Here is a 53,970-nt window from a genome sequence, read left to right as displayed (position 1 = left end):
TGCGCAGTAACTTATGCGCCTCTTTTTCGTTTTCTACCGAAGGCTCGGGGCTCAGCAACCGGGTCGCCGCCTGCTTGACCTGAGCCATCACGCCGGTTGAGCCCACAGCATGGGCCTCACCTTGCTCTGCATGCGCCAACCGCTGCGCCAATTGCCGGCGCATGGGCAACAGCAGCGGAGCCTCATCACTCATGCGCGCAGACCAGAGATCATCAAGGTGTGTCAGGTGCTCAAGCATGCATCGGAACAATGGCTGCTGATCCTTGAGCGGCAAGCTTTGCGCAAACAACTGCTCAAGCCGCAGTACCAACCAGCCAAATGCTGCGCCACGGGTACGCAGCTTTTCGGGGTAGGCAACCGCCCAATGGTGCTCACAGAGATGACGCAACAACCCCAGACCCGCCAACAGGCCAGGGAAAGATTCACGCTGATATAACGCCCAGGTCAACCAGGCAGCCACACGTAAATCCTTGGTGTGCTGGCGCAGCAGACACTCACTGACTTGCGTGACTTTGTGCCAGTCCGGCTGAGCGGTGAGATGAATCGATTGCAGCTTGCCAAGCTCGGACTCAAGGGCTTCATATTCACTCGAAAAGCGCATATCGCTGCCCGCAAAGTTAATGTGCGAGCAAGGCAATAAAGCAAGTTCAAGGTAATAAGCACACAAAGCGCCTGAGTAAACCATTTTGAGCCATGCACCTTATAAAAAATAAAAATCGCCGAACCAAGCACACTTATGCGCATAACTAACCGCTGTCTTAACCGCACTCATCCTTCCACGATGTTTGCAAACCTTAGCCATGCATAAAACATTCAGCAAGCATCAACCCTGCACTTAAGGATTTTCCTACACCCTCCGCAAACAAAGACCTGCGCATCATTTTGCGCAGCCCCAGCCTGACCAAAAACTTAATTAACCCGCACAACCAACCACCGCACAGAAGAATGGCATGAGCAACTTAATGCACACTTCTGCGCAAACTATTTCACTTAAAACCCAACAGAACCACTGGCCACTTAACGGAAACTATCCCTTTATCACGCTACCCTGCCGTTTTTATTAGGCCGCCTATTTTCAGGCACGCTTTTTGTTATAGGCATTTGCCCGGCCGGCACGATCGCCGCAGGGAACCACCTCAACTACCAGGCAAGGAAACCCGTCATGCCAACACCCGCGTATCTTTCAATCACCGGTGTCAAACAAGGTCTGATCACGGCAGGCACTTTTACTCAGGACTCGGTAGGCAACATTTACCAGGAAGGCCATGAAGACCAGATACTGGTCCAGGCATTTGCTCATCAGGTGATTATTCCCCGTGATCCGCAATCGGGTCAGCCAACAGGTCAGCGGGTTCATAAACCGTTGATGATCAGCAAAGTCTTCGATAAATCATCACCTCTGCTGTTCAGCGCGCTGACCAGCGGCGAAGAAGTCAAATGCCGACTGGAGTGGTTCCGTACCTCTTCGGCTGGAACCCAGGAGCACTACTTCACCATCGAGCTCGAAGGGGCGACCATCGTGGATATTCAGTCGCGCATGCCCAACTGCCAGGCACCGGAAAACGCGCACTTCACGCATTTGGAAGACGTGCACTTCACCTATCGCAAGATCATCTGGACTCACGAAGTGGCAGGTACTTCGGGCTCTGATGACTGGCGTAGCCCGGTCGCCGGCTAACCCTGGGGGATGCTGGAGTCGGCGCCATGGAGGGCGCCGGTTCTGCCAGGCAAGCTGTTACACCATCGACAGCGGGTGCTTGCGCTTGGGTGCGCCAAACACACGGTCGATTGCGTCCAGATCGTGCTCGTCCAGCACCAGTTTCGCGGCGCTGGCGTTGAGCCGCACATGCTCGGGACTCACTGCCTTGGGGATCGCAATCACGCCCTCCTGGCGCAGTACCCAGGCCAGGGCGATTTGTGCGGGTGTGGCCTCATGTCGATGGGCAATCTGCTTGAGCGTCGGGCTGGACAGTAGCTCACCGCCCTGGGCGATTGGGCAGTACGCCATCAACGGCAAATGGTGCTGTTGCCACCATGGCAGGAGGTCGAACTCGATACCACGCTCTTCGATGTTGTAGAGCACCTGGTTGGTGGCACAGGCTGGGGAGGCGAGTTCCTGCAGGTCGGCGACGTCAAAGTTGGAAACACCCCAACGGCCGATCTTGCCCGCCTCGCGCAGACGCTCGAAAGCTTCGACGGTTTCTTCAAGCGGGTACTGGCCGCGCCAATGCAACAGGTACAAGTCAATGTAGTCGGTGCCAAGGCGCTGAAGGCTGGCGTCACAGGCACGGGGAACGCCCTTGTGGCTGGCATTGTGAGGGTAGATTTTGCTGACCAGGAACACCTGATCGCGCCTGCCGCGAATGGCCTCGCCGACCACTTGCTCGGCGCCGCCTTCACCATACATTTCGGCGGTGTCGATCAAGGTCATGCCCTCATCGATACCCAGTTGTAACGCGGCGACTTCGGCGCTGCGCTTGTCCGGGTTTTCGCCCATTCGCCAGGTTCCCTGGCCGATGACAGGGACGGGAACACCGGCCAGATCAATGGTACGCATAACAACCTCCTGATGAGTTCGCGGATTAACAGTGTGGCACTGACCGGACAAAAGGGTTCAATCGAAGTATGGTTAGCCTTTTCCAAGTCGCCAGGACGGACCTGCAATGCTGTTTGTCGTCATGCTCGGGGGCAAGCACCCACGGGCTAAAATCGAAGTTCACGATGTGGTATTCGCAGTCGCGGATACACTGCAACACACCTACGCACAATTACGCGACGGCTGGTTCGGCAGCCCGAAGGGTGTGCACATCGATGCGTGGATGGCCGTCGATGGCGTCGACGGCTGGAAAGTCGAACTCAGCCAGATGGCGCCACCTGCCGGTGCGCATCACCTGTACTTCATCAACCTCGGCGGCTATGAAACCCACGCTTTTGGCGAGGCCCATCATTACCTGCTGGTGGTCGCCCGTGACAAGCAGGAAGCCAAGCGCAAGGGGCAGCGGCAGATGTTGCAGCACTGGTCCCAGGCCCACACCGATGGCGTGATGGATATTGACGACTGCCTGCCCATTGATCTGGTGGACGGTCGCTATGTTCACCTGGTGCAAGGCTCGCACCAGCCGATCATCCAGCAGAACGACTACATCATCCTGCCGTGAGCCCTCAAGCGTTGGGCATCAGGGCTTTACCAAACAGGCGATTCCCATGGGTTTCCCCCTGAAAGGTATACGTCGGTGAACCCAGCACCTCATAACCGCGCCGAGGGTAAAAACCCAACGCGCGCTCATTGCCCACCCACACGGTCGCCCACAATAACGACGCGCCGCCAAGCTTGGCGCGGTGCTCTGCCGCTTGCAGCAACTGATAGCCAATACCCAGGCCGGTAAATCGCTCCTGGATATACAGGCGTTGCAGTTCGGCAACGTCAGACGCCTTGATCATCGAATGGCTGGCGGTGAGTTTAACCTGGGCAAAGCCAACGAGATGGCCGTTCGACTCAGCCACCACCAGCGAGATGTCTGGCTGCGCCATCAGTTGGGCGATGGTCTGCGGCGCAAAGGCCTGCAGCGCTTCATTGGCAATCGAGCTGCGAATTCCCTGTGTCGCGTAGGTATCCAGAAAGACCTGCATACCCAGCACGCCAATGCATAAGGCGTCCTCGGGAATGGCATTGCGAAGCGTGATTTCTGGGGGGTTGGCAGCAGCCATTGAGCCTCCGTGCTGTGGGGTCCTGAAGATCGACGTTTTACCATGAATACAAGTGACTGCAATTGCCACTGCCAAATTGCCACAGTAGGGCTTATCCCCCGCCCAACCCGCAGGAGCCCTGCTTGAGCTTTTTTCCGACCCCGATGCCGTCGCTCGCTACGCCGAGGGGCCTGTGCGCCTGGTGCCGGGTTTCGATGGCATGCAACGCATGACCACCCTGCTGCTGCGCGAACAGGTTCCCGCCACAGGCAATGTGCTAGTGCTGGGCGCTGGGGGCGGCTTGGAGTTGAAACGGTTTGCCGACGCAGAACCGGGTGCCGGCGGCGGATGCCGAACGGCGATTACGGCGATCTGTGCGCAACTGCCGGTGCGGTCACCCGAGCAGAATGCAGCCCTGATGCAGGACGCCGGGTTCGAAGACGTGGAACTGTTCTACGCAGGCTTCAGTTTCAACGGATGGGTGGGCTACAAGCCACGCTAGCCGCGTTACCAACTGCCCGACGCCCCACCGCCGCCACTGGAACCGCCGCCACCGGATGAGCTGCTGTCGGAACTTGAGCTACTGGAACTTGAGCTGCTGTCGCTCGAACCGCTGCCGCCGCCTGAGCTTGAGCTTGAGCCTGAACTTGCAATGCTCTGCACAAAGAGAATAAACGCTGCGAAAGAGGCCACCGGTATCGCGACTATCCAGCCCTGGTAACCGCGCCCCAATAGCCAACCGGCCATCACATAAATCGCCACGACCACCAAGGCACGTACGAGAAAGAAGCGCGGGCTGTTTTTCCAGGACGCCTTGATGACGAAAAACAGCCCCGCGTACAGACCCAGAATCAAAGCGCCGCCTAATGGCCATACCAGCCAATGGATCAAGCTGACGTCCATAAACCGATCCGCCACCAATACCCCGACGATGTAAGCCAGCAGCCCGATAACGCTGTAAAACACCGCGCGCGCCATCCACAGCGCACCGAAGGTCGCACCACCAATCAGCAGGGTCAGCGGCAAGACCAACAGGTAGATCGGCCAGTCCCGGCCGCCACCATAAATCGCCAGTAGCACCGTCACCACCAGCGTGGCAATCAACGCCAGGCGCCAGTGCAGTTTGCCGGCAGCGATCAGCACACCGCCAACGGCACCGGCGATGAACGCCAGCAACACCGCGATCGCTTGATGATTAATCCCCGGCTCGGCCACGTTGGGCAGGTCGCCTCCGTCTACCAGCACCGTCAGATCGTTGACCGCCTGTTGAATCCCGCCCACGTAGTCGCCCTGGCGAAACGCCGGGGTAATGTGTTCTTCGATAATGCGGTGCGCCAGCAGGTCAGTGACGGTGCCTTCCAGGCCGTAGCCCACTTCGATGCGCACTTTGTGGTCACTCTTGGCGACCACCAGCAGGATGCCGTCATTGACGTCCTTGCGCCCCAGTTTCCAGGCGCGGAACAGTTGGTTGGCGAAGTCTTCGATGCTCGCGCCGCCGGTGGTGGGCACCAGCAGCACGGCAACTTGCGCACCTTTGCGTTGCTCCAGGGCAGCGAGCTGAGATTTCAGGCGATCGGTGGTGCCGGTGTCCAGCGTATTGGTAAGGTCGATCACCCGCTGGTCGAGGGTCACCCTGATTGGCGAGGTGTCGGCCAGGGCCGTGTTGAACAGGCCAACAACTAGTAAGGCCAGCAGACTCAAAACAGATTGCCGCAAAAACAGCCTCATACTTTGTTACCTAAAATTTCTTCCTGAAAGCACTGACTTTACCTTATCGGCGCTATAACGCGTGACCCCGCGCCTGTGACTATTTAAACTGCTCATTACGCCAACATAGCAAAATGCCATCTATGAGAACGCCATGAACCTCAAACATCGCAACAACGTCAGTGTGATGGGCAGCGGGTCGGCGACCCTGGTGTTCTCCCATGGTTTCGGCTGCAATCAGGCGATGTGGAATTACCTCGCGCCGCCATTCATCGACCGCTTTCGCGTGGTGCTTTATGACCTCGTCGGCGCCGGGTTGTCGGATGTCAGTGCGTTCGACAAGGCCAAATACAGTGCGCTGGATGGCTACGCCCACGACTTGAACGAGATTATCGACGCCTTCGCCAGCGGCCCGGTGATTCTGGTCAGCCATTCGGTCAGTGCCATGATTGGCACCCTCGCCGACCGCCTCGCGCCCGGCCGTATCGCCGCCCATGTGATGATCGGCCCTTCGCCACGCTACATTGATGACGTGGATTATGTCGGTGGTTTCAAGCGCAGTGATATCGACGACCTGCTCGACACCCTCGACAGCAACTACCTCGGCTGGTCCAGCGCCATGGCCCCGGTGATCATGGGCGCCCCGGGGCAACCAGGGTTGAGCGCCGAACTCAGCGACAGTTTCTGCCGCACCGAACCCGATATCGCCAAGCAATTTGCGCGAGTGACCTTCATGTCCGATAACCGTCAGGACGTGGCCGGCCTGACCACGCCCGTATTGATCCTGCAATCGAGCGACGATCTGATCGCCCCGGTAGTCGTGGGTGAGTACCTGCACGGCGTGCTCCCCAACAGCACCTTTTGCCTGGTAGACAACGTCGGCCATTGCCCGCACATGAGCGCGCCGCAGGCCTGCGCGGCGGCAATGGAAAATTTCCTGGGGCCGTGGGTGGCCCATGCCGGCTGATTTGTTCGACAGCGCCGCCTGTGCCCTGGCCGTCACCGCTGAGGACGGCACGATCCTGCGTGCCAACGCACGACTCGGGGAATGGCTGGGTTTGAGCAACGCCGAGTTGCATGGGCGGCGTTTCCAGGACCTGCTGACCATGGGCGGGCGGATTTTCCACCAGACCCACCTGGCGCCGATGTTGCGCATGCATGGCAGTGTCAGCGAGGTAAAGCTCGACATGCTGCACCGCGATGGGCACAAGGTGACCGTCCTGCTTAACGCCAGCAAGCGCGATCAGGCAGATGCCGTGGTGCATGACCTGGCGTTGTTCGGCACCACCGACCGCGACAAGTACGAACGCGAGCTGCTCAATGCGCGCAAGCTCGCCGAAGCCTTGCTGCAACAAAGAACCACTGCCGAAATGGCGCTGCAGCAGGCCCAGGCCGAGCTGAGCGAAGCCTATGCAGTCGCCCAGCGCCGTGCCTTGTTTGCCGAGCAGATGATGGCGATTGTCAGCCACGACTTGAAGAACCCCCTCACGGCCATCCGTATGGCGTCCGACTTTCTCAGCCGTAGCGAGCGCACGTCCAAGGAACGCCAGTTGCTGGGCCATATCGCCCAGTCGTCCGAGCGCGCCCAGCGGATGATCGCCGACTTGCTTGACTTCACCCAGGCCAGGGTCGGCCACGGCATCAGCATCAAGACCACCTCGTTGGACCTGCACGCGGTGATTCAACACGCCGTCGATGAACTGCGCATGGCTTTCCCCAATGCCACATTGAAGCACCACACCGAAGGCACGGGAGTTGCGTGCCTGGATGCCGACCGTGTGCAGCAGGTCATCGGCAACCTGGTCGCCAACAGCGTGGCGTATGGCGACTTACTCCTGCCGATCACTATCACCTCGCGCCTGGCCGACAAGGGCTGCGAAGTGGCGGTGCACAACTACGGTGCGGTGATTCCTGAAACCCTGCTGGCCGGGCTGTTCGAGCCCATGACCCGTGGCACCGACCAGGGCAGCGAGGTGCGCAGCGTGGGCTTGGGCCTGTATATCGTGCGCGAACTGGCCAAGGCGCACGGTGGCGATGTGGCAGTGAGTTCCTGCGAGAACACCGGTACAACCTTTACCGTGACGTTCTAGAGCACGTAGGCCGCGCCCTGCATGATCGGCTCCACGCTGCCGGTCAGGATCACGCCGCCCTGCCCGTCCCACTGCACGGTGACCGCCCCGCCGTCGCACTGCACGTGCACCGTATCATCGAGCAACCCGCGCCGGATCCCATTGACCACCGCCCCGCAGCAGCACGAACCGGAGCCCAACGGCACGCCACCGCCACGCTCCCAGATGCGCAGGCGGATATGCCAGCGGTCCAGCACCTGCACGAAATGCACATTGGTCTTGGCCGGGGACAACGGATGAGTTTCCATCGCCGCGCCCTGGGCCGCCACATCAAAGGCGGTGAGGTCATCCACGAAATACGTGCAGTGCGGGTTGCCCATGCTGCACGCCGCAGGCGCGCCGTCGATGGGCAAGGTGCAGGTGTCCATTGCCTCGGCCAGCGGCACTGCCGCCCAGTCCAGTGAAGGGGCGCCCATATTCACTGACACCTGCTGCCCCGCCGCCCGCACACAGGTCAACAAGCCCCGGTCGGTGCGCAATACCACCGACTGACAGCCGGTTTCATGCATCAAGCGGTCGGCCACGCCCCGGGTGGCGCTGCCGCAGGTTTGCAGCGGTGTGCCATTGGGGTTCCAGAACTTGATACGCGCGGCGGCGTCGGTGCAGTCGAGTACCACAGCCAGTTGGTTGAAACCGATGCCGGTATGGCGGTCACCCAGGCGACGGGCGACCTGCGCGGTAATCGGGTCGTCCTGACCGCGGCGGTCGATGATGATGAAATCGTCGCCATGGGCATGCATCTTCACGAAGGGCAAGGTCATGGGCTGTCCTGGATTCGAGCAGGGTTGGCAGGCAAGCATACGGGAGTTTCATCAACCCCGATTCGGCTGCATGCTAGCGTGGGCGCGATCCCGTCCGGCAGAGCCCGCCATGAAAACCACCACCGTCGCCTTAACCGCACTGCTGGCCGTGCTTTCCCACGCGGCCATGGCGGCTGCGCAAACACCGAACCTGTGCCAGCCGGCCGCTTCGAACTCGACGGCCAAAGCGCTGCTGGCCGCCGCCCAACGGCACCTGGCCGACCCGCCCGCGCCGTTGCCCCATTTACACACCGAAGGCACGCTGCCAAACCAGGGCATCCGCGCGCAAAGCATCGCCGCCGAGAAAGACTGGCCGGTGATGCGCCAGGCGGCGCTGGCCTGGCGGTTGAGCGGCGACCCGCGTTACCTCAAGCAAGTCGACGACTACCTCGCCGCATGGGCCGACGTGTATCAGCCGGACTTCAACCCCATCGACGAAACCAACCTCGATATGCTGATCAATGCCTATGCGCTGACTGCCGATCACTTGCGCCTGGAAACCCGCGCGGCCAGCCGCCGCTTGATCAGCACGCTGGGCAACGGCTATATCGCGCATATCCAGCAATTCCATGGGCAGAAAAAAGGTACCCAGACCAATAACTGGCAGAGCCATCGCGTCAAGTTGGTCACCGTGGCCGCCGCCGCCCTCGGCGACCAGGCCATGCTCGAGCAAGCCCATCAATTATTTAAACAGCAGGTCGCCGACAACATCCTGCCCGACGGTTCGGTCACTGACTTCCAGGACCGTGACGCCCTGCATTACGTGGTCTACGACCTTGAGCCCCTGGTGCAAGCCGCGCTGGCGGCCAAGCCCTACGGTGGCGACTGGCTGAACCTCAAGGCCAATGGTGCGTCCCTGGGCGCCGCGTTGGACTGGCTGGTGCCCTATGCCAATGGTCAACGCAGCCATCAGGAGTTCGTGCACACCCACGTGCAGTTCGACAAAGACCGCGCCGCCGTGGGCGAAGCCGGTTACAGCGGCACCTGGGAACCCAAAAGCAGCGCGACGCTGTTCTGGCTGGCCGCGCAACTGGACAAGCGCTACCTGCCCACGGCGACGCAATTGGCAGCGCACCCGGCAGACTGGATCAGCGCCTGCTATTTGCAGTAAGCGCGGCTAGACTGGCCGGGTTCTCTCTTCAAAGGATTGACCATGCTTATTGTATTCAGCGGCCTGCCTGGCACCGGTAAAACCACGATTGCCCGTGAACTGGCGCGGCGCACCCGCGCGGTGTACCTGCGCATCGATGTGATCGAGCAGGCGCTGCGGGAGTCGGCGGTTCTGGCCGGCGATGTCGGCGCCAGCGGCTACAGCGTGGCGAATGCGCTGGCGCTGAGCAATTTGCGCTTGGGGCAGACGGTGATTGCGGACGGCGTGAACCCGGTCAAGGAAAGCCGGGATGCGTGGAAAGCCGTGGCGGCGGCAGCCGATGTTGAGTGGGTGAATATCCAGGTGGTGTGTTCTGATCAACACGAACACCAACGCCGGGTGGAAAGCCGCGCTGGGGATATTCCCGGGCTGGTACCTCCCACTTGGCAATCCGTGTCAGTGCATGAGTACGAGGCCTGGGAAGAACAGCCGTTGACGCTCGACACCGCGCTGATGACAGCTGATCAGGCTGTCACTCGGGTCTTGGCACATATCGCTTAGAGCAATGCCCCCATTGCCTTCATCAACACCGGGTCACGCCCATAAATATCCGGCGCATACAGCAGCCCGCCCTGGCGGTCGACCTCCACTGTCCAGTACCCCAACAGCACCGGCACGGGCGTGGCCAGCCGGAATTCATGGGTCACGCCGGTGGCCAGCAACTCATCGGTGCGCGTGCGTTCGGCCGGGGTTACCAGTAAGTCGCGCAGCAGCATGGGCTGCTCAACCCGCACACACCCCGAACTGAACGCGCGCGGGCCTTTGGTGAACAATGGCTGGCTCGGCGTGTCATGCAGGTAGACCGAGTACGGGTTGGGAAAGCGCATCACGATCTTGCCCAACGGGTTGCGCGGGCCGGCTTCCTGGCGCAGGAGAATATTACCGGGGCGCGACCAATCCACCTGGTCGGCCGTGAGTGGGTGACCTTGGGCATCGAGCACTTGCAGGTTTTGTTGGCGCAGGTATTCGGGGTTGAGGCGGATGGCCGGGAGCTTGTCCTCACGCATGATGGTAGGCGGGATGGTCCAGGTGGGGTTGAGCGTCAGCCGGGTAATCCGTGACTTGAGCAACGGCGTCTGACGCTCGGCCCGCCCGACCTGCAAGCGGGTTTGCCACACCGGGATACCGCTCTGATAAACGCTCAGTTGTGCGGCCGCGACGTTGACCACCACCCCTTCGGGCTCCAGGTCCTGGGCCAGCCAACGGAAACGTTCGAGGTTGATCCGCAGCTGGTCGCGGCGCATCGCCGGGCTGATGTTGAGCTCGGCCACGGTGCCGGCACCAATCACACCGTCTGCCTGCAACGAGTGGCTGAGCTGGAAGGCCTTGACCGCCTTGACCAGCTCGTCACGGTATTGCGTGCCGTTGCCGGCTGGCACTTTGGCCAGGTACCCACCGTTGTAAAGACGCCGCGCCAGTTCGGGCACACGCGGGTCTTCCATGCCGGGACGCAGCAACGGGCCGCCGGCGACCGGGTCCCAATGGGGCAAAGGTTGCAGGCGCACGGTGGCATACGTACTGCGCAAACTGCGGTAGAGATCGGCGCTGGGGCGCGCCTGGTCAAACGCCTGGGCCAGGTCGTGCAGGCCAGTCGCGGCGAAGGCCAGCACTTCGGCATTGGGGTCATGGAGCGGTGGTTGGGAATGCCACAGTGGCTCGAATCGCGACTGCTGCAAACGCCCGTAGTGCAAGTCCTGCAGGGCTTGCAGGTATTGCTGGCTGGTGCCGATGTCGCTGCACAGCACGTTGGCCGTGGCGTCTGTTGCGGGCAGGCTATAGTGGGTGGGGTCCAGGCCATCGTCAGCCAGCATCCGCAATTGGGCTTGCAAGGCTTGGCGGCGATCATCGGCTGACCACAGCGGCCCATCACCCTGCTGCTGGTAAAACGCTTGCAGGCGCAATTGGGCCGCTGCGTCTATTTGTGGGGCAAGGCCTGGGCACACGCTGGGTAACTGCGCGAGGGCCTGTTGCATCGGGCTGATTGAAACGGGCGGCACAGCGTCCACCGGCAGCTCATCAGCTGTCGCGACCAGTGGTGCAACGAGCAGGCAAATGCTCAAGTAACATGCGTGTTTTTTGAACAATTGACTTAACTCCAACCCACAGCGGGGGGATGTACTGTAGATGCTGACTTTTATAGGCCGCTTCGGTTTAATCACCGTGACCCTGGCTACGCTGAGCAATGTTGCGCTCGCCGCCAATCCCACGTCTCCTTCTTTGTATAGCAGCCTGGCGCGCTCGGCTCCAGAACTCAATCCCACCGTACTGAAAAGCGCCTTGAGCGCGGTGCAGTGCGCAGTCAATAACGGCGAGGAACGCTCGGATCGCCTGGCCGTTATTGACTACTCCCAGCCCTCTACCGCTCGTCGGCTATGGATCTTCGATTTACGCAAAAAAACCCTGGTACTGCGCGATCTGGTGGCTCACGGCGCCAAATCCGGGGAAAACTTCGCCACCCAGTTCTCTAACCTCGAAGGCAGCCACCAATCCAGCCTGGGCTTGTTCCGCACCCAGGAAAGTTACCTCGGCGCCCACGGTTACTCGTTGCGCATGGACGGCCTGGAGCCGGGTTTCAATGACCAGGCCCGCGACCGCGCGCTGGTGATTCATGCCGCCGACTACGTCAACTCGGCGTGGAGCAAGCGCGAAGGCCGTATCGGCCGCAGCCAGGGTTGCCCGGCCGTGCGACCGCAGGTGGCGCGCCAGGTGGTAGACAAACTCAAGGATGGGCAGTTCATGTTCTCCTGGTACCCGGACCAGCGCTGGTTGAAGTCGTCGACCTACCTCAACTGCAAGCCCCAACAAGTGGCGAGTAGTCGTACAATCCGTGGTGGTTAGCCTGTCCCCACCGATAAAAGAGAGCGTCGCATGCTTCTACATAAATCCACCTGGATCGAGATCGGCCAGTTTCTGGAGCGCAGCCGCACGGTGGTGATCCCCATCGGCTCCAACGAGCAGCACGGCCCCACCGGCCTGTTGGGCACTGACTGGATGTGCCCGGAGATCATCGCCCATGAGGCGCAGCAGAATGCCGACATCCTGATCGCCCCGACCTTCAATATCGGCATGGCCCAGCACCACCTGGGCTTTCCCGGCACCATTTCCCTGCGCCCGTCCACGTTTATTGCCGCGATTGGCGACTGGGTTCGGTCGCTGGCCGGGCACGGTTTCGAGAAGATCCTGTTTCTGAACGGCCACGGCGGCAACATCGCCACCATCGAGGCCGCCTTTTCCGAGCTGTACGCCGAAGCCAGCTATGCCCGCCGCCCGGCCGGGTTCGCGCTGAAACTGGTGAACTGGTGGGATCTGGAAGGCGTCAATGACCTGGCCCACCGCCAATTCCCGGTAGGCCACGGCAGCCATGCCACGCCGTCGGAGATTGCGGTGACGCAGTGGGCCTACCCGGAATCGATCAAGTCCGCCGAGTATTCCCCGCAAATCGCCAACACCGGCCCGATTCGCGAAGCGCTGGACTTCCGCGCACGCTTCCCCGATGGTCGCATGGGCTCGGACCCGGCCCTGGCGACGGTGGAAAAAGGCGGTGAGTTGGTGGCGTTGGCGGCTCAAGGGCTGGTCAAGGTTGTCGACAGCTTCAGCAGCGAAGCAAAACCTTAAGCCGAGCGCAAAAAAATGTGGGAGCGGGCTTGCCCGCTCCCACACTGGGTTCTGTGGGGTGTGGCGTTACTTGCAGTCCTGCGCCGCCAACTCAAGCCGCGACGGCTTGAGCGCCGACGCCAGCGGCTTGCGCTCGTACACGAACACCTTGCTGCCCTCTTGGGACTTGTAGGCTTCCAACACATCATCAGCCGCAAACTTGCTGGTCAACACGACTTTGGCGTGGCGCGAATTCTGGGTCACGGTCGAAGTGATGCCGTATTTTTCAAGCTTGGGCAAGACGCACTGCAGATAGCCTTCAGGGGTCTTATCGGTTTGCAACGTCAAGGTCGGAGCATTGGGAGCGGTGATACAACCGGTCAGCAACAAGGAAGCAAAAGCCAGGGCCGGGACGAAAAAAGAGCGCATAAACATTCCTGAAAATAACCAATAGGGTTCACATCAATCCACGCGTCAACCTGCGCGAACCAGGGCCTTGAGCGACACATCAAACTGCTTCAAGGCGTCAAGCTGTACATCACGCTGCTGTTCAATCTGCGCGGCTATCTCGGGCGCCGCCTTGTCCAGCACCCACACCGACGGCACCTGCTTGAGCACCGAGCCTTCGGCCTTGGCGATGTATTGCAGGTTCGCATCATAAAACCGCGCCACAAAACGCGCTTCGACCACGTCGTTGCGCTGGGTCAGCAGTTGGTTATGGGTATCGAGCACCACCACCACGTCCGGGTGAGCCTGCACCAGCTCATCCAGGCTGCTATAGACAGTCACGATACGAAAAGTGCCCTGCAGCGAGCTCATCAACCAATCAATCGCCAATTCCGGGTCGGAGCTGGTGACGAACGCCTCGCGGATACGCCCGTCGAGGGCATCCTTGGCGCCGTTCATGGCCATGGCGTGGTAGCGTTCAAGGTAGTTGAGGTTGTCGCGGGTGTTTTCGCTGTACAACACACCCACCGATTGCGCGTGCTGCAGGGAGTCTACGCTACCGACGAGTGGCAGCAAATGGCCCGCATGCACATCATCGGCAATGGCCGGGTTGGCCAGCAGCGTTGTGCCGAGCATCAGCATGATTAAACCCAACTGGATCATCGTCCTCATCGCGCATTTCCTTGAACAGCGTCTCGATGGCGTGATTGTCCGCTTTTCGCGTAAAAACAGAACTTGCGATCCTTGATGGTGACTATCATTTGAACCGATAGTGTCGCCTACCCCGACCGCTATAAAACTATAAGGACCACGCCATGAAGCCCCACCAGAAAACCTTCGACCGCATCCGCGACGCCGTACTGCCGGAGTTTCGCGAGCGGGTCGCCGATTACCTGGTCGATTATGAACACGTGTTGCAGGACGAAGCGGCGGACGCCGAAAAGCGCTATGCCAGCGCCCAGCAACTGCGCGGTTACCTGCGCGGCTTGAACACGACGCGGGTGCTGGGCATGGCGGATTGGGAAGACCTGGACCGGCGCGTGACCCAGGAATGGCAAGAAACCGCTACAGCGCCGGGCGTTGCAGGTTGACCCATTCCTGCACCGATGGCCGCTGCCACTGGTGCCGGGCGTAGGCGACCAGCTCGTCAGGCACGCTGTCACCGCCCAGGATCAAGCGATTGAGCATCACGGCCAAGTCCACGTCAGCAATGGACCACGCGCCGAACAGGTTCGTCGGGTTGCCCGCCAACAGCGCCTGCGCCGCATCGATCAACTTGCGCGCCGCCGCTTGCGCCACGGGCGACAACGGCGGGGCCTTTTGCCCGTAAAACACCACCAAGGTCGAGCGCTCCTGGCGAATCGGCAACAGGTCGCTGCGCAACCACGCCTGGACCTGTCGCGCCCTCGCCCGCTGTCTTGGATCTGCCGGGTACACCGCTGTTTCAGGGTAGGCCTGATCCAGGTACTCACAGATCGCCGAAGACTCCGACAGCGCGAAGTCTCCCTCCACTAACGTCGGTACGCGTTGGGTCATCGACAGCCGGGCAAACTCCGCGGTCTGGTTGTGCGCCGCTTCAAGATCAAGGCTGACGGTCTCGAAGGCCAGGCCCTTTTCCCGCAGGGTGACGAACACCGACATCGCGTAAGGGCTGGTGAACATTGAATCAACGTAAAGGCGCAGCGGGCCATGGCTCATGAGCAATCTCCTGGGGTGAGCCCTCACGCTACGAGATCTGCGCCGATAAAGACAATGCAGGGATTTTATGGGGGCATTCCTGACGGGAATAGCAGCAATGATGGCAAGATCATAGCGATTAGCTACTCTGCGAAATCGGCCCTGCCTTTCGTAGTTCTTCAAGGAATGATCAGCTTATGAAACAAGCAGTTGTCGTCATCCACGGCATCGGCGAACAGCGCCCGATGGACACTTTACGCGGCTTCGTGGAAGCCATGATCCCGACGGACACACCCGGCGGCACTCCGTTCTACTGGAGCAAGCCGGACCGGCTCTCGCGCAATTTCGACCTGCGTGTTCTGAAGTCGTCGGGGCGTACTAGCACGGATTTCTACGAGTATTACTGGGCTCACAAGATGCAAGGCACCAAGGTCGGCCATCTGCTGGGCTGGCTGTGGGATATTTTCAAGCGCCCGCGCCGCGACATTCCCGACGCCATCGTGCCGATCTGGCGCACCACCCGCTGGACGGTGATGGTGCTCCTGCTGCTGGTCGCTACCGGCACCCTGGCCACGGCCTGGGGCCAGTTCGATCACAGCGACAACCCCTTCGCACTGGTTCCACTGCTGGTCGGCGCCATCGGCCTGGGGTTGCGCTATTCCGCGCTGTCCTATTTGGGTGATGCGGCCCGCTACCTCAGCCCCAACCCGCAGAACGTAGTGGTGCGCGAACAGATCCGCGCAGATGGCGTGGAGTTGCTGCGCGCCCTGCACAAAAAGGGCGACTATGACCGCATCATCGTCGTCGGCCACAGCTTGGGCAGTGTGATTGCCTACGATATCGTCGGCTACCTGTGGCATGAACATCACGACCAACTGACCCAAGTCATCCCCAGCAACCGCGAGCTGGCCAGCCGTTATGCCGACCACGCAGCACTGCAACCGGTGATCAAGGAAGCGCTGCCCAACGCCGGCGCGGCCCTCGACGGCAGCCTGGGCCGTACTTTGAGTTTTCGCGAGCAGCAGGCCGAAGCGTTTATCGAGCAGCGCGGCCTGGGCAACCCGTGGCGCATCACCGACCTGGTCACCGTCGGCAGCCCGATGGCGCATGCCAGCCTGCTGCTGGGCCGCAGTGTGAGTGACTTCAAAAAACGCATTGAGCGCCGCGAAGCCCCGGCCTGCCCGCCCACCGAGGACACCAAGGGCTACGGCTACAACGCCCGCCAGCCAGTGATGCTCGGCCAAAAACCGTTCACCCCGCAGTACCTGCATCATGCAGCGGTATTTGCCGTGACGCGCTGGACCAATCTCTACTTCCCGGCGCCCTTCGGCCTGTTTGGTGATGTCGTCGGCGGCCCGGTCAAGCCAGTGATGGGCGCAGGCGTGCTGGACCTGCCGGTAACCGTGGGCAAATGGAAAGGCTGGCTCGCCCGCTCCTGGCTGAGCCACACCCATTACTGGAGCGAGCGCGGCGGCGCCCAGGGCTACCTCGGCACGCTGGGCGAGGATGACAACGCAATCAGCCACGGCCCGCGTCCTTCGGCCACCGAAGCGTTGCGCTGGGCGGTCGACCTCAAGGGCCTGCGGCGCTTTCGTCCAGCGCCCGCCAAGGTACCCCTGGCGCAGGCCGAAGCCTAGCCTGCGAAGCCGCCGGCCTGGAGAAATGCCTGTTCCTGTGGCGTGGTTACCCTGGCCAGCACCGCATTGCGATGGGGGAAACGCCCGAACCGTTGGATGATGTTCGCGTGCTCATTGGCCCAGTGGCGGGTGCTGGCATCTAGGTGCTGATTCAACGCCACCGAACGCTGCTGATCCGCCGGGTCTTCCGAATGCTCAAACGGCAAATAACAGAACGCGCGTAGTTCGGGCTCGACAAGCTGGTCGAGCCCGACCTCGACCATGCGGTGTGCGTACAAACGCGCCAGCGGGTCGGTGGCAAACATATGCGCGGTACCGCGAAACGCATTGCGTGGGTATTGATCCAGCAGGATCAGCAACGCCAGCGCGCCATGGGCTGAACCCAGCCAGCCTTCCAACTCGCGCCGTGCCGCCTGCATGTGGGTCGCGTGAAACCCGTCGCGAAAGGCCGCGTCAAATTCGTCGTCCTTGGCGAACCAGCGCTTGGGCCCGGCCTGCTTCCAGAACTGAATCACCGCCTCGATAGACTGCCCATTCATGCCTGCCATCTTTCTCTCCACTCAACCTGCCTATTTCATTATCGACGCCGACAGAATCGATTAAGTATCTCAACCTGAAGCCTTAACCGCTTCGAAACGACCGCGCCACTGCCCATAGGGTGTACCTGATGATCCACCGTCTTGCCCAGGTTTTCAGTGATTCCAATAGCCATGTGCGTGCCAAACTGTTTGGCATCTACGGGATCTTTATCGCCAGTTGGGCCCTCTCGGTGATGCTGTATCGCTGGAAGGGTTTTGACCGCATCGAGGCCAACCCCAAGTAAGGTTGGCCCCGTCGGTCAGAGGTTTAGATCACGCCAGTTCAGCGCGCAGCTGACGCGCCGCCGCGACCATGTGGATCAGCGCCGCTTCAGTCTCAGGCCAGGCACGGGTCTTCAAACCGCAATCCGGGTTGACCCACAGACGCTCGGCCGGAATCCGTTTGGCCGCTTTGCGCAGCAAGTTAACCATTTGTGCAACATCCGGCACGCGTGGCGAGTGGATGTCGTAGACACCCGGGCCGATTTCGTTCGGGTAAGCGAAGGCTTCGAACGCGTCCAGCAACGCCATGTCCGAGCGCGACGTCTCGATGGTGATGACGTCGGCATCCATGGCCGCAATGGACTCGATCACATCGTTGAACTCGCTGTAGCACATGTGGGTGTGGATCTGGGTTTCATCGCGCACCCCGCAGGCGCACAGACGGAACACTTCGGTCGCCCAGTCCAGGTAGTGCTGCCACTGCGCCTGGCGCAACGGCAGCCCTTCACGGAACGCGGCTTCGTCGATTTGGACGATCTTGATGCCGGCGGCTTCCAGGTCGACCACCTCGTCACGGATGGCCAAGGCCAGTTGACGCGCCTGCACTTCGCGGCTCACGTCTTCCCGTGGGAAAGACCACATCAGCAAGGTCACCGGGCCGGTCAGCATGCCCTTCATGACCTTGCTGGTCAGGCCCTGGGCGTAGCGGATCCACTCCACCGTCATGGCTTTGGGGCGGCTCAGGTCGCCGAAGATCACCGCCGGTTTCACGCAGCGCGAACCGTAGCTCTGGACCCAGCCGAAGCGGGTGAACACGTAGCCGTCCAGTTGCTCGGCGAAGTATTCAACCATGTCGTTGCGCTCGGCTTCACCGTGCACCAGCACATCCAGGCCCAGGTTTTCCTGCACTTCAACGGCGTGTTTGATCTCGCTGTGCATGGCTTCGACGTATTCGGCTTCACTCAGCTTGCCGGTTTTGAAGGACTGGCGCGCCAGGCGGATCGAGGCGGTTTGCGGGAATGAACCGATGGTGGTGGTCGGGAACAGCGGCAGGTTCAGGCCGGCACGCTGTTTGTCGATACGCTGCGCGAACAGCGACTGGCGCTGTGTGTCCTTGGCGGTGATTGCCGCCACACGGGCTTGCACGGCCGGCTTGTGAATGCGTGGCGAAGCGGCCCGGGCCGCTTGTACCGCGCGGCTTTGCGCCAGGGCGGCGAGCACGTTCGGTGCTTCGGGCTCAGTGACAGCCTGGGCCAGCACCGCGACTTCCGAGCACTTCTGCAGGGCGAACGCCAACCAGCTTTTCAGTTCGGCATCCAGCGTGTCTTCACGGTTCAAGTCAACCGGGCTGTGCAGCAGCGAGCAGGACGGTGCCACCCACAGGCGATCACCCAATTTCTCATGCGCATGTTGCAAAGTCGCCAGGGCCTTTTCCAGGTCGCAACGCCAGACGTTACGGCCGTTGACGACCCCCAACGACAACACTTTATAAGCCGGCAAGCGGTCGAGGATCGTCGGGTATTGGTCCGGCGCACGCACCAGGTCGATGTGCAGGCCGTCGACCGGCAGGTTAGCGGCCAGGCCCAGGTTCTCTTCGAGGCCGCCGAAGTAAGTGGCCACCAGCTTTTTCAGCGGGTCACGCTGGATCAGGTTGTAGGCACGCTCAAAAGCGTTTTTCCACGCTTGTGGCAGGTCCAGCACCAGGATTGGCTCGTCAATCTGCACCCACTCAACGCCCAGGTCAGCCAGGCGCTGGAAGATCTGGCCGTACAGCGGCAGCAGGCGCTCGAGCAGGTCGAGCTTGTCGAAGTCGCCGCCCTTGGCCTTGCCCAGCCACAGGTAAGTCAGCGGGCCGATGACGACCGGCTTGACGGTGTGGCCCAGGTCACGGGCTTCCTGCACTTCTTCGAACAACTCATCCCAACCCAGGTGGAACTGCTGGTCGGCGCTGAATTCGGGTACCAGATAGTGGTAGTTGGTGTCGAACCACTTGGTCATTTCCTGGGCGTGGGCACCGCCGCAGCAGCTGTCACTGACGCCACGGGCCATGCCGAACAGGGTGTGCAACGTGGCTTTGCCATCCGCCGGGCGGAAACGCTCAGGGATCACGCCGAACATCAGCGAATGGGTCAGTACCTGGTCGTACCAGGCGAAGTCACCGGCGGGCAGCAATTCGATACCGGCCTTTTTCTGCAGGTCCCAGTGGGTCTTGCGCAGGTCACGGCCGACGGCACGCAGGCCCGCTTCGTCGAGTTCACCCTTCCAAAACGCTTCCTGCGCTTTTTTCAGTTCACGATCGCGTCCAATGCGCGGAAATCCAAGGGAATGAGCGACTGCCATGACATACAACTCCAACGTAGGTATTTATGGCAGCCATTGTCGACAGATGCTGATAGTGAGACAAACTCATTTTATTTCAGACGAACACAAGATTTGCTCATGTTGAAATCAGGTGCAGGTAAAACGCGTGAAACATGAAATACGCACACACGGCCAGTGCTATCCCCATGCAGCGGTTAAAGACGGTAAACGCCGACGTCCCGCTGATTCGCCGCCCCAGCACCGCCCCAAGCAACGCGTAGACCCAAGGCGCGCCGAACGCACCGCACGCCAGTAATGCCGACACTCCAGCAATGGACGCACCGCTGATATGCGCCGCCGGCAACATCACGCTGGTGATCGGCAGTACCGCCATGATGCCTTTGGGATTCAGCAACTGAATCACCAGGCCGTTCCAGAACGTGAGGGTTTTACCCGGCTCACGTGAAGCGTCCTCGACAACCGTGCGCGCGGTGAACACCTGATAGGCCAGATACAGTGTGTAAACGCCGCCGACCAGCGAGATATACGGTAATGCCGCTTGGGAAATGATCGCCTCGCCGGTGTAACCAAACAGTACGAACAGCAACAGCATCGCGCAGCCTACGCCGATGAAGAAACCGGTGGAGCGGCGGAATTTGCCGGTGAGCCCGGCATTCAGGCCCATGAAATTTACCGGACCCGGGCTGTACATGACGCTGAAGGCGTAGAGAAAGATGTCCATGGAAAACCTGCCGTAGAAGAAGTGCGGCGAGTCTACCGAGGCGGTTTGCGCTGAATCTTGTACGTTTGTGGTTCACTGCTGCGCCTGTCGTGCAAACCACTCCATGACCATTGCACAACCGGGGTGAGACGCCGCCATGGGTTGCAGGCACAGCGCATACACCCCACCGGTCTCCAGAGGTTCGCCCAACGGCACCACCAGCACACCCCGCTCGATGGATTCGACGGCCAGGGTCAGGTCGGTCATCGCCACACCCAACCCACGGACGGCGGCGTCCAGCGCCAGTTCATCGAGGTTGAACGGAATATGGCGGTATTCCTCCAGCGCGCCCGCACCGTTGGCGGCCAGCCACACGCGCCAATCCTGCTTGTCCACCGAACGGTGCAGCAGCGCCATGTGGCGCAGGTCGTCCAGTGTGGTCAGCGGCCCCAGCCCGGGAGCGCACACCGGCACCAGTTTTTCCTCGAACAACGTCAGGCACGCCGGATCGTTCGGCGGCTGGGGCAGGTATTGGATGTAAGCATCACTATCGCCGGCAGGCTCGACCGCTTCGGTGGCGACGGTCTCGATGGCCAGCGAAATGTCCGGGTGCAGCCGGTAGAAATCACTCAGCTTCGGCAGCAGCCAACGCACCGCCAACGACACATGCAGGCGAATCCGAAACGGGCGTTTCTGCGGGGAGATCCGGTCCTCCAGCACCTTGAGCTGCGCGAGGATACTGCGCGCACATGCCAGCACTTGCTCGCCTTCGACAGTAACGCGCAGGCTGCGACTGGTGCGGGTGAACAGCGCCACGCCGAAATGGCTTTCCAATTGCTGGATTTGGCGACTGACCGCGCTTTGGGTCAGGCACAGCGTATACGCGGCCTGAGTGAAGCTGGCGCTGTCACTGACTTCCACCAGCGCCTGCAGGCCTTGCAAGGACGGCACGTGACGAATCTTATCCATGCGTTTTCCGAATAACTGGATGATTTTATAACGTTGGTTGTATCACCCAACCCCCTATAAATTCTAGCCATCGACTTAAATCATCCATGCAATCAACGCATGCAGCCGAGGCAAACGTGGACAATACCTGTGGCTGGATAGCCCAAACCGACCCCCTACCCGCCCGCGACGCCTTGAAGGGCGCACAACAGGCCGATTGGCTGGTGATCGGCGCCGGCATCACCGGGCTGTGTGCCGCCCACAGCCTCGCGGCCCTGCACCCTGAAGCACGCATCGTGATCGTCGACCGTCAATACGCCGCCCAAGGTGCCTCGGCGCGGAACTCGGGGTTTGTGGTGGCCCATGAACACCCGGCTGAAAACGAGTTGTTGGGCCGCCCAGGGTTCGCAGGATTCGAGGTGGACACTGCCATCTCTCGGGCCGCCAGCGACGAGGTGCACCAGCGCATCACTCGCCATGGCATCGACTGCGACTTTCGCGACAATGGCTACTTCTTTGCCGTGCATGACGCCGACAAACTCAACCAGGTCGACGACAAACTTGCCACCCTGCGCGCCCTCGGTGCCTCTGCGCAATTTCTGCAAGGCGACGCACTGCACCAGAAGCTCGGCACCGCGCATTACCAGGCCGGAATCTGGTGCGGCAACGGCAACGCCCTGCTGCAACCGGCCAAATATGTGAAAGGTTTGCTGGCGGCGTTACCTGCATCGGTCAGTCTGTTTGAAAACACCGATATCACCGGTATGGAACGCATGAGCAACGGCGCCATTCGCGCGACCAGCCGGGCCGGGAGTATCGAAGCACGGCATGTGCTGGTGTGCCTGAACGCCTTTATCCCCCGCGTCGGCCTGGACCACAGCGCCACCTTCCCCATGGAACTGAGCGCGAGCCTCACCCGCCCGCTGACGGAAAAAGAATGCGCCGCCGAACCCTGGGGCGTGCTGTCAACGCGGCCACTCGGCGCCACCGTGCGTTTGACGCCGGACCGGCGCGTGATGATCCGCAACACGGCCGAGTACCGCACGCGTGACCTGGCCAACGGCGACTTACTGCAACGGCGCCACCACCACGTGCGTGGCTTGCAACGACGCTTCCCGGGGCTCACCGAGCAAGACATCCACTACACCTGGACCGGCCACCTCAGTGCGTCACGGTCCGGCCAGCCTTACTTCGCCAAGGTCGAAAACAACCTGTTTGCCATCGCCGGCTGTAACGGTTCCGGCGTGGCGCGCGGCACGTTGTGGGGGCGACTGATGGCGGAGTGGGCATCGGGCGCAAGCTCACCCTTGCTGCAATCGGTCATACAGCGTGCGCAGCCCGGCTGGCTGCCGCCCCGCCCGCTGTTTGACCTCGGTGCCCTGCTACGCATGCGTATTGAAGCGGTACGTGCCCGTTCCGAAATCTAAAACAAAAAAGGTGAATGCAATGCACATCAAGCAATTGTCCGTGGCCGTGATGCTCGGTGCGTTTTCGGCGGCCGGCTACGCCGCCGAAGAGGTCAATATCTCCAACTGGAACGGCTATATCGCCGACGACACCCTCACCCGCTTCACCCAGGCCACCGGTATCAAGGCCACCTACGACATTCATGACAGCAACGAAGTGCTCGAATCCAAGTTGATGACCGGCAACACCGGCTATGACGTGGTCAGCCCTTCCAACCATTTCCTGTCGAGGTTGATCAAGGCCGCAGCGATACAGAAGCTGGACCGCAGCCAGTTACCCAACTGGAAAAACCTCGACCCGCTGCTGATGAAAAAACTTGAGGTCAACGACCCGGGCAACCAGTACGGTTTCCCGTATATGTGGGGCACCGCCGGCATCGGCTACAACGTCGAGAAGATCAAGGCGATCTTTGGCAACACCGACGTCACCCACTCGTGGAAGATGTTTTTTGATGTCGACACGATCAAAAAACTCAGCACCTGCGGGGTAGCGATCATCGACAACCCCACGCAGATACTGCCCATCACCCTCAACTATCTCGGGCTGCCCCACCACAGCCATGAACCCGGCGACTATAAACAGGCCGAGCAGGCATTGTTGAAGATCCGGCCTTATATCCAGTACTTCCACGCCTCCAAGTACATCAGCGACCTGGCCAACGGCAATATCTGCGCGGTGATCGGTTTCAACGGCGACATCGTGCAAGCGGCCACCAGCGCGAAGGAAGCCAAAAACGGTATCGAGATCGCCTACTCCATCCCTGAAGAAGGCTCGACGCTCTGGATGGACATGGTGGTGATGCCCAAAGCCGCCCCCCATGAAAAGAACGCCTACACTTATATGAATTATCTGCTCGACCCCAAGGTGATCGCCAACATCAGCAACAGCATCCACTACGCCAACCCCAATAGCGCGGCAGATGAATTTCTGACGCCTGCGGTGAAGCAGGACCTGGCGATCTATCCGCCGAAAGGTGTGATGGACAAGTTGTTTATCGTCGAAGACTTGCCCCCGGCGATTGCACGATTGGCTACGCGTTTGTGGACCAAATTGAAGACCAACACATAAGCGCATCCACCGCTGGTCGTAACCCTTGCATTGGGCATAACATGAGTCAAAACAAACACTAAAAAATGAGCCCCCATGATCAAAGCCAGCCTGCGCAGTCATCTGACCCTTTGGTTTGCCGGCTTGTCATTGCTCACGCTGCTCAGCGTGGGCTTCTATGTCGGTCAAATCGCCACAGAGCAGATGAAGCAGGCCAGTGGCAATACGCTGCTCAGCACGGCCCGATCCACAGCGGCGCTGCTGGCCGTGCAATTGCATGATCGTCAACTGGAAGTGTCCTTGTTGAGCAAGGCACCGATCATGCGCAGGGGCAACCTGGACGCGCCGGATATCCTGACCTTGATGGAGCTGCGCACCCAATCGCGCGCGGAGTATGCGTGGATGGGCGTTGCCGACGCCGACGGGCGTGTGCGACAGGCGGTCAACGGGCTGCTGGTCAATCAATCGGTGCAACAGCGGCCGTGGTTTCAGGCAGGCATGCACGCCGAGTACACCGGCGACCCCCACGAAGCCGTCTTGCTCGCCAAGCTGCTACCCGGTGCTGCGAATGGCGAGCCGCTGCGCTTTATCGATTTCGCTGCGCCGATTCGCAATGCTGAAGGTGAAACGATAGCCGTGCTGGGCGCCCATGCTCACTGGAACTGGGTTACCCAGATTGTCGATTCCGCCGTGATGCAAAAGGATGCTATCCCCAAGGTAGAGGCGCTGATTGTCGATTTTGACGGCAGGGTGCTTTACCCGGAATTGCTCGCAGGCGAACACATGCCGCCCGACCAATTGAGCACGCCCTCCGGCTGGTCCACGGGCAATGGCTACGTCACTGCCTCGGTGGCAGTCCCAAGCCCGTCGAATGCCAAAATGACCTGGTACATCATGGTGCGCCAACCGTTGGACGTCGCACTGCAACCGGCGCGCACCCTGCTCTACAAATTGCTGCTACTGGGGTTACTCGCAGCAATTATCTTCGTACTTGCCGCTTACTACATCGCATCATCACTCAGCCGTCCCATCGAACGCCTGGCCAAGTCAGCCAAGCAAGTGCAGGACCAACAGCCCGGCGCCGTCTTCCCGCAGGAACATTCGGTGCTGGAAATCGCCCAACTGGGCCGGTCCATCAGCAGCATGACCCAATCGCTGCTCGCCAAAGAGCGCGAACTGCAGGAAGCCAATGCCTCCCTGGAGGCCACGGTCGCCCAGCGCACCGCCGACCTCACCCAAGCCAATGCCGACCTCTTGAGCCTGGCAACACACGACGCGCTCACCGGCGTCTACAACCGCCGCCGCTTCGATGAGAAACTCGCCGAGAACAGCCTGCTGTTCCAACGCACCGGCCGCACCTTCGCCCTGCTGCTGATCGACGCAGACTACTTCAAGCGCGTCAACGACACCTACGGCCACGCGGTAGGCGATGACGTGTTATGCCAACTGGCGACGCTGATCGAGAGCAACACCCGCGCCACCGACTTTGTCGCGCGCTACGGCGGTGAAGAATTCGCGGTATTGCTGCCGGAAGTTGAAGAGCCCGACAGCCCGGACGTCGTCGCCGAGAAAATCCGGGCCGCCGTGGCTGCGGCGAAATTTCCGACGGTGGGCGATGTCACCGTGAGTATTGGCGTGAGCATCGCCCAGCCTTCGGACCGGGATTCTTTAGCCCTGCTCAAGCGCGCGGATATGCAGCTGTATGAGGCCAAGGCTGCGGGCAGAAATCGGGTGGTGTGAACGAGGCGAATCAATCCAGCCTGGCGAGCGGGCTTGCCACAACAGCGGTTGATTCACCACAGTCTCTACGCGCGAAAATAGCCTGTGGCGCGACTTATTGGGAGATACAACACATGGATGCAGTGACTCAAGGCAGTTGCCTGTGCGGCGCTATCAGTTTTCAGGTTTCAACTCCATTAAAAGCCGCCACCCATTGCCACTGCAAAAAATGCCAGAAAGGGCATGGTGCTGCATTCGCCACGTACGCGAGCGCCCCCAAGTCAGCTGTGAGTATCAACGCCCCGTCGGATGCGCTTCGAAGCTATGAATCATCACAGGGCGTGACTCGCCAATTCTGCTCCCAGTGCGGATCATCGTTGTTCTGGTCTGACGCAAAAGGGCTTTACCCAGAGTGGATTTCGATTGCACTGGGCACACTCGACACCCCTTTTGTGGCGCGAAAGCAGATGCACAGTTGCATTGAGTCCAAGGCCGCCTGGTTTAGCGGGGAGTCTTGATGATGCTGACCAGCGAAGACGTTGCGATACGCAAGCTGGAGGAGCTCCCCGAACAGATCCGCGTACTGGAAGCGCAGGCCGTTGCCGAAGGGTTCCGGTTCCTGACGCGGCTTATCACCGAATGGGAAAACCGCTCCAATCGATTTGATCAACCCGGTGAGTGCCTGTTGGGCGTCTTTCGTCACGGCCAGTTGATTGCCGTCGGCGGCATGTCCTGCGACCCATACGCCGGCCCGGGAATCGGTCGACTGCGCCGGGTATACGTGGCGCCCGCGATGCGCGGCCGTCGTATCGCAAAGACCTTGGTAGAACAGCTACTGGAAAACGCAGCGGTTCATTTTCAGGCCGTGCGCCTGTTCACCGATACACCACAGGCCGCGAACTTTTACCTGCGCTGCGATTTTCAACCCATCGAGGATGACAAGGCGACGCACGTAAAGTCACTCACGCCCTTGAAAGCACGCGCCTCAAAAGAGCCTTGAGGCGCGGTGCGTCTGCCACCTACATCAACGGAATCGAATAGCTCACAAACACCCGATTCTGATCCTGGTCGCGCGCCACGTCGCTGCGCGACATACCATTGCGCCAGCCGAACCCGACGTTCTTGAATGTACCGCTCTGCACCACGTAATCCAGGGAGATATCCCGCTCCCACTCGCTGGCATTGTTGCCGGTGGTAGTGAGGATATGGTCGCCCTTCAAATACATCACCGACGCCTTCAGGCCTGGCAGGCCCAGCGCGACGAAGTCGTAGGCATATTGCGCGAAGGCAGTACGCTCACCGGCCTGGATGAAGGTCTGCACCGTACGGTCGGTGTACAGGTACAGGCTGGAGCCACCCTCCCCTTTGTTCACCAGGCCACCCTGGTTGAGTTGGGCGAAGTTGCTGTCGTCGGAGACTTGCTGGTAACCGGCGGTGATCGCATGGGGCCCCAAGGAGTAAATGAAGGCGGCACTCCAGGTGTTGTTGTCGATTTCGCCGTCGCCATTCTTGGTATAGCCGCCGAACTTATAACCTTCGGCGCGCCCGGCAGCGCTGCTGTTTTTGCCGTCGGAGGTGGTCTTGAAGTAACGCAGGTCGGTTTTCAGTGAGCCGTAGTCGCCCAGCGGCAACACATGGATCAAACCGGCGAAGTGCTGTTGGTAATAGTCTTCGAGGTTGGCGTAGTAATACTGGACCAGCAGGTCCTTGTTCACTTGGTAGTCGGCACCGGCGTAGTTGAATTTATTGCTTTCCCGGGTGCCGCCCGCCGCTGCCAGGCCGCTGCTGTCGCTGGAGCCACGGCCGGTGGTGTGTTGCAGTTGACCGCCGATCAGGGTCAGGTTGTCGATGTCTTTACTGGTGACCTGCCCGCCTTCGAAGGATTGCGGTAACAGGCGGCCATCGTTGCTCACCAGGATCGGCAGGTTCGGCCGCAGGTAGCCGTAGCGCAACTCGGTCTTGGCGAAACGCGCCTTGGCCGTCGCGCCAGCACGTGCCCAGCTGTCCGCCGCTTTGCCGTCATCGTTGGGGATCATCGAGCTGCCCACGTGGCGGCCGGCACCGCTGTCGAGGGTCACGCCGAGCATGCCGACGGCGTCAAGTCCAAAACCGACGGTGCCTTCGGTAAAGCCCGACTGGTAGTTGAGGATAAACGCCTGGCCCCACTCTTCGGTCTTCGACGGGGCGGCGGCGCCGTCACGGTTGTCGTTATTGAAGTAGAAGTTGCGCATGCTCAAGTTGGCTTTACTGTCGCTCAGGAAATCAGCGCTCGCCAAAGGGCTCAGGGCAATGCCCAGGCCGCCGGTCAATACGCTTAATACATTCAACGTGGCTTTCATCAGGACGAACTCCGGCGCGGAATCCAGGTTCCGGGCGCAAAAAGAAGGCAGCAGGAAGCACGCGGCCCCTCTTGAGTGGGCCGGTGCACTAACGAGCGTTTAAGTACTTAGTTGAGTGAAGTGAACCTCCGTAAAACCTCAGTCAATCAATCCATGAGCGTCATAAAACGGATACGGCCCCGGGTAATCCCCGAACACGCCGTTGTGGCTGATCAACCCCTGCTGTTCATCCCAGCGGTGCAGCAGGTAACCCGCCGGCTCCAGGTTGAAATGCGCGGGCGCGGCGTCTTGCAGGTCGAGCACGATCTGGTGGGAAGTGCCGGGGCACACGCAACTCAAGCTACCGCCGAAACGCCGTTGCATGGGCCGATGTAAATGCCCGCACAACAGGCGCTCCACCTGAGGGTGGCGGGCAACGACGCGCTCCAAAGCGGCGGCGTTGATAAAGGCTTCGCGGTCCATATGGCCAATGCCGCTGATAAACGGCGGGTGGTGCAGGATCAGCAAGGTCGGTGCAGCGGGGCGCAGCGCCAACTGTTCGTCGAGCCACTGCAACTGACTGTCCAGCAACTGGCCGCCATGGCCACCGGGAATGGTCGAGTCGAGGCCGATCAGACGCAGCGGATGCTCGTCCACTACCCAATCCAAAGGGCCCTCTGCCGAGGCGGGTAAATAAGCGTGATCGCGGAAGGCATCCAGCAACGGACCGCGCGTGTCATGGTTGCCGGGCACCAGGTAGCAAGGCATCTGCAGGCGTGCCAGCTCAGGGTGCAGCACGGCGTATTCGTCGGCGCGACCGAAGTCCACCAGGTCGCCGCTGACCACCACAATATCGGGCCTGGGGTAGCTGGCGTTCAGATGATCGACGGCACGGCGCAGCGCGCCCAGGGTATCGACAACGCCATAGGTCAAGCGATTGCCGGCTTTAAGGTGCAAATCGCTGATCTGCGCAACAAGAAACGGACGGTTCAAAATAAGCTCTCACGCATTCAGGGTGAACAACATGTGCGGCGCAATGGCCAGGGCAATCGGCGCGCCGACGCTGTGCAACTGGTTGTCGTTGCTGTCCACCAGCAACGGTTGTGGGCCGCCGACATCCACCAACAGGCGGCTTTGCGCCCCCTGGAAGAACTGCGCCAACAGGTGGCCGTGCAAGTGCCCCTCGCCCTCCATCACGCGCAGGTGTTCGGGGCGGCAGTACACGGTGCCGGGGCGGTCGGCGGCGTGCCACGGCAGTTCACCGCCGCAGACTTTCAGGCCATGGGCGGTGCGGTCGAGTACCACGAAGGCATTGAGATTGCCGACAAAACCGGCGACGAAGGCGTTGGCCGGTTGCTGATAGATCTGCCGTGGGCTGGCCAACTGCGCTACACGCCCCTGCTCCATCACCAGGATGCGATCGCCCAGGGCCATGGCTTCGCCCTGATCGTGGGTGACAAATACCGAGGTGATGCCGAGCCCGCGGAGCAGTTGGTCCAGCTCACTGCGCAGCCGCTCGCGCAATTGCGCATCGAGGGCGGCCAGGGGTTCATCCAGCAATAGCACTTTAGGCCGCGGAGCCAGGGCACGAGCCAGGGCCACGCGCTGACGCTGCCCCCCCGAGAGTTCATGGATGCTGCGCTTGCCGTGGTGCTGCAAGCCCACCAGTTCCAGCAACTCTTCACAGCGCTTGTTGCGCGCCGGCGCCGACACACCGCGAATCTTCAAGCCGTAGACGATGTTGCCGGCCACATCCAGGTTAGGAAACAGCGCGTAGTTCTGGAACACCATGCCCACATCGCGACGCTCGATGGGCAGGCGGGTGACGTCTTGATCGCCGAAAAACACCTGGCCCACGTCCGGGCGCTCCAGGCCGGCAATCAGGCGCAGGGTCGTGGTTTTGCCACAGCCGGACGGGCCGAGAATGGCCAGGGTTTCACCGCCCTCGACAGTCAAATTCAAGTCATGCACGGCCACGGTGCCGTCGGCGAATGCCTTGCGACAGCCCTGCAACCGGATAGTGATAGCGGTCATCGACGCTCTCCACGGGACAAACGAGCACTGATGGCCTGCAGCGCAATCAGCAGCGGCACGATCATCAGCAAAAAAATAAGGGTGTAGGCGCTGGCGATTTCCAGGCGGGCCGAGGCGTAGCTGTCGGCCAGGCCTACGGGCAGCGTTTTGGTCATGGGTGTATGCAGCATCCACGTCAGGTTGAATTCACCCAGGCTCAGGGTCACCACCATCAGCACGCCGGCGAGAATCCCCGCCCGGCAGTTCGGTACTACCACGCTGAAGAAGCGCTTGATCGGCCCTGCGCCGAGGCTCGCCGCCGCCTCCTCCAGCACCGGCAGTTGCTGGCGTTGCATCACGGCCATCACCGGGCGCACCAGAAACGGCAAGGTGAACAGCACGTGGCCGACGAGGATGAACAGCCAACTGCTGCGAAATGTGCCGAACTGGCCGTAGGTCAGCAGCAACGCCAACGCACTGGCCAACCCCGGCATTGCCACCGGCAGCACCATCAGCTCTTCGAAGGCGCGACTGAAGCGGTTGTTCAGCCGCACCAGGGCATATGCCGCAGGTACGCCGATCACGCAGACGCACACCGCGCAGGCCAGGGCCAATTGCAGTGACAGCCACACGGTCGGCGAATAGGCCTGCCACACCTGGATCAGCCAGTCGAAGGTCAACCCACTGGACAGACCTACAAAGAAGTTGCGGGTCAACCCGGCCAACAATGACATCACCACCGGCACCAACATGAAGGCGCACACCAGCAGGGTAAACAGCAGTTGAATCACAAACAGCGAAGAGCGCTTCACAGGACTGTCCCCGCGTTTTTCACCAGCCGCCGTGTCAACAGCAACACGGCCCAGGTCACCGCCCCCAGCACCACTGACAGCGCAGCGGCGACGGCAAAGTTGGCGTAGTTGGTGAACACGTTGTAGATCGCCACCGGGGTGACGTTCAGTCGCGTGCCCAAGGTAAAGGCTGTACCAAATGCGCCCATTGAGGTGGCAAAGCAGATCGCCCCGCAGGAGGCCAGCGCGGGTGCCAGGCCCGGCACGATGACGTCGCACACCACGCGCCAATGGCCTGCCCCCAATGAATGAGCGGCTTCTTCGAGGCTACGGTCGAGGCTTTCGCACGCCGCCATCACCGTGAGAATCACCCGTGGAATCGAGAAGTACAGGTAGCCCACGAACAGCCCGGCCAACGAATACGCAAAGATCCAGCGCTCACCGGTCAATTGCAGGCCCAGGGCCGCAAACAGGCCTTGGCGCCCGGCCAACAGGATCACCAGAAAGCCCACCACCACCCCGGGAAACGCCAGCGGAAAGGTCAAGAGCGCCACCAGCGCCGAGCGCCCGAAGAACTGCTGACGCGCAAGAAAGACGCCGCTGATGCCGCCGATCAGTAACGCGACCAACGTCACCACCAGCGCAAGGATCACGGTTTGCCCCAGGCTGCCCAGGTACTGCGCACTGCTGAGCACCTGCCAATAACCGCTGCCTTGGCTGTCGCGGCTTTGCGCGCCGAGCACCACCAGGTGCGCCAGCGGCAACAGCCAGAACGCGAGCAGCACCGCAAAGGCCGGGGCCAATGCCCAGGCGGCGTGTTTTGCCGATGCGGCCACTTACTTGACCTCGTTCAGGTAACGGGCGGCGAAGGCTTCCTGCACAGCGGCCATTTTTTCGTAATCGACCACGCCGGCACGCGCGTAGTCGCTGTCCGGCAGGAACTGCGCGGCCACATCGGCCGGCATTTTCATCGGCCGTACAGGGCGCAGGTAGGCCTTGGCCCAGAGCGCCTGGCCTGCGTCGGACAGCACGAAGTCGAGGACCTTTTCGGCATTCGCGCGATGCGGCGCGTTAGCCACCAGGCTCATCACGTACGGCACGCTGATGCTGCCCTCCTTGGGGATCACAAAGGCGACATTGGCGTTGTCCTTGTAACGCGCGCGGTAGGCGTTGAAGTCGTAGTCCACCAGGATAGGCAGCTCGCCGGACAGCACCCGCGCATAAGCCGTCTGCTTGGGCACGATGGGCGCGTTTTTCGCGAGCTTCTGGAAGTAGTCGATGGCTGGGGCGAAGTTATCCAGGTCGCCGCCCAGCGCGCGGTTGATCGCCACGGCGGAGACGTAGCCCACAAACGCACTGGACGGGTCCAGGTAACCGACCATGCCTTTGTACTCAGGTTTGAGCAGGTCGGCCCAGCCTTGCGGCACGGGCAAGCCGCCCAGCGCGTCGACGTTGACCATGATGCCCAAGGTGCCGGAGTGAATCGCAAACCAGTGGCCGGCCGGGTCCTTCAACCCGGCCGGGATCTGCTCCCAGCCTTTGGGTGTGTAGGTGTCGACCACCTGGGCTTTTTGCGCCTGCAGGCCGAAGGTCACGCCGTAATACACCACGTCCGCCACCGGCGCGGCCTTCTCGGCCACCAACTGCGCCAGGGACTGGCCGGAGTTCTTGTTGTCCAGCGGCACTTGCACGCCGGTGCTGGCGGCGATGGCCTTGAGTTGGCTGCCCCAGTCCGCCCAGTCGGGCGGGCAGTTGTAGCAAATCGCGGTTTCGGCGGCGTGGGCCAGGCTGGCCGCGCCGCACAGCAGCAAGGCTGCCAAGGTTTTACTGAACGCGCGCATCAAGCGTCTCCTCATGGGGTTGAGTGCTTTCGCCGGGCCGGATATGGCAAGGCAGGCAATGGGAAATCGGGGAGTTACCGGCGATCTGCGCCAGCAGTTGATCAATCACGGTGCTGGCGAGCAGCGCGATGGGTTGCACCACGCTGCACAGGGTCGGGTGCATCTGGGTGCCAAGCGATATGCCATCAAAGCCCATGACCGAGAGTTGCTCAGGCACATTCCAGGCGTTGCGGCGCAATTCGGCGATCAGGCTGATGGCAAGAAAATCGTTGGAGCACACCAGCGCGGTCGGTGCCTGGGGGCCTTGCAGAAAGGGCTCGATGGCCGCGAACTCGGCCTGGGTGTGGGCCGGCATCTCGATGACCGGGCGGCTGTCGAGCCCGTACGCTTTCATCGCGTCGCAATAACCGGCGTAACGCAGGCGAGCGCGATCAGACTGCAATGCGGGGCCGGCGACCATGCTGATGCGTCGGTGCCCCGCTTCCAGCAAATAACGCGTGGCCAGGGCCATACCCGCGCGGTTATCGACCGACACCGCGCTGTACCCGGGATTGCTCGGTTGGTGATACGCCAGCACGAACGGCGTTTGTTCGGTGGCGAGGCTGTTGAGCACGCTGTTGCTTTCGGCGTCGGTCACCGTCAGCACCAGGCCGTCGACGCGTTGGCGCAACAACTCTTCCACCACCACGCTTTCGCGTTCGCTGCTGTAGTCGGTGGTCGCCAGCAACAGGCTGTAGCCGCGCAACCGTGCCGCACGCTCCATGGCCTGGAACTGTTCGGCGAACACCGGGTTGAGCAGGTTGGGCACCACTACGCCAATCAGCTGGGTGGTTTGCAGGCGCAATTGGCGGCCGAGCAAATTGGGCCGAAAGCCCAGCTCACGAGCGGCGGCGAACACTTGCTCACGGGTGGCCGGGCGCACCTGGTCGGGTGAGGCAAAGGTGCGGGCGGCGGTGGCGCGGGATACGCCAGCCAACCGTGCAACGTCTTTCAAGTCAGTCATTGTCACTCGCTTGAGATCGATCTCATTGGCGAGGACAGTAGCGAGGGAATGTGGCAGGAAGGTGGTGGGCAGATGACGGTTTGATGTCAGTGCTGTCCGCTTCAGTTGAGGCGGCTTTTAACCGAGAGTGTTCATTAACGATGCACCCACCTCACTTCTCACCCTCATCGAGTGTTTGAAATCACACCCCGCATGTATTGATTTAAATCGCGAAAATCCTGAACCTTCCAGGCAAAGGGCGAGAGCTTTACTCCGTTCTCTTGCAACGTCCTTGGAATCAAGTCTCCATTGGGACGAAGTATTATCGATGACACAATAACGCCCGGATAATCGTTGAGCCGTTTCTTGAAAGCAGACGTTGTAAGGTCAGGTGTAGGCGGATTGCTCTTATGCGCCAAGGGCCCTGTTCCCTTGAGGTCTGTTCCGTGGCACATCACACACCGCTGCGAATAGAGGTTTTTACCATTGGTGTTATCTGCGGCGGAGGGTGAAGTTTGAATGAGCGATAACATGCCCAGCGACGCGATGAGTACTATTTTTGTTTTCATGTTTTATGGGGCCTTGTTGTAAAAATAAGCGCTGAACCAAGGGCAAAAGCCGCAAGGCTATTGCAACACTTAATATCCTCGATAACGTTTGAACTGCGGCTCCCAGGCGCTGACTTCGCGGGACGTGACGTTCAACTCAAACGGTGTTTCGCCTGGCCTGCCCAGCGCGAAAACAAAACTCTAAGCTATTGATTCAAATCAGAAATAACTTTTAAGCTGGTGAGAGATCCGTCATTCTCCATTGCGTTGCCCTTGCTGGCAAGGATCGCCCAGAGAGGCTTATGAGCAATCTCGGCTCAACGTGATGTGTGCGCTTCATCAAGGCAGTTGCGCTCACCGTCGGTCGGTGTCATACCCCTGGACAGTCATATTCAGGCGCTATCCTTGGAAACCCGGCGCGCAAAATCCGCCCGCTAACCTTTCGATTCGATCCAAGTGCGGGCACAATGCGTGTCCTTTTTTGGCAGGCACCGCCGCAGGCTCTCAAAAATGATCAAAACGCCGTACTACCTCATCGATAAACAGAAGCTTCTGGTCAACATGCAGAAGATTGCTTACGTGCGCGAACAGTCCGGCGCCAAGGCCCTGCTGGCGCTCAAGTGCTTTGCCACCTGGTCGGTGTTCGACTTGATGCAGGAATACATGGACGGCACCACCTCGTCGTCGCTGTACGAGTTGAAGCTCGGCCGCCAGAAGTTCGAAGGCGAGGCGCACGCCTACAGCGTGGCCTGGGCCGACGATGAAATCGAGGAGATGCTGGATAACTGCGACAAGATCATCTTCAACTCCATCAGCCAGCTGCAGCGCTTTGCCGAGCGTTCCGAAGGCAAGACCCGCGGCCTGCGTGTGAACCCGCAGGTGAGCAGTTCCGACTACCTGCTGGCCGACCCGGCGCGCCCGTTCAGCCGTCTGGGCGAATGGGACCCGGTGAAGATCGAAGGCGTCATCGAGCAGATCTCCGGCTTCATGTTCCACAACAACTGCGAGAACGGTGACTTCAACCTGTTCGACCAGATGCTCAACACCATCGAAGAACGCTTCGGCGCGCTCCTGCACAAGGTCAACTGGGTCAGCCTCGGCGGCGGCATCCACTTCACCGGTGAAGGCTATGCCATCGACGCCTTCTGCCAGCGCCTCAAGGCGTTCTCGCAGAAGTACGACGTGCAGGTGTACCTGGAACCCGGCGAAGCGGCGATCACCAACAGCGCCTCGCTGGAAGTGACCGTGCTCGACACCCTCTACAACGGCAAGAACCTCGCCGTGGTAGACAGCTCCATCGAAGCCCACCTGCTGGACCTGCTGATCTACCGCCTCAACGCCAAGCTGGCGCCGAGCGAGGGTGAACACACCGTCATGGTGTGCGGCAAATCCTGCCTGGCCGGGGACATCTTCGGCGAGTATCAATTTGATCGTCCGCTGGCCATCGGCGATCGGCTGTCGTTCATCGACACCGCAGGCTACACCATGGTCAAGAAAAACTGGTTCAACGGCCTGAAAATGCCGTCCATCGTAGTGAAACAACTCGACGGTACAGTCGAGGTGGTTCGTGAATTTGGTTACGACGACTACCTGTCCAGCCTTTCGTAAGCTGGCGGATAAAGGAGAGATAAAGCAATTGAAAAAGAACGTTCTTATCATTGGTGCAGGAGGTGTCGCCAAGGTGGTGGCCCACAAGTGCGCGCAGCACAACGACGAACTCGGTCGTATTGCTATCGCGTCGCGCAACATCTCCAAATGCCAGGCCATCATCGACAGCGTCAAGGCCAAGGGTAGCCTCAAGGTTCCCGCCGAGATCCAAGCCTTCGCGCTGAACGCCCTGGACGTGGAAGCGACCAAGGCCCTGATCCGCGAGACTGACTCGCAGATCGTCATCAACGTAGGTTCCGCGTTCCTCAACATGTCGGTGCTGCGCGCCTGCATCGATACGGGCGTTGCGTACCTCGATACCGCCATCCACGAAGAGCCGGGCAACGTCTGCGAGACCCCTCCGTGGTACGGCAACTACGAATGGAACCACCTGGAAGAGTGCAAACAGAAGAACATCACCGCCATCCTTGGCGTGGGCTTCGACCCGGGTGTCGTCAACGCGTATGCCGCGCTGGCGCAGCAACAGCATTTTGACCGCATTGATTCGATCGACATTCTCGACGTCAATGCCGGCAGCCATGGCAAATACTTCGCCACCAACTTCGACCCGGAAATCAACTTCCGCGAATTCACCGGGCAGGTGTGGAGCTGGCAGAACAGCCAGTGGACCAGCAACACCATGTTCGAAGTCAAACGCACCGACGACCTGCCGGTAGTCGGTTCGCAGAACCTGTACCTGACCGGCCACGATGAAGTGCACTCGCTGTCGAAAAACCTCGACGTGCCCAACGTGCGTTTCTGGATGAGCTTCGGCGAACACTACATTAACGTGTTCACCGTACTGAAAAACCTCGGCCTGCTCTCCGAAAAGCCGGTCACAACCGCCGAAGGCCTGGAAGTGGTGCCGTTGAAAGTGGTCAAGGCCGTGCTGCCCGACCCGTCTTCGCTCGCCCCTGGCTACACCGGCAAGACCTGCATCGGCGACCTGGTCAAAGGCACCAAGGACGGCCAGCCGCGTGAGATGTTCATCTACAACGTGGCGTGCCATGAAGAAGCCTTCGCTGAAACCGACAGCCAGGGCATCTCCTACACCGCTGGCGTGCCACCGGTGGCCGCTGCGCTGCTGGTTGCGCGTGGCGAGTGGGATGTAAAACACATGGCCAACGTCGAGGAGCTGCCGGCTGAGCCGTTCCTCAAGGCGCTGGATGTGATGGGGTTGCCGACTCGGATCAAAGACGAGAACGGTGACCGTGCTTGGGATGCGACTGCTTGAATAGGCGTTAGCTGACTGAACAAAAAAATGCGCCCCACGGGGCGCATTTTTTGTTTGGGCACATGAAAGTCGTCAGAACACTGGAGATCCAAATGTGGGAGCGGGCTTGCTCGCGAAAGCGGAGTATCAGCACCGAATACGTTAACTGACACCCTGCATTCGCGAGCAAGCCCGCTCCCACATTTTGATTTGCGGCGCGCCTGGTACTCCTGAGTTGCTCAGCGCCCGCAAGCATTGCCACCACCGACCGATCATTCAAAGCCAATGAAGATCAGAATGTGGGAGCTGGCTTGCCTGCGATGGCGATGGGTCTGCCAACACATCCATCACTGAAAGACCGCTATCGCAGGCAAGCCAACTCCCACAGTACATTTACACCTCCAGGATTTTCGCACCGCTTCACGACCGCGTTTAGCTCACAACTCGCAGGCGTCACCCTTGTCATTGAAGAAATAGATATTCTCGTGCTTGTAACCCCACCGCCCGCCCCGTTCGCGGACATGCGGTTCGAAGGTAAAACACGCCACCTCACCAAGACGCCGCTGATTGCCCGCTTCAATGTAAAGCCGCTGATCACGCCGCTCGCAGAGGCTGTGGCCAACATTGGCGGCAAAATCCAGGTTCTCGAAATCGGCCGTCTCGATCAAATCATTGGCAAATTCATACAGCGCATTGAAGGTGATTTCAGGCCGCACAAACCGCCGCATCCGCTCATGCAATTCGCGTTCAGTCGCATGGCCACGGCTGAATTCAACACCGATCGGCACCGCCCGGCAAACGCCCTCTTCCATGTAAAACGACCGAGCACAATCGCCCCAAAGGCTGCCTGACCTTGGGCTCAGGTCCACCGTTATCAGGTTGTGGGTTCCCACCGGCTCCTCTGCAGGCCGATAGTCACGGCCAGACACGGAAAGCAGGCTGCGCGAACCGAGCAATACAAAGGCCGGGCAGTCGTAATACCAAGTGTCCGGGTAGCCGGCTTCGGTGAGTAACTGTGTGGCAATGCGGGCGATGGAGCTTTCTGTCGAGTCGGGCGTGATGCACGCGATGAGCTGCTGCAACACCTTCTTTGCTGCGGTTTGGACGACATCATTCAGCGGTTTGGGCATGGTCGGCATCTTCCTTGAGTCGGTGCAGCTTACGCGATTGCAGAATCGTTCGACGCCAGATGCTTCGGACGTTTCCCACAGGGGTTTCAGGTTGTCGGTCGGAAGTGCGCTGACTAACCTCTCGTCGTCGCTGCCAATTCAGCGACCGGGTTTGACCGTCCGCGCCTCCCAAATGCACCTGTGCCACATCGAATCAGGCGTTTTTTTTACGTCTGTTGTATCGTGTCGCGGCAGCTGTACGCGGGATACCTTCGGGTATGCCGGGCTCCTTGGGACCGGTCGGTCAACCCGCGTATAGCTGCCACCCTAATTCGTTTGACCGCGAACCGTGGCAGCTCCATTTCCCTTGGAGTTTCACCATGATTAAAGACAGCCCAAATCCCCCCGGCCATCCAGACTTCGACACCAGCACCCTGCACGAAGTGGCCTACCGCGCGATCAACCATTACCTCAACCCCGGCAAGCCCATTCCCGAACCCAGCGATGGCCTCTTCACCGTGCGTGCCGACCTGGGCACCGAAACCTTGCTGGTCAACGCATCACAAGACCTGGCGTCCATCAGCGACATTGCCAACCACCTGGCCTTCGAAATCGACGGCTCCCAACGCAATGTCGCGCTGGGCATCTGCCGAATGCTCGAAGGTGTGCAACTGCTGGTCGACAAAGCACTGAATGTAGCCCACCCGACGGCTTGAGATGGACGAGGTAGAGCGCCTGAGCTATCTTCGGGCGCTCTATCGAAAGCCCGGAACAGGAAGTTACCGCTTGAGCACGTCGCCCCTACTGCGAGGCCGCACCTTCGCCCTCCTCGCCGGCCTCGCCTTTATTGCCGTCGACCAGCTAGTCAAACTGCTGGCCCTGGTTTCACTACCAACCAACAGTTTCAAACTCGGCTCCAACCCTATCAACCTGGTGCTGGAACTGAGCCTTAACCCCGGCGCCTTTCTCAGCCTGGGCGCGGCGCTGCCGCCGCAGGTCAAACAACTGATTTTTATCGTCGGTGTGGCCGTCGTGGTTGCGTGGGCAATGGGGTGGTCGCTGTCCAACTGGAGCCTGCCGCTTCGCAAGGTCCTGCCGCTTTATGCGATCGCCTTGGGCGGTATCGGCAACCTGATCGACCGGGTATTTCGGGACGGCCATGTTGTTGATTACATGGTGCTGAACGTGGGGCCGACGCATACCGGCGTGTTCAATATTGCCGATATCGCGATTACTGCCGGGGCGTTGTTCTTGATGCTCGTTCTGTTCGTGAAGCCGCGCAAAGCTTAGGCATAAATGGGGATTTACGGCCACCGCCGTAAACCCCCAGGCCCTCAAAACACCGACCACCCAATCCGTTCACTCAACAACTCCAACGCCTTCATCCCCGCCAGCGAGTTGCCCGCCGCATTCAGCTCCGGCGACCACACGCACACCGTAAACTGCCCCGGCACGACCGCGACAATCCCGCCGCCGACCCCACTCTTGCCCGGCAGACCGACGCGATAAGCAAAATTGCCCGCCTCGTCATACAGCCCGCTGGTGGCCATGATCGAGTTGACTTGCTTGGTCTGACGCGCGGTCAGGATTTGCTCGCCGCTGTGGGCGCTCGTGCCTTCGTTGGCGAGGAAGCTGAACGCCTTGGCCAAATCCAGGCAGCTCATCTGCAATGCGCAATAGTTGAAATAGCTGTGCAGCACCGCGTCCACGTCGTTGTGGAAGTTGCCGAAGGACTTCATCAGGTACGCCATGGCCGCGTTGCGCGCGCCGTGTTGGGCCTCGGATTCGGCGACGACGCTGTTGACCAGAATCTGCGGGTTACCCGACAGGCGCCGCACAAAGTCGCGCATCGAGAGGATCGGCACGGCAAAGCGCGACTGGTTGATATCGCAGATCACCAAGGCACCGGCGTTGATAAACGGGTTGCGTGGGCGGCCGCGTTCGAATTCCAGCTGCACCATGGAATTGAACGGTTGCCCCGAAGGCTCGTGGCCCAAGCGTTCCCAGATGGTTTCGCCGCCGTGGTCGATGGCCTGCACCAGGCTGAACACCTTGGAGATACTCTGCACCGAGAACAGGGTGTCGGCATCACCGGCGCAGTAGGCGGAGCCGTCGTTGCCATACACGGCAATGCCGAGTTGATTGGCGGGCACATCGGCCAGCGCGGGGATGTAGTCGGCGACTTTGCCCTGGCCGATCAGTGGACGAACTTCGTCGAGGATCGACTCGAGCAGTGCCTGCATGTCTTGTCCGGTCATGTTTCTTTGAATCAGTGATAGCGGGGCGCGGAGGATACTTCAATGCGCCCGAAAGCCCCACACTATCTCTACCACCCGCTCGGCAATCACCAGGTAAACCAGGATCAGCAACAGCTGCAACGCCAGGTGATAACGCAGCTTGGCGAGCCGGCGAATGCCGTCGCTGATGTTCAATAACATCAACACGGTCGACAGGATAATCAGGCCCCAGCCGGCCACGCTGGAGGCGAACATCCCAACAAATAACTCACGTTGCCCGAGCAACGTATTGGTCCCCGCCGCAAAGAGCAGCGCGCACACCAACAGGTTCTTCACGTTGTCGAAGATCTGCGTACTCAAGTCGTTTTCCAGCCAGCTCAAATAGCGTTTCCATAACGTTTGCATGCGTCAGTTCCGGGTAGGGTTTGCTCGTCAATCAAAGTAGCTTAATAGCCCGTACACTGCACCGCTGCGCTGACTCCCCGAGGACTTTTGCATGAAGTTGATAATTGGCCTGACCGCCCTGCTGCTGGTATCGGCTTGCACGACAACCGCTCACACCCGGCCACCCGCACAGGACGCCACCGCCTCCACCTGCCTGGCGGGCGGTGGCGCAATGAAGCAAGTCGGCAAGTTGCAGCGCTGGACGTGCATCACGCCCTACAAAGACGCGGGCAAGGCGTGCACCGATTCAAGCCAGTGCGACGGTGAGTGCCAGACCAGCGTGACCACGCACGCCGGCAACGGGCCTGTCACGGGCGCCTGCCAGGTGGATAACAGTCACTTCGGCTGCTCGGCAACGGTCGAGAAAGGCCAACTGGGCCGGGCGATTTGCGTGGACTAATGCGCGCCACTTAACCCCTGTGGGAGCTGGCTTGCCTGCGATGGGGCCGTGTCAGCCACCATCGAGGTGGCTGACCCACCGCCATCGCAGGCAAGCCAGCTCCCACAGGGTTTGTGCGGCGGCGTTTAGAAATGCGCCACATCCGACACCTGTTCATCCAGCACATCCCGCGCCAGCGCCCAGGCGCGGTCCCTGGACTCGACCACCAGCAATGGGTAGCCCCAGGCCTTGCCGAACGTAACGGTAAACGGCTTGAGTGCCAGGCGCTTGGCCGCGCTCGGCTCGACCTGGATCATGCCTTTGACGTACGTGCGCAAGGCCTGTTTGTTTTTCTTCATCCAGATCGAGGCGTGTTTGCGCTCTTCGTGGGAGTGTTCATGGTTGCTTTCGTCGACGGCTTTTTCGTGCAGCAGTACGAACGATTGCTCGCGCGCCAGCAGGCGTTCAAAAATCACGAATGTGTCATCCGGGCCGCCTTCGTTGGGGGCGTCAAACACGATTTTCACCACAGGGAACGTCGAACTGTCGAGTCGCATGGCAGAGTTCCTAAATGAGAGTAGATCTCACTATAGAGCTCATCCCCCTGGACGGCATTGCATAAAATAGCCAATATATTTCGCAATTCAGCCAAGCAGCGAACCCGCCATGCAACGCCATCGCCTTGATCAGCACGACCCTGCCAGGGCCAGAGACGCCGACGTGATCCCGCGCGCGGTCGTGGCGGTGGGCGCCACCAGCACGTCCGAGAGCTGGGAACACGCCGCGCACGCTCATCGCAAGGGCCAGTTGATCTACACGCTGCGCGGGGTCATTCATTGCCAGATCGAGGCCGGAATCTGGATCGTGCCGCCGCAGTGCGCGCTGTGGATTCCCGGTGGTCTGTCGCATGCCGCACGGGGCTCCGGGGAGGCGGAAGTGTATTGCCTGTTGATCGATCCGGATGCCGCCGGCGCCCTGCCCGCGCAGTGCTGCACCCTGGCGGTGTCCGGCCTGTTGCATGAGCTGATCAGCAAGGCGGTCAGCTTCCCGCACTTGTATGAAGAAGACAGTGCGCAGGGGCGCCTGATCAGCACGCTGCTGGACGAACTGGCGCAGGCCCCGGTCGAAGCCCTGCACCTGCCCATGCCCCGGGACCTGCGGCTGCGGCGCTTGGCCGACAGCCTGCTGGCCGCCCCGGCAGACAAAGCCACGCTCGGCCAGTGGGCCGTGCGCATTGGCATGAGCGAGCGCAGCATGACGCGCCTGCTGTTAGAGGAGTTAGGCTTGAGTTTCGGGCGCTGGCGCCGGCAGTTGCATGTGATCCTGTCACTGCAACGCCTGGCCAAGGGTGAAAGTGTGCAGCGGGTCGCGCTGGACCTGGGTTATGAGAACGCCAGCGGCTTTATCACGATGTTCCGCAAAACGGTGGGCCAACCGCCGGCACGTTACCTGGCGGATCGGGCCGGGGCGTCGAGCGCAACGGCGCCTGCCGCCATCGCATTGCACCCCGGTACGTGATCAACGCTGAACCGGAATCCGAATGTCCCCACCCTTGCACTGGGTCTTCACACTCTTTGGGCAGCCGGCGAAGCGCAGTTCCTTGCTCAGGCACACCCGCACTTCGGACAACACCTTGCCCTTACAGATGACGGCCATGCCATGGTCGCCCATGGCCGGGTTGCTCTGGCGGAACAGGCTTTCAATCGCCTGCGCATCCAGGTAATTTGGCACGTTGAACGGCTGCAATTGCTGCGGAATCTGCACCGCTGCCAGGGCCGTATCGGTCGCGTCCAGATAGCGCGAAGCCTCCAGCCCGCTGCAGGTGCCGTGCTTGGACCACTCATGCTTGAGCAGGGCCTGTGTCGGGAAGATCAACGCCCCTTTGGCCAACTCATCGGCCGACAACCGCGATTGCGCATCACACGACGCCGGCCAACCACCTTTGGCGTACTGCGGCCACAGCCCATGCAGTACAAACCCATAGCCTTTGCCTGAACATTGCTCGTTACCCGGGTGCGTCAGGCAGAACGTTGGTGACCATGATAATGACAGCACATAAAAATCAAAATCCCCCGCCGGCCGTTGCTCCCGTGGTGCGGCTTGCGTCGCCATACTGGCCAGCACCAGCCCCAGTGCCATTAAGGCTGCCTTGTAGTTCATCGATCCATTCCTTGAAAAAGTAAGCGACTAGTGTGGGTCCTGGCCAGTGCCAACCGACAGTCACAAAAGCAACGCCCGCCATAGGAAAATCAATCAGGACGGCGCGGATTGCGTAGCAATACTTTATCCAGAATTCGATCCGTCTTCAGCGCCTCGATCGCCAGTGAAGGATGCTCGGCTTCCCCACGAATGTGCGCGTTCATGGCCTGCACGTGATGCCATTGGATATGTTCATGGCAAGGCACTTCCAACACTTCGTCAACCTCACCTTCAAGACGCAACGGCTCGTCCTCGAACACCGCAAACGTGATGCGGCCAGCGCTGCCGATCAGCTCCACCCGGTCTTCGCGGCGATCCGCGACAAAGTTCCAGCAGCCCATGCCCAGCGCGCCCGAACTGAAGGTCCAGCAGGCCGTCACCGCATCCTCAGCCGCATACTGCCCCGCTTGTCGTGCAGTAAAACCGGTGACTTCGACGATATCGCCCGCCAGGTACTGGAACAGGTCAAACCCATGGCTGGCGAGGTCGGCAAAGTAGCCGCCGCCGGCGATGGCCGGGTCGGTACGCCAATTGGCAGGGCTGGCGTCGGCGGGCGCTGGCGGCTTGCACAGCGACCAGGTCACATGGCGCAACTCACCGATGCGCCCGTCCCGCAGCCAGTCGCGCACTTGCTGAAAGCGTGGCAGCGAACGGCGGTAGTAGGACACAAACAAGTGCAGCCCGGCGCGCTCGAAGGTGCGCTGCATCAGCGCGCTTTGCTCGGCGTTGATGGCCATGGGCTTCTCGACGCAGCAATGCTTGCCCGCCGCAGCCACCATCAGGCTGTATTCAAGGTGGCTGTCGGGTGGGGTGGCGATGTACACCGCGTCGACTTCAGGGTCGTCAATCAGTGCCTGGGCGTCGGTATAGAAACGGGCAATGCCGTGGCGTGCCGCATAATCGCGCACAGCGGCTTCGCGGCGCCCCATCACGGCCACCAGCGCAGAACCTGGCACTTTGTAGAAGGCGGGTCCACTCTTTAACTCAGTGACACTGCCACAGCCAATCATGCCCCAACGTACGGTATTCATCAGTTGTCCTCGTCCGTTTTATCAAGGGGGAAGTATCCACATCACCACCCGTGCGCGCCACCGCCGATTAGCATGACAATTGCATTACACTTTCATGACAGTCATTCAACTAGGGAGGTGTAGACCTTGAAAATACGTGCAACCGTCATTTGCAAACATGAGGAGCGCATCCTCTTCGTGCGCAAGGCCAGGTCAAAATGGGCATTGCCGGGCGGCAAGGTCGAGCGTGACGAGCGCCCGGTCGGGGCAGCCGCACGCGAGCTGCAAGAAGAAACCGGGTTGAACGTGGACGGCCTGCTGTACTTGCAGGAATTGAAAGCCCGCGACACGGTGCATCATGTGTTCGAAGCCTCGGTGGTGAACATTGCCGAGGCGCACCCACGCAACGAGATCATTGATTGCCGGTGGCACGCTTATAGTGCCATGGACGAGCTGGACACCACCGACGCCACCCGGCACATCGTCAAATCCTTCCTGCGTCGCCTCTGACTCCCCGCCTCACCCCGCCTTCCGTTTTCTGCCGTTCGACAAAGGATTTGACGAACGCGGCAGCGGCTGTACGTCTTGCCTCGGCCATCCAACCGCTTTAATCCGCTGATTGTCGTGCGCACGGGCCTGCACCGGACGTCACGAATGTTGGGGATTTCGGTGTTGCATCAAGTGGGTATGGCGAGGTTGCAGGTGGACAGTGCGCTTAGGTCGCAAAGACCGAGTCGCCTGCATCGCAGGCAAGCCAGCTCCCACAGCTGACCGGGCCTGATTCAGGAGCCAGGTCGTCACCTGCATACAGATCAAGAACGCGGTTTATTCCCCGCGACCTGGGGGAGTTTCTCCTTGGTTTTGCCCTGCCCGCGCTGGTACAGCGCCTCGACCAGTTTCTGCCGCTCGTCCTGGGGCAAGTTGCTTGCGAACTGCGCCAGTGTGGCATCCACCAGCGCCCTGAGCGCGACATCCGCTTCGCGGGCCTTGGCCAGTTCGGCCACCAGTACATCGTGGTCCAGCGTCGGCGCTTCGAGTTGTTTGATCACACCCAGGCGCGCTTCGCGACCGGCCATGATCAGCGGTTGGCTGTCAGCACGGTTATGCCGCAGCAGTTGGCGCAACTCTTTGCGGCGCTCTGCCGGCAACTTGATCATCGCCTGGCGCAGGCCGTGCTGGTTGACCACCGCTTCGGCGGGCTTGGCAGTGGCCATCCAGTGATACAGGCCGCCACCTACACCGCCGATCAGGAACACGTTGAGCAACACCGAGACGACCAGCCAGGGTTTAAGGGATTTTACGGTCATTGCTCGGTTTCCTCGGCGTTGACAGTGAAGACGACGTCGGCATCGCCCTGATCGAAGACACTGGGCAGCACTTCGGATGACAACATGGGCAATGGCACACTCAACGACGCCACCAGCACCCCGGCGGCGATACCTGCAATCCCCACACCGACCAGGCCGGCGGGCGATAACCAGTTGGCATAGCGCGACCAGAAAGAGGCGCGTCGCGGGGCTGACTGGCGAATCTGCCGTGCCAGTGCCGGATCTGCGAATGCCAGTTGATGGTTGTCCAACTGCCCATCCAGCCAGCCCGCCTCGCACAACGCCTCGCGCGCGCTGGCGTTACCGCTGTCGAGCAAGGCCTGGGCCGCGGCCTGTTCAGCGATGGGCCAGCGGTGCAGGCTGGCTCCATAGGCATCAGCCAAGTGCGCAAATCGTTCAGGTGTCATGATTTTCCCCTTCCTGGGCGGGCAAGCCCGGGTGTGTCGGCAAGTTGGCTGCGCAACTGGCGGCGGGCCCTCGACAGCAGGCTCTCCAGTGCCTCGACGCTGATATTCATCAGAGCCGCGGCGTCGATGTTCGACAGCTCCTGATAGTACTGCAGCACAATGGCTTCGCGCTGGCGCTCGGGTAACCTGGCCAATGCAGCGGCCATTCGGGCACTGCGGTCGGCTGTTTCCAACTGCTCATCGGGGGACGGCGCGCTGTCCGCCAGTGTCAGCACCTCCTCCTCGTTCAACGGGCGTTCCTTGCGCCGGCGCAGGCGGTCATGGCACAGGTTGAGCGCCACCCGGTGCAGCCAGGTGTCAAAACGCGCTTCGCCGGCGCGCCAGTTGGCCGCCTGGCGCCAGATCCGCAGAAAACTTTCCTGGGCGACGTCCTTGGCTTCGTCGGCATCCCCCAGGATCCGACTGGCGAGCGCCAGCAAACGCGGCAACTTGCGCGTTACCATTTCGTTGACGGCGGCAGGCTCGTTGTTGCTGATACGCGCCAGTAGCTCAACGTCCGGATCAGTGTCTTTCAATCGGGTAACTCTCGGTCCGCAGGCTAAGTATCAAATTTCAGCGGACCCAATGGCCTTCGCGCCAATACCAGTTCGGGCCACGGGATTCCCAGTGCCCAGGCTCCCAGCGGGCATTGCGCATCACCGGCTGCCAATGGCCCGGCACCCATGCATAGGCACCGCGTTCCCATTTCCAGTGGCCACGGTCCCACGCGTAGCCCGGGCGTTCGGCAGGGATCACTTCAACCCGTTCTGCCGGAGGCGCCTGGCGGATGATCACTTCGGTCTGGGCAAAGGTCGGGGTACTGACAAGCGCGGCAAAGGCCATCGGGATCAACAGGGCATAGCGCAATTTGGCCAGTGTTCTCATGGCAACTCCTCCATATGGCGAACGAAAATGCTCGCTGCTGATGAGTTGAACGGCGTGCGCCGAAAAATCCGTCGCACGTCGCGCAGCTTTTTTTCAAGGCCGAGATTGAAAGGAGTATTGCTCAAGGGATGAGGGGACTTGATGAAATGTGTGCAGGCATCGCGACGGATTTGCGCAGGTAGCGGCGTTCAAGAGGTAACGCAGAACACACAATGAGGAAAAAATATCATGTCCCGTCGACTCTATATGCTGGTTGCCGCCCTGTTGATCGTCAGCCTCAGCGGCTGCGTGATCCTGCCGGAACACCGGCATTGCTGCTGGCGCTACTACGGCGCAGTGTCCACGCCCACCAGCACCGTCAACAGCTAGCCCACCGCAGCAAAGCCATGGCGCCCGGCCTTGATCTCGGTGCGCAATTCGCCAATCAGGTTTGAGATGGAACGGATGCTGTCCAGGCCTTGGGGCGACACCCGGGTCAGCAGCAAGTCGACACGACCGGACGCCGGCTCGAACACGCTGATGCGCAGCGAGCCGTCGCTGTTGAGGCTGCAATCACAGGAAAGCGGGAGGAAGCCCACGGCCATGATGCGGTTGAGTTCGATGATCGAAATCATGCTGAGCCCCCGTCCCTGGGTTCTACCCTGTTGGTGTGATGCACCCAGCATAGATAAGGTTTTGCCTGCTACTGAACAATTAATTCAAAAGTGATACCTGTGCCGCATTTTGCCCCGTAAATGCTGGCGCGCTGACGCCAGAAACCCAGCACACGACCTCTCGTCCGTCACTTTGGCGAAGGCTTGACTCACGGCGTGGTTCAAAAGACGCTCTTGGCTTTTCGCCATCACTCGAGCAGCCCGCCATGAGCATCAATCCACCGAGCCAGCCTGATAGTGACGTGTACAGGACGCTGCTGGAGTCGACCAAGGCCATCCCCTGGCGCATTGACTGGCAGACCATGACCTTCAGCTATATCGGACCGCAGATCGAAACGTTGTTGGGCTGGACCCCGCAAAGTTGGGTCAGCGTGGATGACTGGGTAGAACGGATGCACCCGGACGACCGCGAATACGTGGTGAATTTCTGCGTGTCGCAATCACGCGCCGGCGTGGACCATGAAGCCGATTACCGCGCGCTGACAGTGAACGGCGACTATGTGTGGATTCGCGACGTGGTGCATGTGGTGCGCAAGGACGATGACGTCCAGGCATTGATTGGCTTTATGTTCGATATCAGCGAGCGCAAGAAGACCGAAGAACACCTGATCCGCCTGCAAAAACAACTGGAGGAGTATTCTTTTCAGGACGGCCTCACCGGCATCGCCAACCGCCGGATGTTCGACACCGTACTCGAACGGGAATGGGCCAGCGCGCAGCGAAGCCAGCTGCCGTTGTCGTTGATCATTCTCGATATTGATTTTTTCAAGCAGTACAACGACCACTACGGCCATCTCAAGGGCGATGAATGCCTGCGCCAGGTGGCTCGTACCTTGTCGCTGGCGGCCAACCGGCCACGGGATTTCATCGCACGTATCGGCGGCGAGGAGTTTGTGTGGTTGCTGCCGGAGACCGACGCGGCATCAGCCAGGCAGGTGGCCCGACGCTGCCTGCATCTGATCTGCCAGCAGCAGATCGAGCACGAATTTTCAGCGGTTTCCCAGTTACTGACGCTGAGCCTGGGAGTCGGCACCCATGTCGTAACACCGAACAGCGCGATGCTGGGGTTTGTCGAATCCGTCGACAAGTTGCTGTACCAGGCCAAACGTAATGGACGGATGCGGGCGGAGTTTGCCGATATTGAAACTTGACGTCGAAGTCAAACTCCGGGCAAAAAAAATCCCAAGTAGCTGATGGAAACTTGGGATTTAAAAATGCATAAACCGTGGGAGGTGAACGCCCGGCAATACTACCGACTGGATAAACCTGTCACAAGATTATTTTAATCCTTTCGTCGGATTAAAAGCGTCGTAAGTCATTCAATAACCACACAATTTTCAGGGTGTCGAAGACTAAAAGTGCCACTTTTTGGTGCAATTAAGCGTTATAACCCTAACGACTTCTCGGCTGTATTTCCGCTATTAAAATGGGGTTATTGCCTACAACGGCGCGACACTGTCGGAATACCGCTGTCTTAATTGTTTGCAGGCTTCGGGCGACTCAAAGCCTGCGGGCGATGCCGCGCGAGCAACGTTTTCTATACGTTGGCAGAGGGCCAGGCGCTCTGCTGCCTCTTGCCGATCACGGTCTACCTGGGCGTTAAACCGTATAAAACAGACGCCGAGCAGCACCGCCACGCACAGAACCCCGATCGAAAAATAGCGAAAGCTGTTGGCCGGAGAGGGTTCTGGTAGGTTCATTGCTTTAAGGCGCCCTGCTCTTTTCATAACGGACATCGTCGCCATCGACCCGTCCCACCTTCGACCAACCCAGTCGTTGGTAAAACCCATTGGCCCTTATTTCATCACGTCCATCCGTGACCAGAAACAACCTGTCGTGGCGTTCGAACAACGCGGCTTCAGCCACCGCCATCAGTCGGCGGCCCAAGCCACGACCCTCGTAGGCAGGGTGCACGAACATCGCAAACACCTCGCCTTCGGCCAGGTCGACCATGGAAAACGCGGCGGGTTGGCCATTCACGTGCGCGACCCAAACACACGGCGCTTCGCGGATACTGTCTGCCAACACCTGCGGCGTAATGCCAAGGTCGGCCAGCTGTGCACGACTCAAGTGGTTTTGCAGCACCGCGGTGCGGATGGCAAACAAGCTGTCGATATCCGCAAGCGTCGCCAATCGTACGAGGTTTTCCATGAACGCCTCCTCCCCTACAACATGCGATTGTATGCAAATAGAAACATATACATTGTGGTGGATTTGTAAGAGAAAGCGCGCGACTACAAGGATTCTGTCTGCTGCCGACGGCGAAACTGCCCTGGGGTCAAGCCGTGGGCCTTACGAAAACACCGGGAGAAATACGCTTGATCCGTAAACCCGCAGCGCTGGGCGATCACACCGATCATTTGCGCGCTGTTGAGCAATAAGGTGCGCGCCAACTGCATGCGACGGTCAAGCACCCATTGGGAAAAGGGTTTGCCGGTTTCTTTGCGTAGCAGATGAGTGAGGTAGTTGGGCGACAGGAACGCAGCGGCCGCCGCGTCGGTCAGGTTGAGCGTCGGTTCGTGCAGATGCTCGCGAATATAGCCCTGCAGCCTTGCCAGGGCGTCTTTGCGACCGCGCCGCGTGGCGTTATTGGCGGCAAATGCCTGCAAGGGTTCGGCGTACTGTTCGCAGACGAGGCCGACCAGTTGGAATAGATAGCCTTTTAGTCGCTCACGGGCGCCGAACGTGCGATGGGCGTCCAGGGTGCGCATATGCGCGAGCCAGGTTTTCACTTCGTCGAAGGCCGCGTCGTCGAGAATGAAATCCAGTTGCTCCTGAAAGCGAAACGGCGACAACTCCGGCGCCTGGCCGATGGGGATGTCCTCCAAATCCAACGGATCGCAGGTCAATTGCGGCAGGAAAAACGCCTGGCTGAAGTTGATCAGCATGAACTCGCCGTCTTGCGGGTGGGGAATCACATGCAGGCGATGGGGCAGGATAAACGCCAGGGCTTTGTGCGGAAACGGTCGCACCGCGCCGCCGATATGTTGCACGGTGTCGCCGCCCAGGTTGATCTGGATCTGGAAGTATTCATGCCGATGCGGGCTGGTCAGCGCCGCCCGCCCGCGTTTATCGCGGATATAGAAGTCGGGGCGGTCGCTGCGTTGCTCCATGCCATAGGTGGTGACGCGGGTGCCTGGCATAACAGTCTCTCGGGTGGCCTGGGCACCACTTTAGCCTCAACCTTGGCCGAGGGTGAAACTCAACTCGCCAACGCCGTCGATGCCGGCGGTGACCACATCCCCCGGCTGCAACGCGCCGACGCCCGCCGGGGTGCCGGTAAAGATCAGGTCACCGGCCTTGAGTGCTACCGATTTGGAGGCGTGGCTGATTACTTCACTGACCGACCAAATCTGATCGGCCAGGTCGCCGAGCTGGCGTTGCTCACCATTGACCTTGAGCCAGATTTTGCCGCTCGACGGGTGCCCTACCGCACTCACAGGCTGCAACGCGGTACTGGGCGCCGACTCATCGAAAGCCTTGGCCCATTCCCACGGACGGGAGAGCTTTTTCGCCTGGGCCTGCAGGTCTCGGCGAGTCAGGTCAATGCCGACGCCATAACCCCATATATGCGAAAAAGCCTGTTCCGGGCTGATATCCACCCCGTCTTTGCCGATGGCCACCACCAGTTCCACTTCGTGGTGCAGGTCAGCGGTCAACGGCGGGTAAGCAATCACCCCTTTGGCCGGCACTACCGTATCCGCCGGCTTCATGAAGAAAAACGGCGGCTCGCGATCCGGGTCATGCCCCATTTCGCGGGCGTGCTCGCTGTAGTTGCGGCCTACGCAGAAGACGCGACGCAGCGGGAAACGCGCGTCGCTGCCTTGTATGGCCAGGGATGGGGTTGGCGCGGGGGTGAATACGTAATCAGTCATGGCCTGTGCCTCTTGGTTTACCTGGCGCCAGTATGGCGAGGCACGCCAGGGCAAAGTTGGACAGGTTTACGCAAATTTTGCACTGGCCAGTGCAAATCGCCGGTGGATCATTTGCGCGCCACTTTGTAACGCAGGCAATCCTGATAAAAACTCTGACGAATCACCTCAGGTTTGAGACGTGAAGGGCTGTCATAAGTCTGCTCGGTGATGCCCATCGCCATCATGCGCATCCACGATTTGCTGAACTTGATGGTCTGGATCTTCTGCCGCGCGGCATACAGCGACACGCCCGACAGTTTGAGTTCCTGAGCCCTGGCGGCGGTGCCTGCGCCCCAGCTGCACATGTACTTGTCACCTTCGCGCAGCTCCCGTGCCTGCACGGCAGCCGCGCCGCCGGCCAGGGAGCAGGCGATCAGCATCATTCCAACAGTGCGCATTTGCATCCCCACCTAACCACCTGAAAATAAAAGCGATTCTGGCGAGAATTTTGTTACAAAGGGGCCATTAAATTGCCTTATCGACGACTTATCGCTCCTGCTAGGTCGCACTCGCGCGGTTATCCAAGTAAGCATAGGCCGCCGTGGTGTCGAGGTTGTCGTCAAGGCTGACGCAATGAGCTGAATCGCTTTTTTGTGTAGGCCTTCGGGTTAGTTTTTTGCGGTTTTTACCCGCTTAAAGTCATCTATTTCTGATTTTTCCAACCACTCGTCCAGCCGCTTTTTCCTGCAGCAGACTCCGACGCCTTGCCATCTTGCCGAGACGTCACGGATGACCAACGCTGCCCACATTGCCTTTATCGAACATGAACTGAATGGCTTTCATCAGAGCCTGGCGGAGTATCGCCAGCAGATGGGGGCCTGGTATGCGCGGGCATTGGATTCGCTCAGCCACGCAACGGATATGCCTTCGTTGCTGGGGATGGATCGGGTACTGAGGGCGGGGGATTCGCAACAATCAGTCAGTATTTCCGATACGCGTTTTTCCACCGTCGCCCGCTGCCCGGCGGGCGGTGTGCTGAAGATCGAAAGCACGTTCGAGTCGGTGTACGACGTGCCGATCGGCGACATCCCGGTTGAGGTTATTCGACTGGATGACGGCAGTTCCACCGTGATCATGCTGGATGAACACGGCAAAGGCTCACACACCTGCGTGGCAGGCGGGCGATATGAGGTGCGGGTGCAGGGCGGCGTTTCTGCGCACCAGGTGGACGCGTTGTTTGCGTCCTACGCCGGGCTGACGGCGGACCTGGAGCAATGGCTGCGCGAGCAATGGAAAGACTTCAAACCCTATTGGCAGCAATCGACCGCCAGCGCGATTGGCAGCGGCGTGCTGGCGGGCAGTTGGGCGGCGATCCGGGACGTGTGGGACAGCATCAAGCTGGTGCAGGCGATTCTTGAAGACCCGTTGAAATACGTCGAGCAGCTCGGCACCGAGGCCGCCAAGTTGGCGCAGTTGGCCACCGATGCGCCCAAGGTCATGGAACAGGCGATGTTGCTGGCCAGTGATGAGGCGGCGCTGTACCTGATAGTGCGCACGGCCATGCTGTGGCTGGACGCGCTGCCGCCGGGCGAGATAGCCGAGGTGGCGGCCGGGTTTGTGGTGTCCTTGTTGATTGAGCTGGTGATTGGCGCGGTGTTGATGATCGCGCTGCCGGCGGCGGGAGTGGCGTATCTGAGTGTACGGTTGGTCAAGTATGGCGCACAGATTCTTGAAGCCGCCGTTGGTTTTGTCAGGAGCCTGCTCACGATTCTGACCAGGTTTATGCAGGCGGTGGATCGCTACAAGGCGGTGGCGGTTCGCGGCGTGGTCGGCGGGCTCAAGCAAGGCACGATGCAGATGCGCTGGCGGGCGCGGCAGAACGCGGTTCTCAAGCAGAAAGAGTCGGTTAATGATGTGCCTGCGTCGGCTAAAAACCCGAACGGGGATGCGGCGGCGGCTGCGGATAAGACGGCTACTAATGGATGCCCGGTGTCGATGGTGACCGGGGAAGAATTGCTGACCCTCACCGACGGCACCTTGGATGGGGTTTTGCCGTTTGAGTGGATGCGGCTGTATCGCACCAGCGCGGTGGAAGAGGATTGCGGGTTGGGGTTTGGCTGGAGTCATGCGCTGGCCCAACGGTTGGTGGTTACGGGTGATTCGGTGGTGTGGACGGATCATGAGAACCGGTCGACTGCCCTGCCCTTGCCTACGGTGGCTCGGCCGGCGATTACCAATAGCT

Annotated in this window: 63 protein-coding genes (1 of these 63 only partly in view); 27 read left to right on the top strand and 36 right to left on the bottom strand. The window is 60.3% G+C overall.

Annotation, left to right across the window (positions count from 1 at the left end; genetic code table 11):
- Positions 1-685 carry the beginning of a type VI secretion system protein TssA gene (gene tssA / locus ACI77D_RS20375; protein WP_407017354.1) on the bottom strand. It extends 869 nt beyond the left edge of the window, so the window shows 685 of its 1,554 coding nt (coding positions 1-685); its start codon is at positions 683-685; its stop codon lies off the left edge, out of view.
- 477 nt (positions 686-1,162) lie between these two features.
- On the opposite strand from tssA, the gene ACI77D_RS20370 reads away from it, so the two are divergent.
- The gene (locus ACI77D_RS20370) at positions 1,163-1,678 is read left to right on the top strand and encodes an Hcp family type VI secretion system effector (protein ID WP_053256396.1); all 516 of its coding nucleotides are present in this window, start codon (positions 1,163-1,165) and stop codon (positions 1,676-1,678) included.
- Positions 1,679-1,735: 57 nt separating this feature from the next.
- On the opposite strand, the gene ACI77D_RS20365 is transcribed toward ACI77D_RS20370, so the two are convergent.
- Entirely contained in the window at positions 1,736-2,557 is an 822-nt protein-coding gene (locus ACI77D_RS20365) for an aldo/keto reductase (protein ID WP_407017353.1), read from the bottom strand.
- Between the two features lie 106 nt (positions 2,558-2,663).
- Between ACI77D_RS20365 and ACI77D_RS20360 the strand changes: the two genes are divergently transcribed.
- Complete coding sequence (locus ACI77D_RS20360; RefSeq protein WP_407017352.1) at positions 2,664-3,158, top strand: DUF1543 domain-containing protein; 495 nt, start codon at positions 2,664-2,666, stop codon at positions 3,156-3,158.
- A gap of 4 nt (positions 3,159-3,162) precedes the next feature.
- On the opposite strand, the gene ACI77D_RS20355 is transcribed toward ACI77D_RS20360, so the two are convergent.
- The gene (locus tag ACI77D_RS20355) at positions 3,163-3,708 is read right to left on the bottom strand and encodes a GNAT family N-acetyltransferase (protein WP_262667711.1); all 546 of its coding nucleotides are present in this window, start codon (positions 3,706-3,708) and stop codon (positions 3,163-3,165) included.
- 172 nt (positions 3,709-3,880) lie between these two features.
- Between ACI77D_RS20355 and ACI77D_RS20350 the strand changes: the two genes are divergently transcribed.
- Positions 3,881-4,189, top strand: a complete 309-nt coding sequence (locus ACI77D_RS20350) for a hypothetical protein (protein ID WP_407017351.1) — start codon at positions 3,881-3,883, stop codon at positions 4,187-4,189.
- 5 nt (positions 4,190-4,194) lie between these two features.
- Here ACI77D_RS20350 and ACI77D_RS20345 read toward each other — a convergent pair whose 3' ends face one another.
- Positions 4,195-5,415, bottom strand: coding sequence for a TPM domain-containing protein (locus ACI77D_RS20345; RefSeq protein ID WP_407017350.1), 1,221 nt, complete (start codon positions 5,413-5,415; stop codon positions 4,195-4,197).
- Between the two features lie 133 nt (positions 5,416-5,548).
- On the opposite strand from ACI77D_RS20345, the gene ACI77D_RS20340 reads away from it, so the two are divergent.
- Positions 5,549-6,361, top strand: coding sequence for an alpha/beta fold hydrolase (locus ACI77D_RS20340; protein WP_262667708.1), 813 nt, complete (start codon positions 5,549-5,551; stop codon positions 6,359-6,361).
- Complete coding sequence (locus ACI77D_RS20335) at positions 6,351-7,484, top strand: ATP-binding protein (RefSeq protein WP_407017349.1); 1,134 nt, start codon at positions 6,351-6,353, stop codon at positions 7,482-7,484. Before ACI77D_RS20340 ends, ACI77D_RS20335 begins: the two co-directional genes overlap by 11 nt.
- Here the strand turns inward: ACI77D_RS20335 and dapF are convergent.
- Complete coding sequence (gene dapF, locus ACI77D_RS20330) at positions 7,481-8,284, bottom strand: diaminopimelate epimerase (protein WP_407017348.1); 804 nt, start codon at positions 8,282-8,284, stop codon at positions 7,481-7,483. The genes ACI77D_RS20335 and dapF overlap by 4 nt on opposite strands.
- A 109-nt stretch (positions 8,285-8,393) precedes the next feature.
- Between dapF and ACI77D_RS20325 the strand changes: the two genes are divergently transcribed.
- Positions 8,394-9,434 carry an alginate lyase family protein gene (locus ACI77D_RS20325; RefSeq protein WP_259762629.1) on the top strand — a complete coding sequence of 347 codons (1,041 nt, stop codon included), beginning with the start codon at positions 8,394-8,396 and terminating at the stop codon, positions 9,432-9,434.
- A 42-nt stretch (positions 9,435-9,476) separates the two neighbouring features.
- Positions 9,477-9,974, top strand: coding sequence for an AAA family ATPase (locus ACI77D_RS20320; protein ID WP_407017347.1), 498 nt, complete (start codon positions 9,477-9,479; stop codon positions 9,972-9,974).
- Here the strand turns inward: ACI77D_RS20320 and ACI77D_RS20315 are convergent.
- Positions 9,971-11,557, bottom strand: coding sequence for a murein L,D-transpeptidase (locus tag ACI77D_RS20315; protein WP_407017346.1), 1,587 nt, complete (start codon positions 11,555-11,557; stop codon positions 9,971-9,973). The two genes, ACI77D_RS20320 and ACI77D_RS20315, sit on opposite strands and share 4 nt — an antisense overlap.
- 40 nt (positions 11,558-11,597) lie before the next feature.
- On the opposite strand from ACI77D_RS20315, the gene ACI77D_RS20310 reads away from it, so the two are divergent.
- Entirely contained in the window at positions 11,598-12,311 is a 714-nt protein-coding gene (locus tag ACI77D_RS20310; RefSeq protein ID WP_064452097.1) for a murein L,D-transpeptidase catalytic domain family protein, read from the top strand.
- 30 nt (positions 12,312-12,341) lie between these two features.
- On the top strand, positions 12,342-13,088 hold the full coding sequence (locus ACI77D_RS20305; protein ID WP_064452096.1) for a creatininase family protein: 747 nt from the start codon (positions 12,342-12,344) through the stop codon (positions 13,086-13,088).
- A gap of 66 nt (positions 13,089-13,154) precedes the next feature.
- Here the strand turns inward: ACI77D_RS20305 and ACI77D_RS20300 are convergent, their stop codons facing one another.
- Both ACI77D_RS20300 and ACI77D_RS20295 read right to left on the bottom strand, forming a co-directional pair.
- Positions 13,155-13,496, bottom strand: coding sequence for a hypothetical protein (locus ACI77D_RS20300; RefSeq protein WP_128590602.1), 342 nt, complete (start codon positions 13,494-13,496; stop codon positions 13,155-13,157).
- Positions 13,497-13,541: 45 nt separating this feature from the next.
- Positions 13,542-14,186 (bottom strand): ATPase, encoded by a 645-nt coding sequence (locus tag ACI77D_RS20295; protein ID WP_221294548.1) that lies wholly within the window; start codon positions 14,184-14,186, stop codon positions 13,542-13,544.
- A gap of 143 nt (positions 14,187-14,329) precedes the next feature.
- Here ACI77D_RS20295 and ACI77D_RS20290 point away from each other — a divergent pair, with 143 nt between their 5' ends.
- The gene (locus tag ACI77D_RS20290; RefSeq protein ID WP_064452093.1) at positions 14,330-14,605 is read left to right on the top strand and encodes a hypothetical protein; all 276 of its coding nucleotides are present in this window, start codon (positions 14,330-14,332) and stop codon (positions 14,603-14,605) included.
- On the opposite strand, the gene yfcF is transcribed toward ACI77D_RS20290, so the two are convergent.
- Entirely contained in the window at positions 14,580-15,212 is a 633-nt protein-coding gene (gene yfcF / locus ACI77D_RS20285) for a glutathione transferase (protein WP_407017345.1), read from the bottom strand. The genes ACI77D_RS20290 and yfcF overlap by 26 nt on opposite strands.
- 176 nt (positions 15,213-15,388) lie before the next feature.
- Between yfcF and ACI77D_RS20280 the strand changes: the two genes are divergently transcribed.
- Complete coding sequence (locus tag ACI77D_RS20280; protein WP_064452091.1) at positions 15,389-16,828, top strand: hypothetical protein; 1,440 nt, start codon at positions 15,389-15,391, stop codon at positions 16,826-16,828.
- On the opposite strand, the gene ACI77D_RS20275 is transcribed toward ACI77D_RS20280, so the two are convergent.
- Entirely contained in the window at positions 16,825-17,367 is a 543-nt protein-coding gene (locus ACI77D_RS20275; protein WP_407017344.1) for a DUF924 family protein, read from the bottom strand. The genes ACI77D_RS20280 and ACI77D_RS20275 overlap by 4 nt on opposite strands.
- A gap of 128 nt (positions 17,368-17,495) precedes the next feature.
- Here ACI77D_RS20275 and ACI77D_RS20270 point away from each other — a divergent pair, with 128 nt between their 5' ends.
- On the top strand, positions 17,496-17,651 hold the full coding sequence (locus ACI77D_RS20270) for a hypothetical protein (protein WP_407017343.1): 156 nt from the start codon (positions 17,496-17,498) through the stop codon (positions 17,649-17,651).
- Between the two features lie 28 nt (positions 17,652-17,679).
- On the opposite strand, the gene metE is transcribed toward ACI77D_RS20270, so the two are convergent.
- The 3 genes from metE to ACI77D_RS20255 form a co-directional block, all read right to left on the bottom strand.
- Positions 17,680-19,968 (bottom strand): 5-methyltetrahydropteroyltriglutamate--homocysteine S-methyltransferase, encoded by a 2,289-nt coding sequence (gene metE, locus ACI77D_RS20265; protein ID WP_407017342.1) that lies wholly within the window; start codon positions 19,966-19,968, stop codon positions 17,680-17,682.
- A gap of 97 nt (positions 19,969-20,065) precedes the next feature.
- A complete protein-coding gene (locus ACI77D_RS20260; protein ID WP_407017341.1) occupies positions 20,066-20,671 on the bottom strand; it encodes a LysE family translocator in 606 nt (201 codons plus the stop codon).
- 72 nt (positions 20,672-20,743) lie between these two features.
- Positions 20,744-21,619 carry a LysR substrate-binding domain-containing protein gene (locus tag ACI77D_RS20255; protein ID WP_407017340.1) on the bottom strand — a complete coding sequence of 292 codons (876 nt, stop codon included), beginning with the start codon at positions 21,617-21,619 and terminating at the stop codon, positions 20,744-20,746.
- Positions 21,620-21,735: 116 nt separating this feature from the next.
- On the opposite strand from ACI77D_RS20255, the gene ACI77D_RS20250 reads away from it, so the two are divergent.
- The 5 genes from ACI77D_RS20250 (at position 21,736) to ACI77D_RS20230 (ending at position 26,831) form a co-directional block, all read left to right on the top strand.
- Positions 21,736-23,025 carry an NAD(P)/FAD-dependent oxidoreductase gene (locus ACI77D_RS20250; protein WP_407017339.1) on the top strand — a complete coding sequence of 430 codons (1,290 nt, stop codon included), beginning with the start codon at positions 21,736-21,738 and terminating at the stop codon, positions 23,023-23,025.
- Between the two features lie 19 nt (positions 23,026-23,044).
- Positions 23,045-24,133 (top strand): polyamine ABC transporter substrate-binding protein, encoded by a 1,089-nt coding sequence (locus ACI77D_RS20245; protein WP_262667697.1) that lies wholly within the window; start codon positions 23,045-23,047, stop codon positions 24,131-24,133.
- A gap of 75 nt (positions 24,134-24,208) precedes the next feature.
- Complete coding sequence (locus ACI77D_RS20240) at positions 24,209-25,852, top strand: sensor domain-containing diguanylate cyclase (RefSeq protein WP_262667696.1); 1,644 nt, start codon at positions 24,209-24,211, stop codon at positions 25,850-25,852.
- Between the two features lie 113 nt (positions 25,853-25,965).
- The gene (locus ACI77D_RS20235) at positions 25,966-26,349 is read left to right on the top strand and encodes a GFA family protein (protein WP_221294543.1); all 384 of its coding nucleotides are present in this window, start codon (positions 25,966-25,968) and stop codon (positions 26,347-26,349) included.
- Positions 26,349-26,831 carry a GNAT family N-acetyltransferase gene (locus ACI77D_RS20230; protein WP_221294542.1) on the top strand — a complete coding sequence of 161 codons (483 nt, stop codon included), beginning with the start codon at positions 26,349-26,351 and terminating at the stop codon, positions 26,829-26,831. The genes ACI77D_RS20235 and ACI77D_RS20230 overlap by 1 nt, the downstream gene beginning before the upstream one ends.
- Before the next feature lie 19 nt (positions 26,832-26,850).
- On the opposite strand, the gene ACI77D_RS20225 is transcribed toward ACI77D_RS20230, so the two are convergent.
- From ACI77D_RS20225 to ACI77D_RS20190, 8 genes are all read right to left on the bottom strand, one after another.
- Positions 26,851-28,170 carry an OprD family porin gene (locus tag ACI77D_RS20225; protein WP_064452084.1) on the bottom strand — a complete coding sequence of 440 codons (1,320 nt, stop codon included), beginning with the start codon at positions 28,168-28,170 and terminating at the stop codon, positions 26,851-26,853.
- Between the two features lie 138 nt (positions 28,171-28,308).
- A complete protein-coding gene (locus tag ACI77D_RS20220) occupies positions 28,309-29,142 on the bottom strand; it encodes a phosphodiesterase (protein ID WP_259762634.1) in 834 nt (277 codons plus the stop codon).
- 9 nt (positions 29,143-29,151) lie between these two features.
- Positions 29,152-30,183 carry an ABC transporter ATP-binding protein gene (locus tag ACI77D_RS20215; protein ID WP_262667692.1) on the bottom strand — a complete coding sequence of 344 codons (1,032 nt, stop codon included), beginning with the start codon at positions 30,181-30,183 and terminating at the stop codon, positions 29,152-29,154.
- Positions 30,180-30,974 carry an ABC transporter permease gene (locus ACI77D_RS20210; RefSeq protein ID WP_407017338.1) on the bottom strand — a complete coding sequence of 265 codons (795 nt, stop codon included), beginning with the start codon at positions 30,972-30,974 and terminating at the stop codon, positions 30,180-30,182. The genes ACI77D_RS20215 and ACI77D_RS20210 overlap by 4 nt, the downstream gene beginning before the upstream one ends.
- Positions 30,971-31,789: an iron ABC transporter permease gene (locus ACI77D_RS20205; protein ID WP_262667691.1), complete on the bottom strand. Its 819-nt coding sequence runs from the start codon at positions 31,787-31,789 to the stop codon at positions 30,971-30,973. The genes ACI77D_RS20210 and ACI77D_RS20205 overlap by 4 nt, the downstream gene beginning before the upstream one ends.
- The gene (locus ACI77D_RS20200; RefSeq protein ID WP_064452079.1) at positions 31,790-32,794 is read right to left on the bottom strand and encodes an ABC transporter substrate-binding protein; all 1,005 of its coding nucleotides are present in this window, start codon (positions 32,792-32,794) and stop codon (positions 31,790-31,792) included.
- Positions 32,778-33,797: a LacI family DNA-binding transcriptional regulator gene (locus ACI77D_RS20195; RefSeq protein ID WP_064452078.1), complete on the bottom strand. Its 1,020-nt coding sequence runs from the start codon at positions 33,795-33,797 to the stop codon at positions 32,778-32,780. Before ACI77D_RS20195 ends, ACI77D_RS20200 begins: the two co-directional genes overlap by 17 nt.
- Positions 33,798-33,961: 164 nt before the next feature.
- Positions 33,962-34,345: a cytochrome c gene (locus ACI77D_RS20190; RefSeq protein ID WP_082895873.1), complete on the bottom strand. Its 384-nt coding sequence runs from the start codon at positions 34,343-34,345 to the stop codon at positions 33,962-33,964.
- A gap of 489 nt (positions 34,346-34,834) precedes the next feature.
- On the opposite strand from ACI77D_RS20190, the gene ACI77D_RS20185 reads away from it, so the two are divergent.
- Positions 34,835-35,932, top strand: a complete 1,098-nt coding sequence (locus tag ACI77D_RS20185) for a carboxynorspermidine decarboxylase (RefSeq protein ID WP_064452077.1) — start codon at positions 34,835-34,837, stop codon at positions 35,930-35,932.
- A gap of 28 nt (positions 35,933-35,960) precedes the next feature.
- On the top strand, positions 35,961-37,205 hold the full coding sequence (locus ACI77D_RS20180; protein WP_407017337.1) for a saccharopine dehydrogenase family protein: 1,245 nt from the start codon (positions 35,961-35,963) through the stop codon (positions 37,203-37,205).
- Between the two features lie 416 nt (positions 37,206-37,621).
- Here ACI77D_RS20180 and ACI77D_RS20175 read toward each other — a convergent pair whose 3' ends face one another.
- A complete protein-coding gene (locus ACI77D_RS20175) occupies positions 37,622-38,314 on the bottom strand; it encodes a M24 family metallopeptidase (RefSeq protein WP_407017336.1) in 693 nt (230 codons plus the stop codon).
- A 359-nt stretch (positions 38,315-38,673) separates the two neighbouring features.
- On the opposite strand from ACI77D_RS20175, the gene ACI77D_RS20170 reads away from it, so the two are divergent.
- Together ACI77D_RS20170 and ACI77D_RS20165 are read left to right on the top strand one after the other, a co-directional pair.
- Positions 38,674-39,009 carry a DUF6124 family protein gene (locus ACI77D_RS20170; RefSeq protein WP_064452075.1) on the top strand — a complete coding sequence of 112 codons (336 nt, stop codon included), beginning with the start codon at positions 38,674-38,676 and terminating at the stop codon, positions 39,007-39,009.
- A 70-nt stretch (positions 39,010-39,079) separates the two neighbouring features.
- Positions 39,080-39,583 (top strand): signal peptidase II, encoded by a 504-nt coding sequence (locus ACI77D_RS20165; RefSeq protein WP_407017335.1) that lies wholly within the window; start codon positions 39,080-39,082, stop codon positions 39,581-39,583.
- 44 nt (positions 39,584-39,627) lie between these two features.
- Here the strand turns inward: ACI77D_RS20165 and glsB are convergent, their stop codons facing one another.
- Both glsB and ACI77D_RS20155 read right to left on the bottom strand, forming a co-directional pair.
- Positions 39,628-40,536, bottom strand: a complete 909-nt coding sequence (gene glsB / locus ACI77D_RS20160) for a glutaminase B (protein ID WP_064452073.1) — start codon at positions 40,534-40,536, stop codon at positions 39,628-39,630.
- Positions 40,537-40,590: 54 nt separating this feature from the next.
- A complete protein-coding gene (locus ACI77D_RS20155) occupies positions 40,591-40,935 on the bottom strand; it encodes a hypothetical protein (protein WP_407017334.1) in 345 nt (114 codons plus the stop codon).
- Positions 40,936-41,026: 91 nt separating this feature from the next.
- On the opposite strand from ACI77D_RS20155, the gene ACI77D_RS20150 reads away from it, so the two are divergent.
- Complete coding sequence (locus ACI77D_RS20150) at positions 41,027-41,374, top strand: hypothetical protein (RefSeq protein ID WP_221294536.1); 348 nt, start codon at positions 41,027-41,029, stop codon at positions 41,372-41,374.
- A 125-nt stretch (positions 41,375-41,499) separates the two neighbouring features.
- Here ACI77D_RS20150 and ACI77D_RS20145 read toward each other — a convergent pair whose 3' ends face one another.
- A complete protein-coding gene (locus ACI77D_RS20145; protein WP_407017333.1) occupies positions 41,500-41,910 on the bottom strand; it encodes a hypothetical protein in 411 nt (136 codons plus the stop codon).
- A gap of 109 nt (positions 41,911-42,019) precedes the next feature.
- On the opposite strand from ACI77D_RS20145, the gene ACI77D_RS20140 reads away from it, so the two are divergent.
- Entirely contained in the window at positions 42,020-42,871 is an 852-nt protein-coding gene (locus ACI77D_RS20140; RefSeq protein ID WP_064452069.1) for a helix-turn-helix domain-containing protein, read from the top strand.
- On the opposite strand, the gene ACI77D_RS20135 is transcribed toward ACI77D_RS20140, so the two are convergent.
- Both ACI77D_RS20135 and ACI77D_RS20130 read right to left on the bottom strand, forming a co-directional pair.
- Positions 42,872-43,513 carry a ribonuclease T2 family protein gene (locus tag ACI77D_RS20135; RefSeq protein WP_407017332.1) on the bottom strand — a complete coding sequence of 214 codons (642 nt, stop codon included), beginning with the start codon at positions 43,511-43,513 and terminating at the stop codon, positions 42,872-42,874. It lies immediately after the preceding gene.
- A gap of 89 nt (positions 43,514-43,602) precedes the next feature.
- Positions 43,603-44,583, bottom strand: coding sequence for a Gfo/Idh/MocA family protein (locus ACI77D_RS20130; RefSeq protein WP_407017331.1), 981 nt, complete (start codon positions 44,581-44,583; stop codon positions 43,603-43,605).
- A 126-nt stretch (positions 44,584-44,709) separates the two neighbouring features.
- Between ACI77D_RS20130 and ACI77D_RS20125 the strand changes: the two genes are divergently transcribed.
- The gene (locus ACI77D_RS20125) at positions 44,710-45,072 is read left to right on the top strand and encodes an NUDIX hydrolase (RefSeq protein ID WP_064452066.1); all 363 of its coding nucleotides are present in this window, start codon (positions 44,710-44,712) and stop codon (positions 45,070-45,072) included.
- Positions 45,073-45,374: 302 nt separating this feature from the next.
- Here ACI77D_RS20125 and ACI77D_RS20120 read toward each other — a convergent pair whose 3' ends face one another.
- Genes ACI77D_RS20120 through ACI77D_RS20105 form a run of 4 tightly spaced genes read right to left on the bottom strand, consistent with a single transcriptional unit; the run spans position 45,375 to position 47,221 of the window.
- The gene (locus tag ACI77D_RS20120; RefSeq protein ID WP_064452065.1) at positions 45,375-45,869 is read right to left on the bottom strand and encodes a periplasmic heavy metal sensor; all 495 of its coding nucleotides are present in this window, start codon (positions 45,867-45,869) and stop codon (positions 45,375-45,377) included.
- A complete protein-coding gene (locus ACI77D_RS20115) occupies positions 45,866-46,297 on the bottom strand; it encodes a hypothetical protein (RefSeq protein ID WP_221294533.1) in 432 nt (143 codons plus the stop codon). The genes ACI77D_RS20120 and ACI77D_RS20115 overlap by 4 nt, the downstream gene beginning before the upstream one ends.
- Positions 46,294-46,872, bottom strand: coding sequence for an RNA polymerase sigma factor (locus ACI77D_RS20110; protein WP_221294532.1), 579 nt, complete (start codon positions 46,870-46,872; stop codon positions 46,294-46,296). The genes ACI77D_RS20115 and ACI77D_RS20110 overlap by 4 nt, the downstream gene beginning before the upstream one ends.
- 37 nt (positions 46,873-46,909) lie before the next feature.
- Positions 46,910-47,221 (bottom strand): YXWGXW repeat-containing protein, encoded by a 312-nt coding sequence (locus ACI77D_RS20105; protein WP_064452062.1) that lies wholly within the window; start codon positions 47,219-47,221, stop codon positions 46,910-46,912.
- 228 nt (positions 47,222-47,449) lie between these two features.
- Between ACI77D_RS20105 and ACI77D_RS20100 the strand changes: the two genes are divergently transcribed.
- A complete protein-coding gene (locus ACI77D_RS20100; RefSeq protein WP_167353692.1) occupies positions 47,450-47,590 on the top strand; it encodes a hypothetical protein in 141 nt (46 codons plus the stop codon).
- On the opposite strand, the gene ACI77D_RS20095 is transcribed toward ACI77D_RS20100, so the two are convergent.
- Positions 47,587-47,835 (bottom strand): DUF1652 domain-containing protein, encoded by a 249-nt coding sequence (locus ACI77D_RS20095; RefSeq protein ID WP_407017330.1) that lies wholly within the window; start codon positions 47,833-47,835, stop codon positions 47,587-47,589. The genes ACI77D_RS20100 and ACI77D_RS20095 overlap by 4 nt on opposite strands.
- Positions 47,836-48,080: 245 nt before the next feature.
- Between ACI77D_RS20095 and ACI77D_RS20090 the strand changes: the two genes are divergently transcribed.
- The gene (locus tag ACI77D_RS20090) at positions 48,081-49,025 is read left to right on the top strand and encodes a diguanylate cyclase (protein WP_407017329.1); all 945 of its coding nucleotides are present in this window, start codon (positions 48,081-48,083) and stop codon (positions 49,023-49,025) included.
- Positions 49,026-49,578: 553 nt separating this feature from the next.
- On the opposite strand, the gene ACI77D_RS20085 is transcribed toward ACI77D_RS20090, so the two are convergent.
- The 4 genes from ACI77D_RS20085 to ACI77D_RS20070 form a co-directional block, all read right to left on the bottom strand.
- Complete coding sequence (locus ACI77D_RS20085) at positions 49,579-50,025, bottom strand: GNAT family N-acetyltransferase (RefSeq protein ID WP_221294531.1); 447 nt, start codon at positions 50,023-50,025, stop codon at positions 49,579-49,581.
- An 83-nt stretch (positions 50,026-50,108) separates the two neighbouring features.
- Positions 50,109-51,017 (bottom strand): AraC family transcriptional regulator, encoded by a 909-nt coding sequence (locus tag ACI77D_RS20080; RefSeq protein WP_221294530.1) that lies wholly within the window; start codon positions 51,015-51,017, stop codon positions 50,109-50,111.
- A 36-nt stretch (positions 51,018-51,053) separates the two neighbouring features.
- Entirely contained in the window at positions 51,054-51,749 is a 696-nt protein-coding gene (locus ACI77D_RS20075; protein ID WP_064452057.1) for a fumarylacetoacetate hydrolase family protein, read from the bottom strand.
- Between the two features lie 107 nt (positions 51,750-51,856).
- Entirely contained in the window at positions 51,857-52,186 is a 330-nt protein-coding gene (locus tag ACI77D_RS20070; protein ID WP_064454919.1) for a hypothetical protein, read from the bottom strand.
- Positions 52,187-52,517: 331 nt separating this feature from the next.
- Between ACI77D_RS20070 and ACI77D_RS20065 the strand changes: the two genes are divergently transcribed.
- The coding region (locus ACI77D_RS20065; RefSeq protein ID WP_407017328.1) for a DUF6531 domain-containing protein at positions 52,518-53,970 on the top strand (1,453 nt) is incomplete at its 3' end.

This window comes from Pseudomonas sp. O39 (assembly GCF_045447295.1).
In the GTDB taxonomy this organism is placed as follows: Bacteria; Pseudomonadota; Gammaproteobacteria; order Pseudomonadales; family Pseudomonadaceae; genus Aquipseudomonas; species Aquipseudomonas antarctica_A.
The sequence above is the reverse complement of the archived record's forward strand: the minus strand, read 5'-3'. Positions and strand labels throughout refer to the sequence as shown.

Coding starts and splice junctions, on each gene's coding strand:
- ACI77D_RS20270 (WP_407017343.1), top strand. CDS start 17,496: ATGATCCACCGTCTTGCCCAGGTTTTCAGTGATTCCAATAGCCATGTG.
- glsB (WP_064452073.1), bottom strand. CDS start 40,536: ATGCAGGCACTGCTCGAGTCGATCCTCGACGAAGTTCGTCCACTGATC.
- ACI77D_RS20120 (WP_064452065.1), bottom strand. CDS start 45,869: ATGACCGTAAAATCCCTTAAACCCTGGCTGGTCGTCTCGGTGTTGCTC.
- ACI77D_RS20105 (WP_064452062.1), bottom strand. CDS start 47,221: ATGAGAACACTGGCCAAATTGCGCTATGCCCTGTTGATCCCGATGGCC.
- ACI77D_RS20335 (WP_407017349.1), top strand. CDS start 6,351: ATGCCGGCTGATTTGTTCGACAGCGCCGCCTGTGCCCTGGCCGTCACC.
- ACI77D_RS20175 (WP_407017336.1), bottom strand. CDS start 38,314: ATGCCCAAACCGCTGAATGATGTCGTCCAAACCGCAGCAAAGAAGGTG.
- ACI77D_RS20170 (WP_064452075.1), top strand. CDS start 38,674: ATGATTAAAGACAGCCCAAATCCCCCCGGCCATCCAGACTTCGACACC.
- ACI77D_RS20135 (WP_407017332.1), bottom strand. CDS start 43,513: ATGAACTACAAGGCAGCCTTAATGGCACTGGGGCTGGTGCTGGCCAGT.
- ACI77D_RS20215 (WP_262667692.1), bottom strand. CDS start 30,183: ATGACCGCTATCACTATCCGGTTGCAGGGCTGTCGCAAGGCATTCGCC.
- ACI77D_RS20145 (WP_407017333.1), bottom strand. CDS start 41,910: ATGCGACTCGACAGTTCGACGTTCCCTGTGGTGAAAATCGTGTTTGAC.
- ACI77D_RS20295 (WP_221294548.1), bottom strand. CDS start 14,186: ATGAGGACGATGATCCAGTTGGGTTTAATCATGCTGATGCTCGGCACA.
- ACI77D_RS20235 (WP_221294543.1), top strand. CDS start 25,966: ATGGATGCAGTGACTCAAGGCAGTTGCCTGTGCGGCGCTATCAGTTTT.
- ACI77D_RS20355 (WP_262667711.1), bottom strand. CDS start 3,708: ATGGCTGCTGCCAACCCCCCAGAAATCACGCTTCGCAATGCCATTCCC.
- ACI77D_RS20325 (WP_259762629.1), top strand. CDS start 8,394: ATGAAAACCACCACCGTCGCCTTAACCGCACTGCTGGCCGTGCTTTCC.
- ACI77D_RS20365 (WP_407017353.1), bottom strand. CDS start 2,557: ATGCGTACCATTGATCTGGCCGGTGTTCCCGTCCCTGTCATCGGCCAG.
- ACI77D_RS20305 (WP_064452096.1), top strand. CDS start 12,342: ATGCTTCTACATAAATCCACCTGGATCGAGATCGGCCAGTTTCTGGAG.
- ACI77D_RS20150 (WP_221294536.1), top strand. CDS start 41,027: ATGAAGTTGATAATTGGCCTGACCGCCCTGCTGCTGGTATCGGCTTGC.
- ACI77D_RS20230 (WP_221294542.1), top strand. CDS start 26,349: ATGATGCTGACCAGCGAAGACGTTGCGATACGCAAGCTGGAGGAGCTC.
- ACI77D_RS20360 (WP_407017352.1), top strand. CDS start 2,664: ATGCTGTTTGTCGTCATGCTCGGGGGCAAGCACCCACGGGCTAAAATC.
- ACI77D_RS20345 (WP_407017350.1), bottom strand. CDS start 5,415: ATGAGGCTGTTTTTGCGGCAATCTGTTTTGAGTCTGCTGGCCTTACTA.
- ACI77D_RS20195 (WP_064452078.1), bottom strand. CDS start 33,797: ATGACTGACTTGAAAGACGTTGCACGGTTGGCTGGCGTATCCCGCGCC.
- ACI77D_RS20320 (WP_407017347.1), top strand. CDS start 9,477: ATGCTTATTGTATTCAGCGGCCTGCCTGGCACCGGTAAAACCACGATT.
- metE (WP_407017342.1), bottom strand. CDS start 19,968: ATGGCAGTCGCTCATTCCCTTGGATTTCCGCGCATTGGACGCGATCGT.
- ACI77D_RS20260 (WP_407017341.1), bottom strand. CDS start 20,671: ATGGACATCTTTCTCTACGCCTTCAGCGTCATGTACAGCCCGGGTCCG.
- ACI77D_RS20240 (WP_262667696.1), top strand. CDS start 24,209: ATGATCAAAGCCAGCCTGCGCAGTCATCTGACCCTTTGGTTTGCCGGC.
- ACI77D_RS20140 (WP_064452069.1), top strand. CDS start 42,020: ATGCAACGCCATCGCCTTGATCAGCACGACCCTGCCAGGGCCAGAGAC.
- ACI77D_RS20190 (WP_082895873.1), bottom strand. CDS start 34,345: ATGAAAACAAAAATAGTACTCATCGCGTCGCTGGGCATGTTATCGCTC.
- ACI77D_RS20300 (WP_128590602.1), bottom strand. CDS start 13,496: ATGCGCTCTTTTTTCGTCCCGGCCCTGGCTTTTGCTTCCTTGTTGCTG.
- ACI77D_RS20080 (WP_221294530.1), bottom strand. CDS start 51,017: ATGCCAGGCACCCGCGTCACCACCTATGGCATGGAGCAACGCAGCGAC.
- ACI77D_RS20370 (WP_053256396.1), top strand. CDS start 1,163: ATGCCAACACCCGCGTATCTTTCAATCACCGGTGTCAAACAAGGTCTG.
- dapF (WP_407017348.1), bottom strand. CDS start 8,284: ATGACCTTGCCCTTCGTGAAGATGCATGCCCATGGCGACGATTTCATC.
- ACI77D_RS20200 (WP_064452079.1), bottom strand. CDS start 32,794: ATGCGCGCGTTCAGTAAAACCTTGGCAGCCTTGCTGCTGTGCGGCGCG.
- ACI77D_RS20255 (WP_407017340.1), bottom strand. CDS start 21,619: ATGGATAAGATTCGTCACGTGCCGTCCTTGCAAGGCCTGCAGGCGCTG.
- ACI77D_RS20185 (WP_064452077.1), top strand. CDS start 34,835: ATGATCAAAACGCCGTACTACCTCATCGATAAACAGAAGCTTCTGGTC.
- ACI77D_RS20280 (WP_064452091.1), top strand. CDS start 15,389: ATGAAACAAGCAGTTGTCGTCATCCACGGCATCGGCGAACAGCGCCCG.
- ACI77D_RS20090 (WP_407017329.1), top strand. CDS start 48,081: ATGAGCATCAATCCACCGAGCCAGCCTGATAGTGACGTGTACAGGACG.
- ACI77D_RS20245 (WP_262667697.1), top strand. CDS start 23,045: ATGCACATCAAGCAATTGTCCGTGGCCGTGATGCTCGGTGCGTTTTCG.
- ACI77D_RS20100 (WP_167353692.1), top strand. CDS start 47,450: ATGTCCCGTCGACTCTATATGCTGGTTGCCGCCCTGTTGATCGTCAGC.
- ACI77D_RS20225 (WP_064452084.1), bottom strand. CDS start 28,170: ATGAAAGCCACGTTGAATGTATTAAGCGTATTGACCGGCGGCCTGGGC.
- ACI77D_RS20275 (WP_407017344.1), bottom strand. CDS start 17,367: ATGAATGGGCAGTCTATCGAGGCGGTGATTCAGTTCTGGAAGCAGGCC.
- ACI77D_RS20130 (WP_407017331.1), bottom strand. CDS start 44,583: ATGAATACCGTACGTTGGGGCATGATTGGCTGTGGCAGTGTCACTGAG.
- ACI77D_RS20070 (WP_064454919.1), bottom strand. CDS start 52,186: ATGCGCACTGTTGGAATGATGCTGATCGCCTGCTCCCTGGCCGGCGGC.
- ACI77D_RS20155 (WP_407017334.1), bottom strand. CDS start 40,935: ATGCAAACGTTATGGAAACGCTATTTGAGCTGGCTGGAAAACGACTTG.
- ACI77D_RS20075 (WP_064452057.1), bottom strand. CDS start 51,749: ATGACTGATTACGTATTCACCCCCGCGCCAACCCCATCCCTGGCCATA.
- ACI77D_RS20095 (WP_407017330.1), bottom strand. CDS start 47,835: ATGATTTCGATCATCGAACTCAACCGCATCATGGCCGTGGGCTTCCTC.
- ACI77D_RS20115 (WP_221294533.1), bottom strand. CDS start 46,297: ATGACACCTGAACGATTTGCGCACTTGGCTGATGCCTATGGAGCCAGC.
- yfcF (WP_407017345.1), bottom strand. CDS start 15,212: ATGAGCCATGGCCCGCTGCGCCTTTACGTTGATTCAATGTTCACCAGC.
- ACI77D_RS20340 (WP_262667708.1), top strand. CDS start 5,549: ATGAACCTCAAACATCGCAACAACGTCAGTGTGATGGGCAGCGGGTCG.
- ACI77D_RS20310 (WP_064452097.1), top strand. CDS start 11,598: ATGCTGACTTTTATAGGCCGCTTCGGTTTAATCACCGTGACCCTGGCT.
- ACI77D_RS20290 (WP_064452093.1), top strand. CDS start 14,330: ATGAAGCCCCACCAGAAAACCTTCGACCGCATCCGCGACGCCGTACTG.
- ACI77D_RS20085 (WP_221294531.1), bottom strand. CDS start 50,025: ATGGAAAACCTCGTACGATTGGCGACGCTTGCGGATATCGACAGCTTG.